We start from the raw sequence: 53,876 nt of genomic DNA on the forward strand, positions 1-53,876 counted from the left end.
CAGCCCCAGCCCCCGGCCCCGGAACCCGTCGCCCCGCCCCCCGCGCCGCCCGTCGAGCCCGCCCCGCCGCCGGTCGCCCCTCCGGCCCCGGCCCCGCCATCCACGCCGGCCCCGCCCGCACCGGCGCCGCCGTCGATGTCCGCGACGACCCCGCCCGACGGCGTCGAGCTCAGCCCGGGTACCGCGACCAACCTGCCGATCACCGTGCGCAACGACGGCGGCAGCGTGTCCGAGCCGGTGGCCGTCGCGCTGAAGCTGCCGCGCGGGGTGCGTGCGGTCGGCACCGGCGGTGGCGGCGCGCCGGCGGCTCGCGCGCAGGTCCCGGGCCCGGTTTCGGTGAACTGCCCCGGCGGCGAGGGCACGGTCACCTGCATGACCGGCGCCGGCCTGCAACCCGGCCAGAGCGCGACGCTGAACTTCCGCCTGCAGGCCGACGAAGACGCCGAAGGCGGCACGGTGACCGGGTCGGTCACGGCCGGCGTGCAGATCTCCGTCGACGTGAGCGTCAAGGTCACCGTGAAGGTCCCGCCGGACGCCGTGGTCCTGGAAGCCCAGGGCGACGGGCTCTCGGCGTTCCCCTGGAACCACCACCCGCTGGTCTACGTGCGGGTCCGCAACACCGGCGAGACGACCAAGCCCGTCACGGTCACCTTCGACGCCCCGCTCCAGCAGTGGTGGAGCCTGCGCGGCTTCCCCTGCACGACGACCGACGTCGCCGCGAGCTGCACGACGAAGAGCGCGGTGGCGCCGGGCCAGCACGTGAACCTGTGGGTGCGGCTGAAGGGCCGTCCCAACGACGGCCGGGTGACGATCAACGCCCAGCTCGGCCGGGCGACGGCGCCGCCGGTGACGGTGGACTTCGGCTGCTGGCGTCACTGGTGCGGCAAGGATCCGGTGCCCCCGACGACGCCGTCGATCCCGAAGCTGACCCCGTCGAAGCCGAAGCCGACGCCGAGCAAGCCGACGTCGAAACCACCGGTGACGACGACGGAGGAGCCGTCGAGCGAGCCGCCGGTGTCCTCGACCACGACGAGCGCACCGCCGCGGTCCGGCGGGAAGCCCGGGGCCAAGCCGCCGACCGTCACCCCCGAGAAACTTTTCGGCTGGCTGACCGGCTGACGAGCCCGCCCGATATCCGGACATTCACGACAGCTGAGCCGCCTGCACCACGGGTGAACGCCATGTTCTCCTAGACTGCGTGGTGTGACCGTTGTGGAAACCGTGCTCAAGCGCACGCCGGAGCCACTGCGTTCGGTGCTGATCAAGCACCGGGAGCTGCTGAAGTTCGCGATCGTGGGCGGCACGACGTTCCTGGTCGACAACGGCGTCTGGTACACGCTGAAGCTGACGGTGCTGGAGCCGAAACCGACGACGGCGAAGGCGATCGCGATCATCGTCGCGACCATCGTGTCCTACATCCTCAACCGCGAGTGGTCCTTCCGGACCCGCGGCGGACGCGAGCGGCACCACGAAGCCGCGCTGTTCTTCGTCATCAGCGGCATCGCGGTGGGCGTCAACCTGATCCCGCTGATCGTCTCGCGGTACGTGCTCGACCTCGAGGTCCCGCACGTGACCTTCCTGGTCCAGGAGATCGCGGACTTCGCGAGCGGCTCGATCATCGGCATGCTGCTGGCCATGTTCTTCCGGTTCTGGGGCTTCAAGAAGTGGGTGTTCCCGGACGAGCTGGGCGAGCGGCGGCGGGACACCGACCAGGTCAGCCGCCTGCCCTGAGAAACTACTTGTCTTCTGACATGTAGTTGTCTAGAGTCATCCTCGTCAGTGTTCCTGCGTAGAGGACGCCGTCCGGGTTCGGCCGGGCGAGCGGGACGATTCGAGGTGGTTTCCGAGCGCGAAGAGGTCGCATCCGTTCGCGGATGACGATGGAGCCTTTTCCCGACTCGACGTCGGCGCGTGTTTTCCGCGCGTCCGAAATCTCTCGTCCCTTCTGACGAAACAAGGGTTTTCTCTTGAGCACGATCGCGCCTCAGCGCGCCCTCAAACCTGCCCTCACGGGCCTGTTCCTGTCCGTTTTCCTCGCGATGCTCGACACCCAGGTCGTCGCCACCGCGCTGCCCCGGATCGCCGCCGAGTTCGGCGGGACCGGCGCCTACGCCTGGGTCACCACCGCCTACCTGCTCGCCGGCAGCGCCACCGCGCCGCTGTACGGCAAGCTCGGCGACGTCTTCGGCCGCAAACGTGTGCTCCTGGGCGCACTCGCCCTGTTCCTGCTCGGCTCGCTCGCCTGCGGCCTGGCGCCGTCGGCCGCGTTGCTGATCGCCGGGCGGGTGCTGCAGGGCGCCGGTTCCGGTGGCCTGTTCGTTTCCGTCGGCGCTTCGCTCGGCGAGATGTTCTCGCCACGCGAAGGCGCGAAGTACTTCGGCTGGTTCTCGATCTGTTTCGCCGTCGCTTCGCTCGCCGGACCGGTCGTCGGCGGCCTGCTCACCGGACTCGCCGGGTGGCGGTCGATCTTCCTGGTCAACCTGCCGCTCGGGCTCGCCGCCCTGGCCTGCCTCAAGACGCTCGACCTGTCGACACGACGCCGGGAGGCGCCGTTCGACTTCGCCGGCGTGCTCCTGCTCGGCACGGCGATCACCGGGTTCACCCTGCTCACGCCGTGGTCGGTCGCCCTCGGCGTGGCCGCGGCGGTGATCTTCGTGGTCGTCGAACGGCGGGCCGCGGCGCCCGTCCTGCCGCTGCGGCTGTTCCGCGACCGGACGTTCACCGTGTCCGTGCTGCTCAGCGTGCTCGCCGGGTTCGCCTTCCTCGGGTCGGTCAACTACATCGCGGTCCTGCTGCAGGCCGACGCCGGACCGGCGGAAGGCGGGCTGCGGCTGCTGCCGATGACGCTCGCCGTGTCCGCCGCCTCCGTCGTCGCGAGCAAGGTCATCGCCCGCACCGGCGCCTACCGGTGGGCGCCGCGGACGAGCATGGCGCTCGGCCTGCTGGCGGTGCTCGGCCTGCTCACCTTGGACGGCCTGCCGCAGGTTCTCGCCTGCCTGGTCGTCTTCGGCGTCGCGGCCGGGCTGAACCTGCAGGTGCTCGCGATGGCCACGCAGAACACCGCCCCCGCCGCGGACCGCGGTGCGGTCGCCGCCGGGGTCAACCTCGCCCGCGCGCTGGGGTCGGCCCTCGGCCCGGTCGCGCTCGGCTTCGCCTACCAAGCCGGCACCCACGGCGTGTTCCTCGCGCTGGTGCCGGTCCTCGCGCTCGCCCTCGTCACGGCGTTCGCGCTCCCCCACGTCCCGCTTTCCCGCTAGGAGAACCACGATGATCTTCGTCCTCGGTGCCACCGGCAAGGTCGGCCGCCACCTCGTCCCCGCCCTGCTCGACGCCGGCGCGCCCGTCCGCGCCCTGACCCGCGACCCGGCGAAGGCCCGGATCGACCCGCGCGCCGAAGTGGTCCGCGGTGACCTCGACACCTCCGACCTGCCGGCCCTACTGGCCGGCGCGGACCGCGTGTTCGTGCTGACCCAGGGGCACAACGCCGACCGGGAGGGGGCGGTCGCGCGGGCCGCCGCCGAGGTCGGCGTCACCCACCTCGTCAAGCTGTCCACCACGGGTGTCCACTTCGGGCAGAAGGACGCGATTTCCCGCGCTCACGCCGAAGCCGAGCAGGCGATCCGCGAAGCCGGACCGGCCTGGACGATCCTGCGGCCCGGGGCCTTCATGGACAACCGGTTCGCCTGGATCGGCTCGATCCGCGAGGAGAACGCCGTGTACGTGCCGGACACCGACCCGCCGTCCGCGCTGATCCACGTCCGCGACATCGCTGCAGTCGCAACGCTCGTGCTGACGACGTCCGGGCACGAAGGCGCGGCCTACGGGCTCACCGGCGGCGAAGCCCTCACCGCCGAGCAGCAGGTCGCCATCCTGGCCGAAGCCATCGGCCGTCCGCTGAAGTACGTCGAAGAGACCGAAAGCGCCGCGAAGGACCGCCTCATCCGGATGTACGGCTGGCCCGAGAAGGCCATCGACGGCCTCTTCGCGCTCAAGCGCGAGTCCGCCCCGCACGAACGCGTCGTCTTCGACACGGTCGAGCGCCTGCTCGGCCGGCCGCCGCTGACCTTCGCGACCTGGGCACGGGAGAACGCGTCCGCGTACCATCACCAGGAGTGACGAGGGCGAGGTGAGGCGGATGGGCGACCTGCGCGTCCTCGTCGTGGACGACCATCCCCTGTTCCGGATCGGCGTGGGCACGCTGCTCGCCGCCGAACCCGGGATCGAGGTCGTCGGCGAGGCCGCCGGCGGAGCCGACGCGGTCACCGCCGCCGCCGCTCTCCAGCCGGACGTCGTCGTGATGGACCTGCACCTGCCCGACCTGTCCGGGATCCAGGCGACCCGGCACATCGTGGCGGCGAACCCGGGCACCGGCGTGCTGATGCTGACGATGGCCGACGAAAGCGAGTCGGTCTTCGCGGCGATGCGCGCCGGTGCCCGCGGCTACCTGCTCAAGGACGCCGAGCCGGACGAGATCATCCGCGCCGTCCAGGCGGTCGCCCGGCGCGAGGCGATCTTCGGCCCGGACATCGCCAACCGCGTGCTCGCCTACTTCAGCCGGCCACCGGCCAGCGAGCCGGTGTTCCCCGAGCTGACGGGGCGCGAGCGCGAGGTGCTGGCGCTGATCGCGGCCGGGCATAGCAACAGCCTCATCGCGAGCACGCTGTGCCTGAGCCCGAAAACCGTGCGCAACCACATCTCGAACGTCTTCGCCAAGCTCCATGTCACCGACCGGGCCGAGGCGATCGTCCGGGCCAGGGACGCCGGCCTCGGCCGGTCCTGAAAGCGGGCAACTTCGGGACCCCGGTCCCATGCGCTCGGGACACGCGGGCGGGCAGGCTGGGCAGCCTGCACCGTTCGAGGGGAATGGGGAACGATGTCCGCACCCGACCGGACCCCGGTGGTGGTCCGCGCCACCGATCCGATCCTGCACGACGGCGTCTGCATGGCGCTGCGCTCGCGCGACGACGTCCGGGTGGTGGACGACGGCACGGCGCTGGTCGCCCTGCTGGTCGCCGACCGGCTCGACGAGACGATGACCCAGCAGCTGTCCGCGCTGCACCACCAGGGCTTCACCCGCATCGTGCTCATCGCGGGCGAAGTCGACGACAACGAGATCCTCAACGCGGTCGAGCACGGCGTCTGCGCGGTCGCCCGCCGCGCCGACGCGGGGCCCGACGTCCTCGTCCGCCTGGTCAAGGCCGCGGCGGCGGGGGAAGGCGCGTTGCCGCCCGACCTGCTCGGCCGGTTGCTGAACCGGGTTTCGCGTCTGCAACGCCAGGTGCTCCAGCCGCGCGGGCTGCGCCTGGGCGGTATGAGCGACCGGGAGACGGAGGTGCTCCGGCTCGTCGCGGCGGGGTATTCGACGCAGGAGATCGCCGACGAGCTGTGCTATTCGCAGCGCACGGTGAAGAGCATCCTCCACGACGTGACCAATCGGTTCCAGCTGCGGAACCGGTCGCACGCGGTCGCTTACGCGTTGCGGGAGGGGCTGATTTAACGCGGGACGCGTTCGGCGGGCCAGCGCACTTCGGGAACGTCGCTCGGCCGCGGCACCTTGAGGAACAGGCTGAACACGGCCGGACGGCGGTTCGACAGTTCGAGGCGGCCACCGTCGGCCTCGACCAGGGCCCGCGCCAGCGCCAGGCCGACGCCCGTCGAGCCGCCGCCGGAGAAGCCGCGCTCGAAGATGTGCGGGGCCAGCTCGTCCGGGACGCCGGGGCCGGTGTCGCTCACCTCGATCACCACCGTGCCCTCGGCGTCGCCGCGGCGGCCGATGAGCGTGACCGTGCCGGAGCCGTGGCGCAGGGCGTTGTCCAGCAGCACGCCGATGACCTCGCGGAGCCGGCCCGGCGTGGCCCGGGCCATCAGGCCGTCGGCCACGCGTGTGCGCAGGTTGCGGCCCTCCGAGCGGAGCAGCTCGCGCCACTCCTGCGCCATCTCCGGCAGCTGCGTCGGCAGGTCCACCGGTTCCGCGCCGACCTCGCGGGCCGCGCGGGCCGCCGCCAGCAGCTCGTCGAGCGCCTCGGCGAGCCGGTCGGCCTGCTCCTGGGCAGCCTTGGATTCGTCGGCCACCTCGTCGTCGGGGTGCACGGTGAGCGGTTCCAGCCGCAGCTGCAACGCCGTCAGCCGGCTGCGCAGCTGGTGCGAGACGTCCCCGACGAGCTGGCGTTCCCGCTGCACGAGCTGGGCCAGTGCGGTGCCGGACGCGTCCAGCGCTTCGGCGACCATGTCGAGCTCTCCCACGCCGTAGCGGCTCGGGTCGGGCCGGAAGTCGCCGCCGCCGAGCCGGGCCGCGCGCTCGGCCACGTGCCGCAGCGGCTTCGCGAGCCGCCGGGCCGTCGCGATCGCCACCACCGCGCCGGTGCCCACCGAAAGCAGCACCAGCAGCACGACGACCAGCGTCACCGTCGTCTGCCGCTCGTGCATCGGGCCGGCCGGGACGGCGATCTCGACCTTCCCTTCCCGGGCGAGGTCGGCCGTCTCGGTGACGGTGTCCGGGCCGGGACTGCTGCCGTAGCGCTTCTCGGTCTGGCCGCTGGCGCGGACGGTCAGCAGTCCGTTCGCCGGGACGGCCGCGCGCACCTGGTCGAGGTCGATCTCCTGGCCGTTGGCGATTTCGGTGTCGAGGATGGCCGCCGCCGCGCGGGCGTTCTCCGCGAGCGTCTCGCGGTAGCTCGACTCGATCTGCCAGCTCGCCACGATGCCCAGCGGGATGCCCAGCACCACCGCGCTGACGGCGACGGCCAGCAGGATTGCCAGCAGGATGCGGCGGCGCATGGGCTTATTCGGCGTTGAAGCGGAAGCCGACGCCGCGGACGGTCGCGATCCGCCGCTCGCCGTCGTGGGTCTTGCTGGTGCGGCCGGCGGCCTCGTCGGCGGCGATGGCGAGCTTCCGGCGCAGCCACGACATGTGCATGTCGAGCGTCTTGGACGTCTTCGACTCGAGGTCGTTCCAGACCTCGGCGAGGATCTCGTCGCGGCTGACGACCTGGCCGGCGCGGCTCATCAGCACGCGCAGCAGCTCGAACTCCTTGTTCGCCAGCTGGACCTCGTGGTTGTCCACGGTGACCAGCCGGGCGCCGAGGTCCATCCGCACCCCGCCGGCCTCCAGCACCTCGGGCACCCGGCGGCGCAGCAGCGCGCGGATCCGGGCGAGCAGTTCGGCGAGCCGGAACGGCTTGGCGACGTAGTCGTCGGCGCCCGCGTCCAGGCCGACGACGAAGTCGACCTCGTCGGTGCGGGCGGTGAGCATCAGGACCGGCAGTTCGGTGCCGGCCGCGCGCAGACGGCGGCAAACTTCGAGACCGTCCATCCCGGGCAGGCCGAGGTCCAGCACGAGCAGGTCGACGCGCTGGGCGGCGGTGGCGTCGAGCACCGCAGGGCCGTCGGTGACGACGTGGATCTCGTATCCCTCGCGTTCGAGGGCGCGGGAGAGCGGTTCGGCGATGGCCGGATCGTCTTCGGCAAGTAGGACCATGCTCACCTGGCCAACTCTACGGCTCGCGGGCGTGAAAACATCGTGACCGTGCCTGGCTACGAAGATGATCTGGCTCTCGCCGTCCGGCTGGCCGACGCCGCCGACGCGATCACGACGGCGCGGTTCCGCGCCCTGGACCTGGCGGTGGAGCGCAAGCCCGACCGCACCCCGGTGACCGACGCCGATACCGCGGTGGAGGACGCGATCCGGGCGCTGCTGGCTTCGGAACGTCCCGGTGACGCCGTGCTCGGCGAAGAACGCGGCGGCTCGGCCGCGACGGGCCGCGCGTGGGTGCTGGACCCGATCGACGGGACCAAGAACTTCCTCCGCGGAGTACCCGTTTGGGCGACCCTCATCGCGTTGGTTTCGGACGGCGACCCGGTCGTCGGCCTGATCAGCGCGCCCTTGCTGGGCCGCCGGTGGTGGGCGGCTGCGGGTGACGGCGCCTTTTCGTCGGACGCCGCCGGGACCCGGCAGCTGTCGGTTTCGAAGGTTTCGTCCCTTTCGGACGCTTATCTGTCCACAACGGACCTGAACTCGTGGGTCGAGTACCACTCGCGCTCGAAGTACCTGGACCTGGTGGACGCGTGCTGGGAGACCCGCGCGTTCGGCGACTTCTGGCACCACGTCCTGGTGGCCGAGGGCGCGATCGACGTGGCGGCGGAGTGCATCGTCAACCCGTGGGACGTGGCGGCCGCGCAGGTGATCGTCACCGAGGCGGGCGGCCGGTTCAGCGACCTGGACGGCGTCGGCCGCTACGACAACGGAAGCGCCCTGTCGACGAACGGCCGCCTCCACGAGGAGACCTTGGCCATCCTCAAGCGCTGATCCCCTCGTGAGTGAGAAACAGGGTTAGAACACTGTTTCTCACTCACGAGCCCGGGAGCAGGCCCACGGCGCCGCGGGCGACCTGGGCCCAGGCCAGCCGGCCGAACAGGTAGTGGCACGCGACCTGTTCACTGGTGAACCGGGCCCAGTCGTAGCGGTTGCCCTGCTCGCGCCAGAACACCTCCCACGCCTCGTCCTCGCCCTGCATCAGGCACCAGGCGTTGTCGACCTCGGCGCCGAGCGAGACGACCTCCGGCGGCACGCCCAGCACGCCGAGCCACCGCTGGATCGACTGGGTGTTCATCAGTCCTCTTCCCCCTTGGCCTCGGCGAGGTAGCCGAGGGTCACCAGTTCGTCGGCCGCCAGCAGCGCACGGTACCGGGTGCCGCCGCCGACCTGGCCGAACCAGTTCGCGGTCTCCGAGCGCCACATCGGCACCTTGCGCACCACGACGTACCGGCGGTACTCGGCGTCCAGGAACGCCGGCGGCAGCGAGCGTTCCGCGAACGGCGTGCCGTCCTCGTAGAGCACGCGCCCGTAGGCCGGGCCGAAGCGGTCGAGGACCGTGTTGGCCGGGACCATCACCGGCTCGGGCCAGTCCACGCTGCTCTCGGGGAACTGCTCGCCCGGCGGCCAGGCGTACTCGGGGCCGAGCTCGCTGTGCCCGACGACGAACCGGCGGATCCACACCGCCTGCGTCGCCCGCGCGTACGGCACGTACCCCTCTTTCAGGTGCCGCGGCACCGGCCGCGACGGCGCGGTCGGCGAGCGGCGGAAGCCCGCGGTGACGTTGGTGAGGGCCTGGTCGTCGAAGATCAGCCGGGCGTCCGGGTGGTCGTTCGGCGGGAAGCCGTCCGGGTCGTCGGGCAGTGGCAGCTGGCGCGCCGGCTTGTCCATCGCCACCGGGAGGTGCCCGATCGGGAACATGTGCACCAGGAACAGGGCGACGATGCTTTCCCGCTCCGTGCGCGGCGAGCCGAGCGGCGGGAGCGGCACGGGTGACCCCGGGTTCGGCGGCGGGCCCGCGACCGGCGGCGGCCCGGCCACCGGCGGCGGGGGCAGTGGCGGAACCGGCGTCGGCGGGGGCGGCGGGGCCGGGGGCAGCTGGAACGGCGGCAGCAGCGGCGACACCGCGTGCGGCCAGGCCGCGGGGTTGCCCGAGTGCGGGGTCGGCGCCTCGTCGAAGGCGCCCGCATCCGCCAGGCCGTACCCGGGCAGCTGCACCGGCCCGGTGTCGAGGTCGGCCTCGACCGGTTCGGAGCCCGCCTCGGAAGGCTCGGTCACACCCATCCTCCGGCTCGGTCGGTGCCCAGCGGGCACACGCTGTTCGACGCGGCCGCGGCGCTGCCGGTCCCCCTTGATACCGCACCCGATCCCCCGGGGCGCGACGAGGTCAACCCAATGCGGCGACCACGCGCGACGGGCTCGGGCGGCCGAGCTGTCCCGCCATCCACGTGCTGGCCGCCACCAGCGCGTCCAAGTCGACGCCGGTGGCCACCCCGAGGCCCTCCAGCATCCACACCAGGTCTTCGGTCGCCAGGTTCCCGGTCGCCGATTCGGCGTACGGGCAGCCGCCGAGCCCGCCCGCCGAAGAGTCCACAGTCGACACTCCACATCGGAGCGCCGCGAGGGTATTGGCGAGCGCCTGGCCGTAGGTGTCGTGGAAGTGCACGGCCAACGTACCGACGTCGCCGAACAGCCCGATGAGCGTTTCGACCTGCCCGGCCGTCGCGACGCCGATGGTGTCGCCCAGCGAAAGCTGCGAGCACCCCATGTCCAGCAGGCGGCGGCCGGCGTCGGCGACCTGCTTCGCGGGCACGACACCTTCCCACGGGTCGCCGAAGCACATGGAGAGGTACCCGCGCACGTCCAGGCCCGCTTCCCGGGCCCGCGTGACGACCGGCTCGAACATCGCGAACTGCTCGTCCAGCGACGAGTTGAGGTTCTTGCGCGCGAACGTCTCGGTCGCGCTGGCGAAGATCGCGATGTGCTCGACGCCGGCGTCGAGGGCCCGGTTCAGGCCCTTCTCGTTCGGGACCAGCACCGGGTACCGGACGCCGTCACGGCGGTCGAGCCGGGCCAGCAGCTGCTCGGCGTCGGCCAGCTGCGGCACCCACTTCGGGTGGACGAAGCTGGTCGCCTCCAGCGTGGTGAGCCCGGCGCCGGCGAGCCGGTCGAGGAACTCCAGCTTGACCTCGACCGGGACGATCGCCTTTTCGTTCTGCAGCCCGTCGCGCGGGCCGACCTCCCAGATCGTGACCCGCTCCGGCAGCTCACCCGTCGAGGGGACGCGCTCGGGCAGGCCCAGTTCGCGGGTGCCCATCAGCGGCGTCTCTCGCCGCGCGGCGGGCGCCCGCCGCCCTGGGGCGGCAGCGGCGTGGTCTGCTGGGTGCCCGGCCGGTAGTCGTCGTACGGGTTGTCGTTGACCTCGCGGTAGATGACCGTGTGCACCTTCTCGACGTGCGGGATGTCTTCGAAGCGCAGCGGCTCGTCCGACGCCGACTCGATGATCAGCGTGCCGCAGCCGAAGACCCGGTCGAGCAGGCCGTGCTCGAACTGGACGCTGTTGATCCGGCCCATCGGGATGTCGATGCCGGTGCGCCTGAGGACGCCCTCGCGGGCGATCAGCCGGTCGGTCGTCACGATGAAGTGGGTGGTCCGCCAGCGCACGAGCGGCGCCAGGAACAGCCACACGATCAGCACGAGCGCGACGACCCCGATGGCGATCAGCCCGACGGTGTTCCACGGCGAGCCGGCATCCTTCGCGAGGATCGCCAGCCAGATGCCGGCACCCAAGGTGACCAGGAACGCGAGCGTCGGGAAGATCAGCATCTTGAAGTGCGGGTGACTGTGCACCACGACGTGCTCTTGCTCGCTGAGCAAATCGTCCGGATAGGCCACGGCGGACGCTCCCAAGGTCGGTGCGGCGGTGTCGTCTCACCGTACCGGCGAGCGAGGAGGCAGTGGGCGCAACACCCGAAGAATCAGGCAGGACGGACGTGGACCACGTCACCCGCGAAGACGGTGTGGCGCTGGCCGCCCGCCACGTCGACCTGCAGCTGCCCGGCGGCGTCGATGTCGGCCGCGCGGCCGGTCAGGGACGTCCCGTCCGGCAGCTGCACCTCGACGTCCTGGCCGAGGGTCGCGCAGTGGGCGCGGTAGTCGCCGAGCAGCCCGGCTTCGGTGAGGTCGCCGCCGGCCAGCCGCCAGCGCCGTTCGAGGTCGGCGAACCCGGTGAGCAGCGCGACGGCGACGTCGGTGCGGTCGGTGTTCGTGGCGCCCTGCTCGGCCAGCGACGTCGCGGGCAGGCCGCCCGGGCCCGGCTGGACGTCGCCGAGGGGCAGCACGTTGAGGCCGATGCCGAGCACGATCGACGGCTCGTCTCCGGCGACGGCCTCGGCGAGGATGCCGGCGCACTTGGCGCCGTCGACGAGGACGTCGTTGGGCCACTTGAGCACGGCGTCCACCCCGACGGACGCAGCGGCGGCCCGGACGGCCAGCCCGGCGATGACGGACAGTGAGCCGAGCACCGCGAAGGGGACACCCGGCCGGAGCGCGACGCTCAGGTACAGCCCGGCGCCCTTCGGCGAGCTCCACGAACGCGCCCGCCTGCCGACTCCCGCGGTCTGCTCTTCGGCGAGCAGGACGGTCCGGTCCGCGGCGCCGTCTTCGAGGGCTTTCCGCAGGTCGGCGTTGGTGGAGCCGGTGCGCTCGACGACGTCGATCTTCGCGTACCGATCTTGCAGCGCCGCGGTCAGCCGGACGGCGTCGATCTCTCCATCCATGCCCCCGCCACCACCCTCAATCGAGTCGCTTCGCTCCACTGGCTCAATCATGTGCCCACAATATGGGAGTCCCCCTATCGTGCAAGCTACTCGCTCGTTCACTAAAGGGTGCGCTCTTCTAAATTGGAACCTGTGACGACGAAGCAGACCTCGTGGGCCCGCGGCGCTGCGCTGCGCGGCCTGGTGGCGCTGCCCCTCGTCGCCGGGCTCGTCACGGCGGGCTGGCTGCTGGCCGACCGCTCGCCGGAACCCGCGGCCGTCCCGGCTCCGCCGCCGGTGGTGCGTGACGCGGTGTCCGGCCCGTCGGTCCTCGAAGTCAGCGCACCGGTGAAAGCCCAGGAACCGGGCCAGGGCGCGTCCGGCCAGGGCGGCAAGAGCCCGTTGCAGCAGTGGGCCGACCAGCTGTCCGGCCCGCTCGACATCCCGGCGGAGGCGCTGATCGGCTACGCGAACGGCGAGCTGGCCCTGCGCGGCGAAGACCCGTCGTGCCACCTCTCGTGGGTCACTCTGGCGGGCGTCGGCTCGGCGGCGTCGAACCACGGCCGCAGCGGCGGCAACCTGCTGGGCCTCACGCCGGCACAGACGAAGAAGTACGGCTCCGACGCGCCGATCGCGGCCGGACGGGCGCTGTGTGCGGGCGGCACGGATCTCGGCGCGGGCCCCGGCTGGTGGAAGGCGATCGCGGCCTACCACCCCGGCGACGGGACCGAGCTGTTCCGCCAGCGCGTGCTCGGCATGGCGCAGCTCTACGCCACGCTGTCCCTCGACCCGGCGTCGGCGGACTCCCCGCGAGTCCGTGCGACCCGTTTCGCGCTGGGCCAGCTGGGCCTCCCGTACGTCTGGGGCGGCAACGGCCCCGACGCGGGTGCGGCGGGCTTCGACTGCTCCGGCCTGACGAAGGCGTCGTACGACAGCGCGGGCGTGGCCCTGCCGAGGACGGCGGACAGCCAGTTCCGCGCGCTTCCCCCGGTGCCGGCCACCCAGGAGCCCCGCCTCGGCGACCTCGTGTTCTACGGCAGCCCGGCGACGCGCATCCACCATGTCGGCCTGTACCTCGGCAACGGCCTGATGATCAACGCGCCGACCGAGGGCCAGGCCATCCAGATCCACACGTACCACTCGAAGGGCGACGACTACGCGGGCGCGGGCCGCCCGGCCTGACGCGGCACCTCGGCCACGTCACTCACTGCGGCACCACCAGCCCCGACTCGTAGGCGAACACCACCAGCTGCGCGCGATCCCGCGCCCGCAGCTTCATCATGGCCCGGTTGACGTGCGTCTTCGCGGTGAGCGGGCTGATCACCATCCGCCGGGCGATCTCCTCGTTCGACAGCCCCCGCGCCACCAGCGTGACGGCTTCGCGTTCCCGGTTCGTCAGTTCCGCCAGCCCGGCGCCGGGCACGAGCGGCTGGGTCACGTACCGGTCGATGAGCTTGCGGGTGATCGACGGCGCCAGCAGGGCGTCCCCGCGAGCCGCGACGCGCACCGCGTGCAGGAAGTCCTCCGGCTGGATGTCCTTGACCAGGAACCCGGCCGCGCCCGCGCGCAGCGCCTCGAAGACGTACTCGTCCAGGCCGTAGTTGGTCAGGATGACGACGTGCACCGCGGCCAGCGCCGGGTCCGCGGCGATGCGCCGGGTCGCCTCGATGCCGTCGACGCCGGGCATCTGGACGTCGACGAGCGCGATGTCCGGCAGGTGCTCCAGCGCGAGCCGCACCGCCTCGCCGCCGTCACCCGCTTCGGCGACCACCTCGATATCGGCCTCGACGTCGAGCAGCGCGCGGAACCCGCTGCGGATGAGCGGCTGGTCGTCGGCCAGCAGGACGCGGATCACGCCGGGTCCACCGGGAGTTCGGCCCGGACCCGGAACCCGCCTTCGCGGCGGGGCCCGGCTTCGAGCCGGCCGCCCAGCGCCGTGACGCGCTCGCGCATCCCGGTCAGGCCGACGCCCGGCGCACTGTCCACTGTGGCCTTTCCGTCGTCGTCGACGCGGATGACCAGTGCGCCGGGCCGGTGGTCGATCCGGACCGAGGCGGTGTCCGCGGCGGCGTGCCGGGCGATGTTGGTCAGCGACTCCTGGACGATCCGGTAGGCGGTCCGGCCGACCGCGTCCGGTACGGCGTCGCGCGGGCCCTCGACGGTCAGCTGCGCGTCGAGGCCGGCGACACGGGCTTGGCGCACGAGGTCGGGGACGTCGTCGAGCCCGCGTGGCGGGTCCTTGTCGTCGTCGCGCAGCGCCTCTAGGGTCGCGCGCAGTTCCCGGGTCGCCTCGCGACCGGCGTCGCGGATGGCCAGTAACGCGTCGGGCACGTCTTCGCCGCGCTTGCGGGCCAGGTGGACGGCGACTTCGGCCTGCACCTTGATGACGGAGATCTGGTGGGTGAGCGAGTCGTGCAGCTCCCGCGCGATGTGCAACCGCTCCTCGTCCGCGCGCCGCCGCGCGGTTTCCTCGCGCGTGCGCTCGGCTTCGTCGGCGCGGCGCTCGGCCTGCCGCAACGCCTCTCCCGCCGCCCCGGCCGCGATCAGCCACGCCAGCTGAAGGACGTCCCGCGACTGCGTGAACGCCGCGCCGGTGTCGTGGACGCCGGAAGCCAGCAGCGCCAGCGGAATCGCGGCCAGCATGAGCACCGAAGCGACCACCGCGGCCATCCGGTGTCCCGCCCGGACAGCGGCATACACGGCGAAGAGGTAAGCGACGACCGGCACTTCGAACCCGGCGACCTGGTACGCGAGCGCGCAGACGGCGGTCGCTGCCAGCACGGCGATCGGCGCCCGGCGGCGTGCGGCCAGCGCCAGCCCACCGGCGGCCAGCGCCGCATATCCCAGGACGTCGAGGTCCGCGGGCACGTGCGTCGCGGACCGCCCGGCGACCACCAGGGCCGCCGCGACCCCGACGGCGATCACCCCGTCCACGATCTGCGCCCGGCTCATCCCTGCACCCTAACCGGGGGCCCGCTCGGCGAAGTCCCGCGAGAAGAGCATTTCCCGGCTACTGCGCGCGCAGTAGCCGGGTGGTTCCTGCGGCGCCCGCGGCAGCGCGAAGTGTCTGCCCGCGGACAACGACGGGCTCCGGATCGGGCGGACATGCTTCCGGCGTCCCATCCGAACCGAAGGAGCACCTCATGAACGTCCTCGCCGCCACCAGTTCCTACGACCTGACGCCCGGACGGCTCTGGTCGCTGATCGCCGTCGTGTTCGGCGCGACCGGGGTGGTCGCGGGCGTACTGGCCCTGCGCCGCGGCCGGGGAGCCGGCGTGGCACTGGCCGGCGGGCTGGTCTGCGTCGTCATCGGGGGGTGGGTCGTGGCCGCCGCGAAGGGTGGGCCCGGCACCGGCTACGGAATCGTCGGCGGCTACCTGGACCTGGTGATCGGCGCGGTCGGGCTCGCCCTCGGCGGGCTGGCGGTGGCGCGCTCGCGCGGTTTTGTCGGTGGTCGCCGCTAGCGTCGGGGGCATGTTCGAAATCGACTTCGCCGAGTTCCCGTCCTCGTCCGCCGAGGCGTCCGGGCGGTTCTTCGAGCGCGCGTTCGGCTGGCCGGTGACACCGTACGGCCCGGACTACACCGACGTCCGGGCCGCGGGGCTCACCCTGGGCTTCCAGGCGGACCCGGGTGAACAACCCCGCGCGCCACTGGTGACGATCCGCACGGACGATCTGGCGGTGGCACGGCAAGCGGTGGAGGCTGCGGGCGGGGAGGTGACCAAGGAACCATTTGCTTTCCCCGGCGGGCGGCGCTTCCACTTCCGCGAGCCGGGCGGCAGCGAGCTGGCGGTGTGGTGCCCGGACGCCTAGCGCGACGTCCGGTTTCCGCCGGTGCCACCGCGGCCGGACGGCCATGATGATCATCATGAGCATCTCCGTCCTCGAAGGCATGTACGCCGCCGAAGCCGAGTACTTCGCCACCGGCGACTTCGCCCCACTGCAACAGTTCTTCGCCCCGGACTTCGTGCTGCACCAGGCCGAGGGCCTGCCGTACGGCGGGGTCTGGCGCGGCCACGACGGCCTGCAGCGGTTCTTCGCGGCGATGAGCCGCACGTGGGCTGCCTTCGACTTCGTGGACCAGACGTTCCTCGCCACGGCGTCCCCGCTCGTCGTGCTGACGAACGTGCACGCCCGCGCCCGCGCCACCGGCCGCGAGCTGGATTTCCCGATCCTCCAGACGATCACCGTGGCGGACGGGCGCATCACCGAGGTCCGGCCGTTCTACTGGGACAGCGCCGCCATCGCGGCCGCCTGCTCCACATAACCGGCGGCCCCGCCGCCGTAGAACGTCGAAGGGTCGGCCTCCGCGATCGGCAGGCCGAGCGCGAACCGCGTCACCAGGTCCGGATTCGCGATGAAGGGCCGCGAGTACGACACCGCGTCGGCGATACCGGCCTCGATCACCGCGTCGCCGGTCTCGCGGTCGAAGCCGTTGTTGACGATCAGGAGGCCGTCGAACAGTTTCCGATAACGAGCGAAGGCCGCGAAGTCCGGTCCGGCGTCGGGCCCGCGGAGGTGCAGGTAGTCGGCACCGAGCCCGGCGACCAGTTCGTCGTACTCGGCGCGGAGTGCTTCGTCCACAGTGAACAGTCCGCCGGTCCACCACGGCGAAAGCCGCACACCGACGCGACCGTGGGCGGCGGCGGCGTCGACGACCTCGGCGAACAGCCTGCGCCGGTTCGCCGGGGAGCCACCGTAGGCGTCGGTGCGGTGGTTGAGCCGCGGGTGCAGGAACTGCGCGAGCAGGTACACGCCGTTGGCCGCGATCTCGACGCCGTCGAACCCGGCCCGGCGCGCGTTCTCCGCCGCCGTGCCGTAATCGGCGATCGTGGCCCGGATCTCCGCCACGCTCAGTTCGCGCGGTGTGCCGGTGCGACACCGCCCGGACGCCGGGTACACCGGCTCGTCCGGGTTCACCGCCGACGGCCCGGCCGGGCGCCCGCCGAGGAAGTCCGGGTGCGAAACGGCTCCCGTGTGCCACAGCTGCACCACGATCCGGCCGCCGAGCGCGTGCACGACGTCCGTGACCCGCCGCCACCCATCGACCTGGGCTTCGGTGTACAGGCCGGGAACGTCCGAGAAGCCGACGGCCTCTTCGCTCACCCAGGTGCCTTCGGCCACGATGAGCCCGGCCCCGGCGCGCTGCGCGTAGTGGGCGGCCTGGAGGTCGCCGGGCACTCCGCCGGGCACGCGCGCCCGGGTCGTGGGCGCGACGACGACCCGGTTCGGCAGGTGCCATCCGTCCAGGTCGGCAGGGGTCAGCAAGCTCATCCGGTCACCTCCGGTCGCGGGGATACGTCGAGGAGGCGACGGTGGACGCGAGGGAAAGGTGACCGATGGACGACCTGGCGGCGGAGTTCGAGGCCGAGCGCGGCCGGCTGCGCGGGCTGGCCTACCGGATGCTCGGCTCGACGGCCGAAGCGGACGACGCCGTGCAGGAAGCGTGGTTGCGGCTGAACCGGGCGGACTCGGTCGACAACCTGGCGGCCTGGCTGACGACCGTCGTCTCCCGCGTCTGCCTCGACGTCCTGCGGTCGCGGAAAACCCGCCGCGAGGAGCCGTTCGAGGTGTGCCCGGAGCCGGTGGCCGACGCCGATCCGGCGGCCGAAGCCGCGCTCGCCGACTCGGTCGGCCGCGCGCTGCTCGTCGTGCTGAACGCGCTCGGGCCGGCCGAGCGGATCGCCTTCGTGCTGCACGACCTCTTCGCGGTGCCCTTCGACCGGATCGCCCCGGTGCTGGACCGCACGCCGGTGGCGGCGAAGAAGCTGGCGAGCCGCGCGCGGCAGCGGGTCCGGGGCACTTCCCCGCTGCCCCCGGCCGACCTGGCCCGGCACCGCCGGGTGGTCGACGCGTTCCTGGCCGCGGCCCGCGGCGGCGACCTGGCCGCGCTGCTCGACGTGCTGGCCCCGGACGTCGTCCGCCGCGCCGACGCCGCCGCGCTGCCGGCGGGCGCACCGCTCGAGGTACGCGGGGCCCGCGCGGTCGCCGAGGAGACCCGGGTGTTCGGGAAACGGGCCCGGTTCGCCGAAACGGCCCTGGTCGACGGCGCGGTCGGCGTCGTCGTGGCGCGCGGACGGCTGGAGCTGGCCCTGGCCGTGACTGTCGAGGGCGAGCGGGTGGCGGCGTATGAGGTGATCGCCGACCCCGCCCGCCTCGCCGCGCTGCACGTCACGCTCCTCAGCGCTTGATCCGGTAGGACAGGTGCGTCACGCCCGTGCCCTCGGTGACCTCGGGGTCGGTCAGCTTCGTGGTGGCGTCGAGGTGGTCGAAGAAGCGGACGCCGGAGCCGAGCAGCACGGGGACCAGGTCGACCTGGATGCCGTCGAGCAGGCCGAGGTTGAGGCACTGCTGGGCGATCGTCGTGCTGGCGACCGCGACGTTCTTGTCGCCGGCGGTCTTCTTGGCCTGCTCGACGGCGCTTTCGAGGCCGTCGGTGACGAAGGTGAACGGCGCGTCCGGGTGCGGCCAGTCCGCGGGCTCTTCGTGGGTGACGACGAAGACCGGGACACCCATCGGGTGCGCGCCGCCCCAGCCCTGGGTGAGGTTGAACAGGCGGCGGCCGGTGACCAGCGCGCCGACGTTCTCCATCGCCGCGCGCAGCATCTTCGCGCTGGCTTCGGAGGTCTTGAAGGTGGCCCAGTCGACGGCGGTGGGGACCTCGACGTCGCCGTTGCCGAACCACTCGAACAGGTGATCGATGCGGTCTTCTGGGTCGGCCACGAAGCCGTCGAGGGACATGGACATGTTGGCGATGACGTCGGCCATTTCGAACTCCTTTTTACTGGTCAGAGGCGGTTTGCCCTGCTGACGAGAAGTCTTCCGCGTCCGCCTGGCCGGAAGATCTGCCACCTGGCCGACATCCGTGGCCGGGTGGCCGATGCCTTGACAGGGGGTGGCCGCGGCGGCACCATGAACACGTGTTCATGAACACGTGTTCACAACGGAGGGGATGAGGATGACCGGGATCGTCAACACCGCGCAGGCCGAGGCGTGGAACGGGTACGAGGGGGAACACTGGGCGACCAACGCCGACCGCTACGACGCCGTGAACAGCGGCTTCAACGGCTATTTGCTCGACCAAGTGCGCGCGGAAGACCGAGTGCTCGACATCGGCTGCGGCAACGGCCAGCTGACGAGACTCGCCGCGGCGCGGGCCCGGTCGGCGATCGGCGTCGACCTGTCCGGGCCGATGCTCGCGACCGCGCGAGCGCGGGCGGCCGAGGTGCCGAACGTGTCGTTCGAGCAGGGTGACGTCCAGGTCCACCCGTTCACCGAAGGCGCGTTCGACTTGGCGGTCAGCAGGTTCGGGGTGATGTTCTTCGCCGACCCGGTGGCGGCGTTCGCCAACATCCGCCGCGCTCTGTCCCCCGGCGGCCGCCTCGCGTTCCTCTGCATGACGGCCCTGGCGGGCACCGACCTCGGCCGGGTCTTCGGCGCGATGGCGGCCTACCTGCCCCAGCCGACCGGGCCGGACGGCAGCGGGCCGACATCGTTCGCGGACCCGGACCACACCCGGGCGGTGCTGGCGCAGGCCGGCTTCGAAGACGTGGCATGCACCCCCGTCGAGGCCGACCAGATTTGGGGCCGCGACGTCCCCGACGCGGCGGGGTTCATCGCGGACTGGGGCCCGGTCCGCCACCACCTGGGTCAGGTGGACAGCACGAGGGCGGCGAAGGCGACCGAAGCGTTGAGGGTGGCGCTCGAGAAGTTCGCAGGCCCGGACGCGGTCCGCCTGCGCGGCACGGCGTGGCTGGTCACGGGAAGGAGGCCGTAGGCGGCGCCCGTACGATGGCAGGGATGTCACCGAGGAAAGCCGCCGCTCAGCAGGACGGGCAGTCACTGCACGACCTGCTGCTCGAGACCGCGCAGAAGATGATCGCCACGCACGGAACAACAGGCATGACCGTGCGCGAGATAGCGCGCATGGCGGGCGTCGCCGACGGCGTGCTCTACAACCACTTCTCCGACAAGGAGGAGCTGGTGGCCCGGGCCTTGCTGGAGCACGTGCGCATGACGGAGGCAGAGCTGGGCGAGCTGCCGGTGCCCGGCGAAGGCACCCTCACCGGAAACCTCCGCCGCCACCTGGAGTTCGGCTTGGCCCTGCACAAGGTGCTGGTGCCGGCCTTCAGCGGCCTGGTGGGCCAGCCCAGGGTGTTGGAGCGCTTCGCGGAAATCAGCGAGCGATCCGGCTACTGGCGCGACCGGCTGGTGGCCTACCTCGAAGAGGAAAGGGCACTGGGCCGCCTACGCCCAAAGTCCGAAGTAGACGCAACAGCAGCAATGCTGGTCGGCTACTGCCACGCCTCGGTGCTGACAACGGTCTTCCCCCACACGGCCCCCCTGGACCCACCCCCGGTGGACGCAGTGGTGAGCGCCGCCCTCCACGGAATCGCCCCAACGGAACCCGAACCACCGGGCCCAGACGCCGACAACTGACGCCCGGCCGGCCAGGCGGCCAAGCTCGCACGGTCTGGCCACGGCCACCCCCACACCAGCTCGGCAAAGACAGACCAGCAGCCTTGCCAGCAACACCAATCCACCAACAACCGCCTCGGCCACACCCCCCTGCCGACCCGATACGCAGCCGCATCAGCGGCCGGCAGGCCGTGTCAAGGCACGCTTTCCCGCCTTGACACGGCCTGCCGGCCGTTGAACAATCCGGCGTTCGGGCCGGCGGGAAGAACCCGGCAGAGCAGAATCCGGCAGGACACTCCCCCTAGATCATCCCGTTCCCACTAACCGTCACCTCCGGAACCTCCTGCACCACATCCCAGTGCTCAACAATCCGCCCTTCCCGCACCCGCATCACATCGGCAATCGCACTCCCCCGCGACCCAGGCATCAACCGAAGCAGGCTGTGCGTGAAGACAAGATCGCCTTCAGCGATCACCCGCCGCACATCCAGCCTGAGCTCCGGAAACCGCCCCACAAACCCGGCCAGGTACCGAGCCGACTCCTCCGCACCCGCCGGAGCGTGCGGGTTGTGCTGAACATACCCATCACCCACGAACTCAGCGAAGGCGTCCACCGGCCGCTTCTCGGCGAAGGCCACCCGAAGAAACCCCAGGACCACTTCCTTGTTCCGCTGCAACTCCGTCATCACCTATCCGTCCTTTGTGGAGTTATCGACACCAACTCCACCATGCGCGAAACAGAAAGGGAAAGACCTGTGGACTCTGCCGCGATACTCTCCCGGTATGGACGATGTCGAGGTCCGTGAGCTGCGGTACTTCCGCGCGGTCGCCGAAGAGCTGAACTTCTCCCGCGCCGCCGAGAGGCTCGGGATGGCGCAGCCACCGCTGTCCCGGGCGATCCGGCTACTGGAGCGGCGGCTCGGCGTGCAGCTCTTCGAACGCACCAGCCGGCACGTCTCGCTGACGCCGGCCGGAGCGGTCCTCTTCGCCGAGTCGGCGAAGGCGCTGGACGCCGTCACCGCGGCGGTCCGGCGCACGCGGCGGGCGGCGCAGCGGACGCCGGCGCTCGTCGTCACCGCGAAGCCGGGGGTCGCGACCGATCTGCTGCGGCGGATCGCCGATGTGCACCCGGATCCGGTCGACGTCCGGGTCAGCGGGTTCGGCGAGCAGACGGAGATGCTGCGCGACGGCCGGGCCGACGTGGCCGTACTCGGCTGCCAGGGCGGCACCCACCACGGCCTCGACGTCGAGGTGCTGTTCAGCGAGCCGCGGGTGGCCGCGCTGCCGTCGGACCACGAGCTCGCCGGACGAGCCGTGCTGACCTGCGCGGACTTTTCCGGGCGGCCGACGCCGTGCTGGCCGCTGTCCTCGGCCGCGGACCGGGCGTACTGGTCCGGGCAGGACGTGACCGGTGGGCCGGTGACACCGGGGCCGATCGTGCACGACAGCGCTCAGCTGCTGGAGACGGTCGCGCTCGGGCAGGCGGTCGCGCTGCTGCCCGCGTCGGTCGCCGAGCTGCGGTCGCGGGACGACGTCGTCTACCGGCCGGTCGTCGACGCGACCCCGTACTCGCTGGCGCTCGCCTGGCCCGCGGGGGCGCGGGATCCGCGGATCGCGCGGTTCGTGCGGACCGCCACCGAGGTCAGCGAAGCACTACCTCGGCCAGGAGCCGTCCCGGCGGGGTGACCGTGTGGATCACCGGTGGCACCCGGACGTCGTCGGCCTCGAAGGCGGCGCGCAGCTGCTCGACGTCGGCGCCGGCCATCAGCTCGGCGAGCTCGTCGGCGCGGGTGACGGTGGCCGGGGCGAGCGCGACGGAATCGTCGAGCGCACCCCAGATGTCCCACTGGAGCATCTCGTGCTTGTTGAGGGCAGCGAGGTCGAGCACGAGGTTGTGCCACGCGTACGGGAGCCCGCGCAGGAACGGCACATCCAGGTCCGGCGAAACGACCAGCCGGGCCGGGTCGAGCTCGCCCGCGCGGGCGGCGGTCCACGCGTCGGCGCCGGTCAGGAACCGGTCGCGGGGGACGTCGAGGAGGTCGAACTCCACGTCGTCCACCGGGTCGCGGAAGCCGGGTGACAGCTGGGGCTCGACCAGACGCCAGCCGTCGCCGTCGTGGATCTCGGCGACGACGTGGTCGAGGTACCAGCCGGGCACCAGGTAGCTCGCGAAGCCGACGCGGGCGCGGGCCGGAATGCCGTGGTGGCGGGCCATCGAGACGAACAGCAGCGTGAAGTCGCGGCAGCAGCCGACGATCCGGTGCAGCGGCGGCCGCGGCCCGCCGGGCGGTGCCGGGTCGAGCTCGCGCAGGCGCGCCCACATGTCCGCGGCGTACCGCAGGGTGATCTCGTCGTTGCGGGCGGCCGGGAACCCGTGTTCGGTGATGGCGCCCGCGCCCCAGTAGTGGAACACCAGCTGGGACGCCGCTTCACGCAGAACAGCGACATCGGCCGGGGTGGCGTCGAGCCAGTCCGCGTGCGGGCCGGGGTCGGTGAAGCGGCTGTGGCTGACGTAGAAGTCGTCCATAGCCGCCGACGCTAGCGAAATTTCAGGCGGATTGAACAGCCAGTTCGCCGCGGAACGTCGACCGGTACGCGCTCGGCGACACCCCGAGTGCCGCCTGGAAGTGCTGGCGCAGGGAGGCGGCCGTGCCGAAGCCGGCTTCCGTCGCGACGCGGTCGACCGGCAGGTCCGTCTCCTCGAGGAGCTGGCGGGCGCGCTCGACTCGTTGCTGCGTCAGCCACTGCAGGGCCGAGATGCCGACCTCCTCGCGGAAGCGGCGGGTGAACGTCCGCGTGCTCATCGCCTCGCGGGCGGCGAGTTCACGCAGGGTCAGTGGCCGGTGAAGGTTTTCCAGCGCCCACGCGCGCGCCGCCTTGGTCGATGACGTGCGGGGTTCCGGGACCGGCCGCCGGACGAACTGGGCCTGGCCCCCTTCGCGGTGCGGGGACACGACCGTGCCGCGGGCGACCTCGTTGGCCACCGCCGCGCCGTGGTCGCGGCGGATCATGTGCAGCACCAGGTCGATCCCCGCGGCGACACCGGCCGACGTCAGGACGTCGCCGTCGTCGGTGTAGAGGACGCAGGGGTCGACGTCGACCTCGGGGAAGCGGTCCTGCAGCTCCTCGGCCGAGCGCCAGTGGGTGGTGGCCGGGCGGCCGTCGAGCAGCCCAGCCGCGGCGAGCACGAACGCGCCGGTGCAGATGGAGGCGATGCGCGCGCCCGGCGGGATGCGGTCGAGCGCGGCTTTGAGCGGCGGGGTCAGCACCCGCGCCATCGGCTCGTACTCGGCCAGCGACGCCGGGACGATCACCGTGTCGGCCTCGGCGAGCACCTCGGGGCCGCGGTCGACCGGAATGGTGACGTCCGCGTCGGTGCGCACCGGGCCGGGCTCGAGCGTGCAGGTCACGACCTCGTAGAGCGGCTCACCGGCCGCCGAGCGGGCCTGGCCGAACAGCCGGTGGACGATGCCCAGCTCCATCACGAGCATGCCGTGGCGGACCAGGACGGCGACGTGGTGACGGTTCGGGTGCTGGAATGCGGCCATGGCTCGATTCTTGCACATGTTGGCCATCGGCCACTCGATCGCGCCACGCAGCCGCGTGATCATCGAGGGCATGAACGTGTTGTGGGTATTCGCGCATCCCGAGCCGCGCTCGCTGAGCGGGGCCCTCCGTGACGACGGGCTCCGGACGCTCCGCGAGCTCGGGCACCACGTCCGGCAGTCGGATCTGTACGCGATGAAGTGGAACCCGGTGGTCGACGCCGCGGACTTCGGCGCCGAAGCCGGGGACGAACGGCTGGTCGTCGGCGCGACGTCGGCCCGGGCGCACGCGCGCGGCGAGCTGAGCGCGGACATCGTGGCCGAGCAGGAAAAACTGACTTGGGCGGACGCGGTCGTCGTGCAGTTCCCGCTGTGGTGGTACGGCCTGCCGGCGATCCTCAAGGGCTGGTTCGACCGCGTTTTCGTGAAGGGCTTCGGCTACGGCATCAGGGCAGAGGACGGCCGGACCCTCCGCTACGGCGAGGGCCGGCTCGCGGGCAAGCGCGCGATGGTGGTGCTCACCGCGGGTGCCCGCGAGCCGGCCATGGGGCCGCGCGGGGTGAACGGCGCACTGGACGAGGTCCTGTTCCCGCTACACCACGGGACGCTCTTCTACGCCGGGATGTCGGTGCTCCCGCCGGTCGCGGTGTACGGCGCCGATCGCCTGCCGGACAACGAGTTCGCCGAGGCGCGGGACCGGCTGCGCGAACGCCTGCGGGCCATGGAAACCACCGACCCGATCCCCTTCCGCCCGCAGAACGGCGGCGACTACGACGAAGATCTGGTCCTGCGCCCCGACCGAGCGCCAGGGATCACCGGCCTCGGCGCGCACCTCACTCGGGCAGAGTGAGGCGCTGCCCCAGCCCACCGTCCACCGGGAGGTCGGCCCCCGTGGTGAACGTCGCCTCGAAGGCCAAGAACAGCACCGCCGCCGCGACTTCCTCCACCGTGGCGTGCCTCTTCAGCGGGGTGATCTCGTCGCCGATCTCCTTGAACTCCGCCAACACCTCGGCCGGCACGCCGGTGACGCCCATCGTCGGCGTGTCGGTGTAGCCCGGGCTGACCACGTTCACCCGGATCCCGCGCGGGGCCAGCTCGGCCGCGTACGTGCGGGCGAACGAGCGCACCGCCGCCTTCGCCGCCGAATACAAGCCCATCCCGGCGATCCCCGCCTCGGCCGCGACCGACGTCGTGAAGACGTACGAGCCGCCGGAGCGGACCAGTGGGGCCAACCGCCGGGCCGTGAAGTACGCGCCCTTGGTGTTGATGTCGAACGTCCGGTCGTACAACTCCGGCGTCGCGTCCTCGTACGGGGTCAGTGTCGAGAAACCGACGTTGATGAACACCAGGTCCAGCTCACCGAGCGTGTCGGCGGCCACCGCGCCCAGCTCGGCGACGTCGTCGAGGCGAGCCGCGTCCGAGGACAGCAGGTGCGCCTTGCCCGTCAGCGTCCCTTCCAGCGGCGTGACGTCCCGGCCGGTCAGCAGCACCTCCGCGCCGCCGTCGAGCAGGGCACGGACCACCGCCAGCCCCATTCCGTGCGTGCCGCCGGTGACGACGGCCTTCTTCCCAAGGTACTTCACCGGATCTCCTCGATGACACTGGCGATCGCGTGCGAGCCGTGGCCCGCCGCGACCGCGCGGTCGAACAATTCCTGCAGCGCGGCGGGCACCGCCGGGCTGATCCCCTGCGCGCGGCTCGTCTCCACCAGGAGGGCGAGCCCGGCCGCGTTGATGTCCAAAGCGGACACGTCGGTCTCGTAGTCTCCGCTCGCGACCTGCTCGCCGATGCCTGGCAGGAACCCGCCGACGGCCGACTGCCACGCCGACGCCATCGGCGCGAACTGCGCCGGTGTGACGCCCTCGGTCCCGACCAGCGCCAGCGCGTGCAGGTAGCCGGCCATGGTCGACCACATCATGCCGAGCAGCGCCAGGTCGTAGAGCGCCGCCAGCCCCGCGTCCTCGCCGAGGAACACCGGTGCCCCCAGTACTTCCAGCACGTCGCGCTGCGCCGCGAACACCGTCTCGGTGCCGCTGTAGAGAACCTGCGCCGCCGGTGTGCCGATGCCCTGCGGCACGGCCATGATCACGCCGTCCACGTAGTCGACGCCTTCGGACGCGGCCCACTTCGCGACGCCGCGTGCCTGCTCCGGCGTCCCGGACGTGAGGTTGACGAGCACTTTCGGCGCAGCGGCTTCGAGCACCGGCTGCTGAATGTCGTATGTGGACAGGCAGCTGAGGACGATGTCCACCGAACCCGCCTCCGCGGGCGTGGCCGCCAGCCGGGCGCCGCGGTCGAGCAGTGGTCCCACCTTCAGCGGCGACCGGTTCCACACCGAGACGTCGTGTCCCGCCCCCAGGAGCGCCTCGGCGAGGGCGGTACCCATCCGCCCCAGGCCGAGCACGCCCACCTGTTTCTTGCTTTCTCCCATGGCTTCCATGCTGCGGGCACGCTTTACACTGGACAAGTACCGACTAATAAGTCAGGTACCCACCAAAACGTAAGGATCCTGGATGCAGCCTCGAACGTACCGCTGCGGGTTGGACGCGGCCGTCGACGTCATCGGCGGCCGGTGGAAGGCGCTGATCCTGTGGGCGCTGCACGCCGAGCCGCTGCGGTTCGGCGAGCTGAAGCGGAAGATCGCGGGGATCAGCGAGAAGATGCTGATCCAGGCGCTGCGGGAGCTGGAGGCCGACGAGATCGTGCACCGCGAGGTGTTCCACGAGATCCCGCCGAAGGTCGAGTACTCGCTGACGGAGCTGGGTCAGCGGCTGAACACCGCATTGCTGCCGCTGGGCGACTGGGGCGAGGAGAACATGGCCGGCATCGCGAAGCGCCGCGGCGTCACGCCGGCGCCACCGCATACTGCTTCAGCGTGATCGCGTTGCCCGCCTTGAGCGGCAGCTCCTCGATCAGCTTGCGCCACGGCAGGTACGGCAGCAGCCGGTAGTTCAGGTTGCGGAACCGCAGCCATCCACGCGTCGGCGGGACGAACCACTTCCCGTTGCCCTCGGCGAGTTTCTGGCAGGCGTCGACGAACCCGCGCATCTCGCGGGAGTAGGCGTCGAACGCCGCCGTGTGGTCGCCGCCGGCGGCCGCGAGCTCGCCCGCGAGCACGTACGCGCCGACGATCGCCAGGCTCGTGCCCATCCCCGAAAGCGGCGCGGCGCAGTACCCGGCGTCGCCGACCAGCGCGACGCGCCCGCGTGCGTACGAGTCCAGCTTGATCTGGCTCGCCGAGTCGAAGTAGAAGTCCGGCGCTTCCCGCATGGCTTCGAGCAGCGTCGAAGTCTCCCAGCCGACGTCGCGGAAGGTCTCCTCGACGATCCGGCGCTGCTGCCCGACGTCGCGGTGGTCGTGGTCCAGCCGGTCCGAGCCGAACCAGAACAACGCCTTCGCCTCGGTGTTGTCCCGCGCGCTGTAGACGCCGACGGTCCGGTTCGGCTCGTTGTAGAACCGGCCGACGCGGTCGAGGCCGAGGTGGTTAGGCACGGTGAAGATCGACACGTAGTAGCCGAGGTCGTGGCGGAACCGGGATTCGTCGCCGAAGACCAGCGACCGCACGTTCGAGTGCAGCCCGTCGGCCCCGATGACGAGGTCGAACTCACGCGGCTCGCCGTGGGCGAAGGTGACCGTGACGCCGTCGTCGTGCTCGGCGATATCGGTGATCGAGTCGCCGAAGACGTACTCGACCCCGTCGCGAGTCTCCTCGTACAGGATGCGCGCGAGGTCGCCGCGCAGGATTTCCAGTTCGCCGCTCTGGTAGGTCGCGGGCGTGACCACCAGCGGCCGGTCCGCACTGTCCACATAGATCACATCGCCCATCCGGGTCGCCGCCGCTTCGATCGCGCCCAGCAGCCCCATGCGGGCCAGGACCGTCATCGACGCACCGCGGAAGTCGACCGCGTAGCCGCCGTCGCGCAGTTCGGGAGCGCGTTCGACGACCGTCGGCGTGAAGCCGTGACGGCGGAGCCAGAAGGCCAGGGCGGGGCCGGCGACGCTCGCACCGGAGATGAGGACTCGTCTGTTCTGCATGCCGAGCACCGTAATCCCGATTTGGGCGATCGCGCAAGGCGATTGCCTAATGCGTTCGTGCTAGGCTTTGAACATGGGCAATAAGGAGTCACTGCTGGCCGGCGCGAAGCGCTGTCTGTACGAGAAGGGCTACGCCCGCACGACGGTGCGAGACCTGGCCTCGGCGGCGAACGTGAGCATGGCGGCCATCGGCTACCACTTCGGCTCACGCGAGGCACTGCTCAACGCCGCGCTGATCGAGGCGAACGAGGAGTGGGGCGAAACGCTGGCGAAGACGCTGCAGGTGGAGACGCCGCCGGGCGCGGCACCGGCCGAGCGGTTCGAGCTGATCTGGCAGCGCGTGATCGCGTCGTTCGGCGAGCACCGCCGGATGTGGGCGGTGAGTTTCGAGGCCTGCTCGCAGCCGGACCTCGACGAGCACGTCCGCGCCCAGCTGGCGAACGCCATCGAGGAGGCCCGGCACGGCCTCGCCAACCTCTTCCAGGGCCTCGACGACGGAAGCGCCGAAGCCCGGGCCGTCGGCACGGTGCACCAGGCCCTGCTCTCGGGCGTGATGCTCCAGTGGCTGATCGACCCGGGCCACGCCCCCTCGGGCGCCGACCTGGTCCGCGGCCTGCGCCTGGCCGCGAAGGACGTCCTTCCCTAGGCGGTGACCAGCTGGGCGCCGGCGAAGAACGTCCGCGCGGCCACCGTCGCGTCTTCGTCCAGCAGCACGTCACCCGGGCGGCTGCCGTTGCCGAGCAGGACCCCGGCCCAGTTCATGCCCAGGTACTCCGCGCACAGTTCCAGCGTGCCGATCAGCGGCTGGGCCTCGCGCGGCGTCTCGCTCAGGACGCTCACGCCCCACAGGGTCTTGCCGCGCATCCGCGGCTTGAACTCCACCGGCAGCCGCATCCAGCCCGACCAGTAGTCGAGGTAGAGCTTCACGCTCGCCGCGACCGAGTACCAGTACACCGGCGACACGATGACGATGTCGGTCGCCGCGAAGGTCGCGTCCATCAGCAGCTGCTCGTTCTCGCCGGGCTCCGGGTGCGAACCGGCGCCGTGACGGCGATCCTCGAACGGCGGCAGCGGCACCTCGGGCAGCCGGATCCAGCGCTGCTCGACGTCCTTGGGCAGCTCCTTGGCCGCCAGGCGGGCCAGCATTTCGGTGTTGCCCCCGGCTCGCGCGGCACCCACCAGGAACAGGAAGCTGCGATCACTCATGTCTCGCCCTCCGACGTACTTGCATGTACATATAAATACTCTCCCTGGACTATCCTGGCGTCAAGAGGAGGCCGGAAATGACCGTCGACGAACAGGCCTGGGGTCGCGTTCTCGTGCTGCACGCCCGGGTCGAACAGGAACTGGCCAAGGCCCTGCAGCGCCGCCACGGGCTCGGGCTGTCCGAGTACCGGGCGCTCGGCAAGCTGGTCGCGGGCCCCCGCGGCGGCCTGCGGATGCAGGAACTCGCCGACGCGATCGGCCTCAACCAGAGCTCGGTCAGCCGGATGTGCGCCCGGCTCGAAGACGCCGGCCTGACCATCCGCGACCTGTGCGAAGACGACCGCCGCGGCGTCTACTCGGTGATCACCGACGCCGGCCGCAAGCGCTACGCCGAGACCGAGCCGACGTACAACGCGGTGCTGCGGACCGCGCTCGACAAGGCCGCGAGCGACCCGGAGCTGGCCGACGCCGTCTCCGCCGTCCGCGGCGCTTGACCCTTATATGCCTCGGTGGTTATATGCACGCATGCCCGCGAAACTGCAGACCGACGGCGAACGCCCGGTGCTCCGGCTGGAACGCCGCCTGAAGCACGCACCCGACAAGGTCTGGCACGCCATCACCGATCCGGCCGAGCTCGCGCAGTGGTTCCCCGCGAAGGTCGACGTCGAGCTGCGGGCCGGCGGCGCGATCCGGTTCACCTTCCCCGGCGAGGACAGCACGACGACCGGGCAGGTCGTCACGGTCGATCCGCCCCGCGAGTTCACCTTCGTCTGGAACGACGACACGCTGCGCTGGCTGATCTCCCCCGACGGCGACGGCAGCCTCCTGGAGTTCACCCACACCTTCGGCCGCGGAGACCCGGCCATCGCGAAGCTCGCCGGTGGCCGCACCGCCGCCGGCTGGGACGTCTGCCTCGACGCGCTCGCCGCGCGCCTGGCCGGGCAGGACTTCGAGCAGCCGCAGCAGTGGCACGAGCGGATGGTGTCCTATGTGGAGGAATTCGGTCTTGCCGACGGCGAAGTCCTCGACGACGGCACGATCCGCTTCCGCCGCGACCTCGGCTGGAAACCCCTCGACGAACTCCGGCCGCTGCTGCCGGACGAACCCGGCTGGCAGCTGGTCCACGACCCCCGCGAAGGCACCCGCGTCGAGTTCACCGAACCGGCGGGCGACGACGTCCCGGCGCAGCTGGCGCGGCGGCACGAACAACTCGACCGGCTGTTCGCCGCCACCCACGGCGTCACCCTGCCCGGCTGGCCGCCCGAGCGCGTCGAAGCCGTGAAGAAGCATTACGCGGAGCATCCGACCCAAGGTTGACGCGCGGGTGGAAGGTCCGCATTACGGTCGGTTCATGCGCATTCGCGTCGTCCTGGACGTCTTGGCGGCCCTCGTGCTGGCCTTCGCGGCCGGCGGCAACCTCGCCGCCGGCGCGTGGTCGCTGCCGCTCTGGCTGCCCACCTGGCTCGGCTGGACGATCCTCCTGCTGAGCGTCGTGCCGATCGTGCTCCGTCGCTGGTGGCCACGCCCCGCCTACATCGTGTCGCTGGTGATGACCGCGGCGGCGGTGCCGATCGGCGGGCCGGTGCTGGGGATCGCCGTCGTGGCGGCGGGCTGTGCGCTGTACACCTTCGTGGTGGCCCACGGCAGCCGGGCGAGCCGGGTCGGCTTCGCGGCCGGGCTGGTCGGCGTCGGCGTGGTCGGAATCGCGGTGCCGAACCCGAGCACGGCGACGACGGTGAACTTCGGCACGTCGGCCCTGATCGTCGGGTTCGCGCTCGGCGTCGCCGTCCACGGCCGCCGCGAGCACGCCGCGATCGAGCGGGAAACCCATGCGCAGCAAGCGGTTTCGGCGGAACGGCTGCGGATCGCCCGCGAGATGCACGACGTCGTCGCGCACAGCATGAGCCTGATCGCGGTGAAGGCGGCGGTCGGCAACCATGTCGCCCTCGAGCAGCCCGACCAGGCCCGCGACGCGCTGCGCGTCATCGAAGACACCAGCCGCGAGACCCTGGCCGAGCTGCGGCGCATGCTCGGCGTGCTGCGCGATGGCACCGGCGTCCCGGCGCTGGCCCCCGCACCGTCGCTCGCCGACCTGCGGGCGCTCGCCGAACGCGCGCAGCAGGCGGGCGCCTTGGCGGTCGAGCTGGTCATCGACGGCCTCGCCGAACTACCGAGCGGCGTCGGCCAGTCGGTGTACCGGATCGTGCAGGAGGCACTGACCAATGTGGTCAAGCACGCGGGCGCGGCGACGTGCTGGATCCGCGTCACCGGCGGCGAGGGCGACGTGACCATCGAGGTGCTCGACGACGGCCGTGGCGGCGCCGCGACGCCGGGCCACGGCTTGATCGGGATGCGCGAACGGGTCGCGGTCTACGACGGCGAGTTCTCCGCGGCTCCGGCCGAAACCGGCTTCCGCGTCTTCGCGCGGCTCCCCTACGGGGAAACGGTGGTGGCCCGGTGACCCGCGTCCTGATCGCCGACGACCAGGCGCTGCTGCGCGGCAGTTTCCGCGTCCTGGTGGACAGCGCACCGGGCCTCGAGGTGGTCGGCGAGGCATCCGACGGCGCCGAGGCGGTGGCCCTGACCCGCGTCGAGCGGCCGGACGTCGTGCTGATGGACGTCCGCATGCCGGAGATGGACGGCATCGAAGCCACCCGCCGCATCTGCGCGGAGACCGACGTCCGCGTCCTGATGCTGACGACGTTCGACCTCGACGAGTACGTGTATTCGGCGTTGCGCGCGGGAGCGAGCGGCTTTCTCCTGAAGGACACCCGTCCGGCCGACCTCTTGGCGGCCATCGAGGTGGTGGCCTCCGGCGACGCCCTCCTGGCCCCGTCGGTGACCCGGCGGCTGGTGGCGGAGTTCGCCCGCCTGCCCTCGGGCCCGGTGACCCGCCTGGACGGGGTGACGGCCCGTGAGCAGGAGGTGTTGACGTTGATCGCGCGGGGCCTGTCGAACGACGAGATCGCGGCCCGCCTCCACCTGGGCATCGCCACGGTGAAGACCCACATCGGACGACTGCTGCACAAGCTCGCGGCCCGAGACCGAGCCCAGCTGGTGATCGCGGCGTACGAGTCGGGACTGGTCCGCCCTACACCGCCCGCGTGAACGGGGCGAACCGCATCGAGGCGTCCCCGGGCAGCGAGCGGCCCCCCAGAACGAGCCGGGGCGCCAGGGCCCCCGGGGCCAGGCCGCGCTCCCGGACCCACTCGGTCAGCGCGGGGAACCGGAAGTCCGGGTCCACCCGCACCTCGCCGGATACCGTCCGCGCCACCCCGCGGATCAGCGCCTTCGCCCGCTCCTCCGACTCCGCCACCACCGGCCCGATCACCGTCACGTGCCCGATGTCGGTCCCGAACGCGAACCCGCCATCGACCACGAACGGCGTCCCCAACCGCTCCAGAAACACGCCTCGATCAGCACCGTGAGCCGCGAGATCCAGCGCGAACACCTCCGACAACGCCCCGGGGACCGCCCCCACCCCGCCGTCGTCGGCGAATCGCCCCACGTGACCCTGGCACCCGCCGTCGACCACGAACCCCATCGACTCGTACAACGGCCGGCCGAGCTTCGACGCGTGCAGCCACACCACCCGGTCACCGGCGGCCGCGACCGCGTGCGCCGTGATCGCCCGGCCCAGCCCCCGCCGCCCGTACCGCGGCGCGACCAGCACCATCGAGATCGACGCCACCGCACCGAACGGCACGAGGACGCAGGTCGCGGCCAGGCCGTCGCCGTCCGGGGCGTCGATCCCGAACACCGTCCCGACCTCGTGGAGCAGCGCCCACTTCGGTGGTTCGCGCGGCCACGACCGGGACTCGGCCAGGTCGGAGCAGGCGGCCAGGTCGGCGGCGGTCAGGTTCCGGATCTCCACGGACGTTGCCTACGCCACACGCCAAGTGACCCACAAGTAGTTAAGCTCCCGTGGCATGAGCAGTGCGACGGAGCCGCTCGGGACGCCGCCCGAGGATGAACCGGACATCCACACCACGGCCGGCAAGCTGGCCGACCTGTACCGCCGGTACGACGAGGCGGTGCACGCGGGCTCGGCCCGCGCGGTGGAGAAGCAGCACGCCAAGGGCAAGAAAACCGCGCGGGAACGCATCGAGCTGCTGCTCGACGAGAACTCGTTCGTCGAGCTCGACGAGCTGGCCCGGCACCGCTCGACCAACTTCGGGCAGGAGAAGAACCGCCCGTACGGCGACGGCGTCGTCACCGGCTACGGCACCGTCGACGGCCGCCCGGTGTGCGTGTTCAGCCAGGACGTGACGGTCTTCGGCGGCAGCCTCGGCGAGGTCTACGGCGAGAAGATCGTCAAGGTGATGGACCTCGCCATCAAGACCGGCCGCCCGATCATCGGCATCAACGAGGGCGGCGGCGCGCGCATCCAGGAAGGCGTCGTCTCGCTCGGCCTCTACGGCGAGATCTTCAACCGGAACGTCAAGGCGTCCGGCGTCATCCCGCAGATCTCGCTGATCATGGGCGCCAACGCGGGCGGGCACGTCTACTCACCCGCGCTGACCGACTTCATCGTGATGGTCGACGAGACCTCGCAGATGTTCATCACCGGCCCGGACGTCGTGAAGACGGTCACCGGCGAGGACGTCACCTTTGAGGAGCTCGGCGGCGGCCGCACCCACAACACGAAGTCCGGTGTCGCGCACTACCTGGGTTCCGACGACGAGGACGCCATCGCCTACGTCAAGGAACTGCTCTCCTACCTGCCGCAGAACAACCTGTCCGACGCGCCGGTGTTCGACCCGCCGGCCGACCGGCCCGGCTTCTTCGACGACGTCACCGACGCCGACCGCGAGCTCGACACGATCATCCCGGACTCGCCGAACACCCCGTACGACATGCACGAGGTGATCACCCGCGTCCTCGACGACGGCGACTTCCTCGAGGTCCACGAGCTGTTCGCGCCGAACATCATCGTCGGCTTCGGCCGCGTCGACGGCCACAGCGTCGGCGTGGTGGCCAACCAGCCGACGCAGTTCGCCGGCTGCCTCGACATCGACGCGTCCGAGAAGGCCGCGCGGTTCGTGCGCACCTGCGACGCGTTCAACATCCCGGTGCTCACCTTCGTCGACGTCCCGGGCTTCCTCCCGGGCACCGACCAGGAGTGGAACGGCATCATCCGCCGCGGCGCGAAGCTGATCTACGCCTACGCGGAGGCGACGGTCCCCCTGGTCACGATCATCACGCGCAAGGCGTTCGGCGGCGCGTACGACGTCATGGGCTCGAAGCACCTCGGCGCCGACATCAACCTGGCCTGGCCGACCGCGCAGGTCGCGGTGATGGGTGCCCAGGGCGCGGCGAACATCGTCCACCGCAAGACCCTGGCCAACGCGGCCAACGAGGGTCGCGATGTCGACCAGCTGCGCGCCGAGCTGATCCAGGAGTACGAGGACACGCTCCTGAACCCGTACGCGGCGGCCGAGCGCGGGTACGTCGACTCGGTGATCGTGCCGGCGCACACCCGCGGGCACGTCGCGCGGGCGCTGTCGCTGCTGCGGAACAAGCGGGAGTCGCTGCCGCCCAAGAAGCACGGGAACATCCCGCTGTGAGCGAGGAGAGCCGTCCCCTGCTGAGGGTGGTCCGCGGAAACCCGAGCGACGCCGAACTGGCGGCGCTGACGGCGGTCGTCGCCGCGGCGTTGGTCACGAAGGCGCCGGAGAAGCCTAAGCCGCGTACGTCGTGGTGGGGTGACCGCGCTGCTTCGCTGCGTCGGCCGCTTCACCCCGGCGAAGGCGCTTGGCGCGCTTCGGGTTTGCCTCAGGCCTGAAGGGCGTCGAGAAACACCGTCGGGGCTTCGTTGTCCCGCACGATCGTGCCCAGCAGCGCCGCTAGCCGGTCGCGCTCCGGCGTGCTCAGGCTCGCGGCGAGCTCGTCGACTCGGCGGCACGTTGCCGCGTAGAAGTCCTCCGCGAGTTCGCTGCCTTCGCCGGTCAGCAACACCTGGACGGCCCGGCGGTCGTCCGGGTCGGGCTCGCGGCGGACGAGCCCGCGCCGGACCGCGCGGTCGACCAGGCCGGTGAGGCTGGACTTTTCGAGGCCGAGCGTCGCGCCCAGGTCGCCCATGCCGTACGGACGGCCCATCAGCACGCACAGCAGCTGGCCCTGCTGCACGGTGAGCCCGTACTCGCGGGCGGACTCGGCGTAGACGGCGTTCACCAGGAACGACGCCCGCACGAGTCCCGCCACCACACCGAGGTCCGCCCCGCTCTTCCCCATCCGATCAGCCTACGGCTTCCCGCACCGCGGGCACGATTTCCTCCGCCAAGCGCGCGGTGGCGACGGCGTCGGGCGTGCTGCCGCCGGGCCCGAAGAGCACGAACCCGGCGGCGGCGTGCTCCAGCACGGCGCCGGTGAGTTCCTCGATCCACTGGTCCGGCGAGCCACCGATCCAGCGGCCGTCGTCGGTGCGGGTCCTGGCCAGCGGCTCCGCCGTGATGCGGCCCGGGAAGTTGTAGACGGTGGCGACCTCGGCGGGATCGCGCCCGGCGTCCACGGCGGCCTTGTCGATCAGCGGCCGGGACGTCCGGTACCGCTCGCTGAGCCAGTCGGCGGCGTGCCCGGGCATCCACCCGTCGGCCACCCGCCCGGTGACGGACAGGGACTTCGGCCCGACGGACCCGGTCCACACCGGCGGCATCGCCACCGCGGCGGGTGCCAGGTCGGTGACCTGGTAGAACTCGCCGTCGAAGGTGACCGGATCGCCGCCCCCGCCGAGCATCTTCACGAGCTGGATGCCTTCCTCGAAGGCCCGGACGGCCTGCCCCGGCGTCAGCTTGGTGAAGCCGAGCCGCGCGATGTCGTCCCACAGCCCGCCGACGCCCATGCCGAGCACGATCCGGCCACCGGTCAGCGCGGACAGGCTCGTGACCGTGCGGGCCAGCATCGACGCCGGACGCGTCGGCAGGTTGGTGACGCTCACCAGGCCCGAGATGCGTTCGGTCTTGCCGAGCAGGACACCGAGTTCGGCGTACGCGTCGAGCCGGTCGGCGTGGTAGGGGTGATCGGACACGGTGATCAGGTCGAGCCCGCCGCGGTCGGCGCGGACGGCCAGTTCCAGGGTGTCCGGGACGGCGGTGACGGCCGTGGACACGCCGATGCCGAAGTACGTCATGATTCCTCCCAGTTAGTTCGTATTACGAACATAGCACAAGTAGTTCTTGATGCGAACTAGTTGTAGTGGGAGGCCGAAGCGGCGCCCGGAAAACCGGTCGCACCCCCGGTGATCGCTTGCTACCTTGGGTTCCGCCCGGTGCGACGGGGAAGGTTACTTCGGTATCACTTGGTTCGAATCCAGGAACCGGTCACCACGGTGGCCGGTCAACGCACCTTCTCCACCCGAGACCTCGGGCACCCAACTTCATCCGCACTCCCGGTGCGTCACCGATCTCGGGAGCCACGGCCACACCGGTGCCCGGTGCGCAGGCGAGGGTTACTTCCACTCCTAATGGGCAGGTCGGGGGTTCGAATCCCTCCCGGACCACACCTGCGGTCCGGTAGCTCAGTGGCCTAGAGCAGCTGTGTACCTTCACCGACTTCGATCTCGGGCATCGCTGTGGCCGTGGCTCCCTCCAAAAAACAGGGGGAGAAATGAGCAAGTTCAACACCGCACGAGCGCCCGCCGCGACCTCTCCGGTCCGCGGCGAGGCCACGTCGTCCACCGTCACCCACGAGGGCGGCGCCGGCTACGCGCGCGACACCAAGTCCGAGCTCTTCCTGCTCGCGGTCGCCAACATGGTTGGCGAGCACGCGTTCTACGAGTCCGCGGACACGCGCGACACGCGCTACGCCGAGCTGGTCCGTCAGTCCACACTGGACGATCCGCAGTGGACGGCCCGCTTCCTGCGCTGGCTGCGCTCCGGGGCGAACCTGCGCACGGCGTCGCTCGTCGGCGCGGCCGAGTTCGCCAAGGCGCGCCGGGACGCCGGCCTCGACGGCCTGAGCCGTCAGGTCGTCGCCGACGTGCTGCAGCGGGCCGACGAGCCCGGTGAGCTGCTCGCGTACTGGACTTCCGTGCACGGCCGCGCCGTGCCGAAGCCGGTCAAGCGCGGGATCGCCGACGCCGCGGTGAAGCTCTACGACGAGCGGTCGTACGCCAAGTGGGACTCCGCCGCGCGGGCGTTCCGGTTCGCCGACGTCCTCGAGCTGACCCACCCGGCGAAGCGCGACGACGCCCAGGGCGACCTGTTCCGGCACATCCTCGACGAGCGGCACGACCGCGGCAACGCCGTCCCGGGGTCCCTGGCGACCCTGCGCTGGCGCGCCGAGCTGCTGAGCTGGGACGTGGGCCGCCGGCGCGAGCTGTTCGACCGCCCCGGAGCGGCGGGCGTCCTGCGCGTGGGGGGCATGACGTGGGAGTCCGTCGCCGGGTGGCTGCAGGGTCCGCTGGACGCGCGCGTCTGGGAGGCGCTGATCCCGTCGATGGGCTACATGGCTCTCTTGCGGAACCTTCGCAACTTCGACGAGGCCGGCGTCTCGGACGAGGTCGCCCAGCGGGTGGCCGAGCGGCTCGCCGACCCGGTGCAGGTCGCGAAGTCGCGCCAGCTGCCGATGCGGTTCCTCGCGGCCTACCGCGCGGCGCCGTCGCTGCGGTGGGCGTGGGCGCTCGAGCGGGCGATCGCGCACGCGCTGGCCAACGTGCCCGTGCTGGCCGGCCGGACGCTCGTCCTCGTCGACACGTCGGCGTCGATGAACGACCGGTTCAGCAAGGACGGCAGCCTGATGCGCTGGGACGCGGCCGCGGTGTTCGGACTGGCGCTCGGCCGGCGCTGCGCGAAGGCCGACGTCGTGTCGTTCTCGGACGGCTACTGGGACCACCGGCAGGGCACCAAGGTGTTCAAGCTGCGCCGGGGCGGGTCGCTGCTGAGCGACGTCGAGCGCTGGAAGTCGGGCGGGTTCTTCATCGGCGGCGGCACCGACACGGCGGGCGCGGTGAAGAAGCACTTCGCGAACCACGATCGCGTCGTCATCCTCACCGACGAGCAGGCCGCGTACGGCGACGTCGGGCAGGCGCTGCCCGCGCACGTGCCGCTGTACACCTGGAACCTCGCGGGCTACCGGGCCGGCCACGCGCCGTCCGGCAGCGGGCATCGGCACACCTTCGGCGGCCTGACCGACCAGGGTTTCCGGATGATCCCGCTGCTCGAGCGGGGCGAGAAGGCCGACTGGCCGTTCTGACAGACGCCGTGCAGGCCCCCATGACGAGAGCATGGGGGCCTGCACGCTGTGTACGGACCGTCACAGGAATGGCCATGGACCACACGTTGGCCCACGCCGTATAGTCCACGTGGAATAAACGACGTGGAGGGATCTGATCATGGCTTCGCCCAAGCTGACCCCGCTCGGCATCGCCGTGCTGGAGCTGCTCCACGAGAAGCCCATGCACCCCTACGAGATGGCCACGCTCATGCGCGAGCGGTACGTCGACACCCGGGTCAACGTGAAGGCGGGCTCGCTCTACCACACCGTGGAACGCCTGCTCCGCAGCGGTTTCATCGAGGTCGTCGACACCCAGCGCGACGGCAGGCGGCCCGAACGGACCGTCTACGGCATGACGCAGACCGGGCTGGACGAGTTCAACCAGCGCGGCCGCGAACTCCTGGGGGACGTCGCCACGGAGTTCCCCGCCTACCTGACCGGGCTCGCCGTGATCGACGAACTGGGGCGCGAGGCGTCCGTGAAGGAGCTCGAAACCCGGCTCATGCGGCTGCGTGCCGCGGTGGCCTCCGACCGAGCCGTGTTGCAGCGCCTCGCCGAAAACAAGGTGCCGGAGATCTACTGGCTCGACTGGCGCTACCAGTGCGACCACCGGCAGTTCGAACTCGAGTGGACCGAACGCCTCGCCGAGGACCTGCGCACCGGGCGGATCCCGTTCCAGGAACACCAACCACCCAAGCTCACGCTCATCACCGAGGAAGACGACGATGAACGCAAGACAAGCTAACCCGTGGGCCGCGCTGGGCGCGCTGTGCCTCGGCTTCTTCATGATCCTGCTCGACACGACGATCGTGTCGATCGCGATCCCGACCATGCTGCGCGAACTGGGTGCCGGGCTGAACTCGATCGTCTGGGTGATCAGCGTCTACCTGCTCACCTACGCCGTGCCGATGCTGTTCACCAGCCGGCTCGGTGACCGGTTCGGCCCGAAGCGCGTGTTCCTCGCCGGGCTCATCGTGTTCACCGGCGCGTCGCTGTGGTGCGGCCTGTCCGGCAACGCCGAAATGCTCATCGCCGCGCGGGCCGTGCAGGGGCTCGGCGCCGCGCTGATGACGCCGCAGACGCTGGCGTTCATCACGCACCTGTTCCCGCCGGCCAAGCGCGGCCCGGCGATGGGCATGTGGGGTGGCGTCGCCGGGCTGGCGACGATCGCCGGCCCGCTGCTCGGCGGCGTGCTGGTCGACCACCTCGGCTGGGAGTGGATCTTCTTCGTCAACGTGCCGATCGGCATCATCGCCATCGTGCTGACGCTGCTGCTGGTGCCGGACTGGCAGCCGAAGCACTCCCACTCGTTCGACCTGCTGGGGATCGTGCTCTCGAGCGCGGCGCTGCTGTGCATCGTGTTCGGTGTCCAGAACGGCCAGCAGTACGACTGGGGCACGGTCTTCGGCGGCATCACGGTGTTCGAGATCATCGGCGCCGGCGTGGTGCTGATGATCGCGTTCCTGGTGTGGCAGCGCTTCAACAAGCGGGAGCCGCTGCTGCCGCTGCAGGTGTTCTCGAACCGGAACTTCTCGGCCGGGACGCTCACCGCGGCCACCGTCGGCTTCGCGATGACCGGCATGTTCCTGCCGCTGGTGATCTACATCCAGTCGGTGCTCGGGCTCAGCCCGACCATGGGCGGCCTGCTCACCGCGCCGATGTCGCTGCTGTCCGGGATCATCGCGCCGTTCGTCGGGCGCGCGTCGGACAAGGTGAACGGCAAGTACCTGGTGATGTTCGGCCTGGCGGCGCTCGCGGCCGGGCTCGGGATCATCGCGCTGCAGGCGACGCCGGACAGCAACGCGTGGTCGTTCGTCCCGGCGCTGCTGGTGTGCGGGCTCGGCATCGGCTGCATCTTCTCGCCGATGAGCAACCTGACCATGGGCTCGGTCGAGCCGCGGCTGGCCGGGACCGCGTCCGGCATCTTCAACACCGCGCGCCAGGTCGGCGGCGTGCTCGGCAGCGCGGCGATCGGCGTGCTGCTGCAGGCGCGGATCAGCGCGTCCATCGCGGACGAGGCGACGAAGGCGGCCGCGCAGCTGCCGGAGCAGTACCGGGCGCCGTTCGCCGAGGGGATCGCGCACGCGGCGGCGAGCACCGGGGAGTTCGGCTCGGCCGGCGGCCCGGCGCCGATGCCGGGACTGCCCGCGGAGATCGCCGCGCAGGCGGGGAAGCTGGCCACCACCGCGGTCCACAGTGGACTGACCGACGCGGCCCGCGTGACGATGCTGCTGCCGATGGGCGTGCTCCTGCTCGGCGTGGTTTCCGCAGCGGTGATGCAGCGGGTCAAGCCGCGCTGGGAAGCCCCGGTGCCCGAAGCGGCCGCGGCGTAGCACCGCGCAGGCCCCCGTTCCGGTGTCGGGTACCGGATCGGGGGCCTGCACGGACCGCGGGAGCGGTGGTCTAGTGGCGGCGGCCGTAGGACAGGCCGTACCCGTACGGGAACAGGCCCTGCTTGCCGTCACCGGCGTTGATCGGCTGCTGGGAAGCGCTCTTCGGCCAGGTGAAGCTCAGCTTCCCGGTCGGGTTGTAGTCGCCGTAGAGGACGTCCGCGACCCCCGCGCCCTCCGAGCCGGGCAGCCACGCGGCGACCAGGCCCCGGATCGAGGGCAGCTGCGCGGAGATGTCCAGCGGCCGTCCGGAAACCGTCACCACGACCAGCGGGACGCCCGAGGCCTTCAGCTTGCCGATGAGGGCGACGTCTTCGGCGTCGAGGACGACTCCGCCCGGCCGGTCTCCCTGCCCTTCGGCGTACGGCGTTTCGCCCACCACGGCGACGGCGACCTTGTAGCTCGAGTTGATTCCGCCACCCGCACGGTCATAGGTCACCACCGTGCCTTTCCCGGCACCCGCTTTGATGCCGTCGAGGATCGTCGTGCCCGGGATGACCCGCTCGCCGCTCTGGCCCTGCCAGGTCAGCGTCCAGCCACCCGCCTGGTTGCCCATGTCGTTGGCGTTCTTGCCGGCCACGAAGATCCTGTTGTCCGCCTTGGCCAGCGGCAGCACGCCGTCGTTCTTCAGCAGCACCTGCGACTCGCGCGCCGCCTGCCGCGCCAGCGCGTGGTGCGCCGCGCTGCCGAAGTCCTGCTGCAGCGAGCGGTCGGTGTACGGGTGCTCGAACAGGCCGAGTTCGAACTTCTTCGTGAGGATCCGCCGGTTGGCGTCGTCGATGCGCGACATCGGGACGTGTCCGTTGAGGACTTCGGCCTTCAGCGTGCTGACGAACTTCGCGTAGTCGTTGGGGACCATGACCATGTCGATGCCGGCGTTGACGGCCTGCTTGACCTCGGCCGCGGTGAAGCCCGGCTGCCCGTCGATCTGGTCGATGCCGTTCCAGTCGGACACCACGAAGCCGGAGAAGTGCAGCTCGCCCTTGAGCAGGTCGGTGATGAGGAACTTGTTGCCGTGGTCCTTGACGCCGTTCCAGCTGTTGAAGCTGATCATCACCGAGCCGACGCCGTGGGCGATCGCGGCCTGGAACGGCGGCAGGTGGATCTTCCGCAGCTCGTCGAGGCTGATCTGGGTGTTGCCCTGGTCGACGCCGCCGGTGGTGCCGCCGTCGCCGATGAAGTGCTTGGCCGTGGCCAGGACCGACGCCGGGGCGGCGAGCGAACTGCCCTGCAGGCCTTCGATCACCACGGAGTTCGCCACGGGGTTGGCGGGAACCTCGCCGAAGGACTCGTACGTGCGGCCCCAGCGGTCATCGCGGGCCACGCACAGGCACGGCGCGAAGGCCCACTTGACGCCGGTGGCGGCGGTCTCCCGGGCGGTGACGGCGCCGATCTGCCGGACCAGCGCCGGGTCGTTCGCGGCGCCCAGGCCGATGTTGTGCGGGAAGATCGTGGCGCCGTAGGCGTTGTTGTGGCCGTGCACGCTGTCGGAGCCGTAGATGATGGGGATGCCGAGGCCGGTCGACGTCGCGGCCCGCTGGTAGGCGTCGATCATGTCCGCCCACGCTTGCGGGGTGTTCGGGGTGGGGGTCGAACCGCCGCCGGAGAGGATGGACCCGAGCCGGGCGGCGGCGGCCTGGGCGGGCGTCGCGGAGCCCCGCTCACCCTGCGTCATCTGCCCGACCTTGTCGTCGAGCGTCATCCGCGCCATCAGGTCGGTGACGCGGTCGGACACGGAAGCGCGCGCGTTCTGGTACAGCGGCGTCGCGGTGGCGGACGCCATCGGGACGAAGGCGGTGCCGGCGAGCAGCAGGCCCGCCAGGACAGTGGTTCGAGTGGCGCGCAGTGATCTCGTGGTGCGGAGGAGCGGCATGTGTTCTCTCCGTGACAGTCCGTCGATCCATAAGTTGCGAGCCAAAACAAATTAGCTCTCCTGCAGAGTGACGCCGGTCACAATTCGGTCACGACCGGCTGGTCAAGTAAGTTTCAGTCGTGCAGTTCGTCCTCGCCTCCCAGTCCCCCGCCCGCCTCGCCCTCCTGCGTGCCGCGGGCCTCGACCCCGCCGTGTTCGTCTCCGGCGTCGACGAGGACGCGGTCGCCGCGTCGCTCACCGATCCGTCGCCGTCCGAGCTGGTCATGGCCCTCGCCGCGGCCAAGGCCGAGGCGGTCATCGACCAGGTCGCCGCCGCGCACCCGGACGCCGTCGTCGTCGCCTGCGATTCGATGCTTTCGATCCACGGGCAGATGGTCGGGAAGCCCGGTTCGCCGGACGTCGCGCGGCAGCGCTGGGCCGCGATGGCGGGGACATCCGGTGAACTCCTCACCGGGCACGCCGTCGTCCGGCTCGACGGCGGGACGCGCGCGAAGGAGACCGCCGGCTGGGAATCGACCACCGTACGGTTCGGCACGCCGAGCGAGCACGAAATCGACGCCTACGTCGCCAGCGGCGAGCCGCTCAACGTCGCCGGCGGCTTCACGATCGACGGCCGGGGCGGCTGGTTCGTCGAAGGGCTCGACGGCGGCCACACGAGCGTCATCGGGATCAGCCTGCCGCTGACGCGCCGGCTGCTGGCCGAGGTCGGCGTGGGTGTCGTGGATCTCTGGCAGCCTCCCGCATCCTGAGAAAGGCACCACACCATCGGGTGATCCGGAAGAGTGCTCCCTTGCCTGACGTTGTCTTTACCCGGCAAGACCAGAAACTTTCGAGCACCGGAGTCGCCCCGTGTCTTTCGTACGGACATACACCAAGCCGCGGGTGTTCGCGGCCGCGGTTCTCGGCTCGCTCGTCGTCGGCGCCCTGCTGGGTGTCGTCGCGCGGCAGACCGAGGCCGGCTGGCTGACCGATCTCCTGGACCAGATCGGCACCATCTTCACCACGCTGCTGCAGATCGCGGTGATCCCGCTGGTCTTCACGGCGATCGTGGTCGGCATCAACAGCCTCCGGAAGCTCGGCGGCGGCCGCACCGCCGCGCGCCTCGGCGGCAAAACGGTGCTGTGGTTCGCGATCACGTCGTTCATCGCCTCGCTGATCGGCATCGCGGTCGGCCGGATCTTCAACCCGGGCTCCGGCGGGCTCGGCGGCGTCGAAGCGACCGCCAAGAACGCCGACAAGGCAGCGAAGAGCGTCGACCATTGGGGTTCGTGGGACGCCTTCGTCAACGGGCTGCTGCCGGAGAACTTCGTGAAAGCGTTCTCCGACGGCGAGACGCTGCAGGTGCTGTTCCTCGCGCTGGTCATCGGCGCGGCGGCCTACAGCCTCGGTGAGAAGGCCAAGCCGTTCGTGGACTTCACGACCAGCGTGTTCGAAATCATCCAGCGCTACCTCGGCTGGATCGTCCGGCTGGCCCCGATCGGCATCATCGGCCTGATCGGCGCGGCGGTGTCGAACTACGGCGACGCGCTGTTCCGGCCGCTGTTCTCCACCACGCTCGCGGTGTACGTCGGCTGCCTGCTCGTGCTGTTCGTCGTCTACCCGATCCTGCTGCAGTTCGTGGCGAAGGTCAGCCCGCTGAAGTTCTTCGCGAAGGCCGGCACGGCGATCCAGTTCGCGTTCGCCTCGCAGTCCTCGGCCGCGACGCTGCCACTGACCCGCCAGTCGGCCGTCAACCTCGGCGTCCAGCCGGCGTACGCGGCCTTCGCGACCCCGCTCGGCAGCGCGACCAAGATGGACGGCTGCGCGGCGGTGTTCCCGGCCATCGCGGCCATTTTCGTGGCGAACCTGGCCGGGGTGTCGCTGAACTTCTGGCAATACGTGGGCATCGTGGTGGTGGCCGTGGTCGGCGCACTGGCGACCGCCGGGACCACGGGCTGGCTGACGGCGTTCACGCTGACGACGTCGTTCATCGGCTTGGACGCCAAGCAGGTGGCGCTGGGCCTGGCCCTGATCTACTCGGTCAACCCGATCATGGACATGATGCGGACGGCCACGAACGTGGCGGGCCAGATCGTGGTGCCGACGATCGTGGCGCGCAGCGAAGGCCTCCTCGACGACGAGGTCCTCAACGCCCCCACCGACCGCCCCGAGCACAGCGACGACGGCACCTCGGCCCGGCACGCCGAACCCGCCCCCGCCTGATCCGCGTACGTCCGTGAAGGCCGCCTCGAACTCGAGGCGGCCTTCATGCCGTTCAGGAGGGGCAGGCGCGGAGGTCGGCGCGGGTGAGGCGGATGTCCGGCCAGCCGCGCAGGTCCGACGGCGACGTCACCCGCCGCGTGCAGCCCACCGACCGGCCGGCCAGGTCGTACACCTCGCCGAGCACCGGGGCCGCCACGCACTTCGGGGTGCCGGAAGCGGCGTCCGGGCAGTCGTGGCGGACCACGATCACGTCGGGGACCGCGTCGGCCGTGACGTCGTAGAGCGACAGCGTCCCGGCGTCCGCGTAGAACGGCTTGCCCGGGTCGCGCCACACGCTCCCGCTGCCGACGAGCAGCTCGCCGTACGCGGTCGTGCTGTCCTCGCCGACGTCGCCGCGGACCAGGCAGGCCGGGGACGGGCCGTCGATGCAGCGCAGCGAGTCCTGGTCCAGCCGCACGCCCAGCTGGGCGATCGACAGCTCGAACACCGTGCCCGGCTCCGGTCCGACGCGCAGGCGTGCCGAACCGCCTGCCGAGTCGGTCAGCAGGACCACCGGGGTGCCCCCGACGGTCACGGCCGCGAGCTGGCGGCACGGGCCGCCGCCGCAGGTCACCGCGGGTGGCACCGGGGTGGCGGCGGGTTCGGCGAGTCCGGGAGCGGCCTCGGGGCGCGGCCGCAGCAGGAACACCGCGCCGATCGCGCCCACGGTGATCACCGCGGCCAGCACCGCGGTGAGCAGCGCCGACCGAGGCGTCCGCGCTGCCGTAGTCCGCATGAGCAGAGCGTAAGCCGCTTCGCGACCGCGTGTCGGCAGCGCCCCGGCACGATGTGGCGGGTTCAACCCCACGGGGTCACGAGTAGCGGAGGGTGTCCGTCTATGTTGTCCCGGTGACGAACCCGAACCTGCCGCCCGCCCTGTACCTCCCGACCGGCCCGGTCGACCCCGAGGCCGAAGGCGCGTCGATCGAGCTGCGCCGCACGCCGGACGGCCGCACCGCGCTGGTCGCCTTCACCGCGCTGGACCGGCTGATCGACTGCTGCGGCGAGCACCAGCCGTGGGCGCTGGTGAACACCGAGCACCTGCCGAAGGTGCACTCCGCGAACCCGTACGACGTGATCGTGCTCGATTCGCCGCTGCCCGAGGAGCTGCGCCACCACGTCTGAGCGTGGTTCACCTCTCACTCAAGAGACTCGCGACGTCATATCCGTAGACTTCCCTGATGCCGCGTGGGCGGTCAGCAATGCAGCTGTCGGACGCAGGAGGTGCGGGGTGGCCGAGCAGGTCGGCGAAACCACGGGTGGTCCGGTGACCAAGATCCTGGTCGCCAACCGTGGCGAAATCGCGGTACGCGTCATCAGAGCCGCCAAGGACGCTGGCCTGGCCAGTGTCGCGGTGTACGCGGACCCGGACCGCGACGCGCCACACGTCCGGCTGGCCGACGAAGCCTTCGCCCTCGGCGGCACGACGGCCGCCGAGAGCTACCTGAACTTCGACAAGCTGCTGGACGCGGCCAAGCGGTCGGGCGCCGACTCGGTGCACCCCGGCTACGGCTTCCTCTCCGAGAACGCCGACTTCGCCCAGGCCGTCCTCGACGCCGGGCTCACCTGGATCGGGCCGAGCCCGCAGGCCATCCGCGACCTCGGCGACAAGGTCACCGCCCGCCACATCGCCATGCGCGCGGGCGCGCCGCTGGTGCCGGGCACGAAGGAGCCGGCCAAGGACGCCGCCGAAATCGTCGCGTTCGCCGACGAGCACGGCCTGCCCGTGGCCATCAAGGCCGCGTTCGGCGGCGGCGGCCGCGGCCTGAAGGTTGCGCGCACCCGCGAAGAGATCCCCGAGCTGTTCGAATCGGCCACGCGCGAAGCGGTCGCGGCGTTCGGCCGCGGCGAGTGCTTCGTCGAGCGCTACCTCGACAAGCCGCGGCACGTCGAGGCGCAGGTACTGGCGGACATGCACGGCAACGCGATCGTCGTCGGCACGCGCGACTGCTCGCTGCAGCGACGCCACCAGAAGCTCGTCGAAGAGGCGCCGGCGCCGTTCCTGAGCGACGAGCAGCGCAAGCGCATCCACGAGTCCGCGAAGGCGATCTGCAAGGAAGCCGGGTACTACGGCGCCGGCACCGTCGAGTACCTCGTGGCCACCGACGGCACGATCTCCTTCCTCGAGGTCAACACCCGGCTGCAGGTCGAGCACCCGGTGTCGGAGGAGACGACCGGGCTCGACCTCGTCCGCGAAATGTTCCGCATCGCGCGCGGCGAGAAGCTGCGGATCACCGAGGACCCCGAGCCGCGCGGCCACTCGATCGAGTTCCGCATCAACGGCGAGGACGCCGGCCGCGGTTTCCTGCCCGCGCCGGGCACGGTGACGAAGTTCGTCGCGCCGAGCGGTCCGGGCGTGCGCGTCGACTCCGGCGTCGAGTCCGGCAGCGTCATCGGCGGGCAGTTCGACTCGATGCTGGCCAAGCTGATCGTCACCGGGTCGGACCGGAACAACGCGCTGGAGCGCAGCCGCCGCGCGCTCGACGAGATGGTCGTCGAGGGCATGGCGACGGTGCTGCCGTTCGACCGCGTGATCGTCAACGACCCCGCGTTCATCGGCGACGAGAACGGCTTCAGCGTGCACACGCGCTGGATCGAGACGGAGTTCGACAACCGGATCGAGCCGTTCGTGGCGCCGGACGTCGAGACCCCCGAAGAGGAACCGCGGCAGAACGTCGTCGTCGAGGTCGGCGGGCGGCGCCTCGAGGTCTCGCTGCCGGGCGGGTTCGCGCTCGAAGGCGGCGGCGGGGGCGGCGGCACCGCCGTCAAGGCCAAGCCGCGCAAGCGGGCCGGCGGCACCAAGGCCGCGGTCAGCGGCGACGCCGTCACGGCGCCGATGCAGGGCACGATCGTCAAGGTGGCCGTCGAAGAGGGCCAGACGGTCGAAGCCGGTGAGCTGATCGTCGTCCTCGAGGCGATGAAGATGGAAAACCCGGTCACCGCGCACAAAGCGGGCACCGTCACCGGCCTTGCGGTCGAGGTCGGCGCCGCCGTGACGCAGGGCACACAGCTGCTGGAGATCAAGTAGCACGGTTCGTCACCGATGTCGTGGTGGGCCGCCCCCGAGGCGGCCTACCATCGACTACGTGACCGAAGTCCCGTCTCCGCAGCTGCGGATCAGCGACCAGAACCGTGAGTCCGCGCTGTCCGCCCTCGGCGAGCACATGAGCGCGGGGCGGATCGACATCGACGAGTACGGCGAGCGCTCGGCCCGGATCACCGCGGCCAAGACGCGCGGCGAGCTCGGCGAGATCTTCGCGGACCTCCCCGCCCCGCACCCGCGGTACGAGGACGTCCCGCAGGCCGTCGCGGCGCCCCCCGAGCCGGCGGCCGCGCCCGCGCCGCGGCAGCCCGACAACTGGTCGCCGCCGCAGCGGTTCCTCGCCGCGATCGTGCCGCTGGCCTTCATCGCCGCGATCGCGCTGATCGCCACCGGCACGCTGGCCTGGCCGATCATCTTCGTCCCGATCGGGCTGACGGTGTTCGGCAAGTCGATGTGGGGTCACGACTGGAACCACGACGTGGAGCATCGCCGTCGCCACGAGCGGCACCTGCGTGACCGCGAGCGCCGCCGCGAGCTGCGTGACTCCTACCGGCGCGAGCTGGGCCGCTGATCCCGCCGTGGGCGACATGCGGTTGAGCGACGCCGAACGCCAGGACGCCCTGGACGTCCTCGAAGAGCACGTCCGCACCGGACGGCTCGACATCGACGAGTACGGAGCCCGGTCCGCGAAGGTCACCGCGGCCAAGCGGGTCAGCGAGCTCATCCCGCTGTTCGACGACCTGCCGTCGCCCCGCCCGAGCGCGTTGCTGAATGGGGTTTCGGCGCCCGGCGTCCCGGTGGCGTCCTCGGAGGACAACGCGCTGGTGCGGTTCCTGACCGCGGGCGCGGTGCCGATCGCGATCGTGCTCGCGCTCGCGGTGCTGATCCTCTCCCGGGGCAGGCTGCTGATCATTTCGGTCGCGTTGCCGCTGGTCGTCGCGATGATCGCCGGGGCCCGCCGCCGCCGTTCGTGATTGCTCCCGTTTCCGGGCAGGATGGGCGCGCGATCGGGGGTGCTCGCCGTCGCGGCTTCGGCGGCGGGACCGGCGCAGGCCGCGGCTGGGCGACCGAGCCGGCAGCCGACGGTGCTGCAGGTGCCGGCCGGAGCCAACTCGTTCCTTCCGTGGCAAGCCGGTGGCGTGGCGGGGAACGAGCCCCGACGGCGAGCTGAAGCAGCCGGGCACCTACACCGGCTACCAGCCCAGCCACGTCAGCGACGACGGAGTGCTCGTGGGGTCGGCGTCGAACGGCCCGCTCGACGAGGGCGGAGTGCCGGTGATCTGGCGTTTCACCCGGTGAGCCCGCCGTGATCGCCAGGCCGGGAGCGGCGTGCTGCCGGCCTGGCTAGGCTGGGCGGAGTGGAACCGGTGGAGATCAACGCGGGCACCTACTACCTGCGCCAGCTGCGCGCCGATCGCCACATCGACGACCGCCCGTTGTTGATGGAGGCGTTCGCCGACCCGACGCACCGCAAGTACGTCCTGAACTACCGGCTGCGCACGCTCGACGAGGCCACGGAGTACGTGGCGCTGCGGGCGGCCCAGTGGGCCGGCGACGAGCGCTGCTCCTGGGCGATCGCCGAGCCGACCTCGGGCAGGCTGCTGGGCGAGGTGGGGTTGCGCGAGCTGAACCTGGACGCGTCGTACGCGGAGGCGACGATCTGGGTCCACCCGGCGGAGCGCGGCAAGGGCATCGCGACGACGGCGTTGAACGCCGCCCTGCGGTTCGGCTTCGGCGGCTTGGGTCTGACCGAGGTCAGTTACCGGTACGAGGAGAGCAACGCGGCCTCGGCGATCGTGGCGGAGCGCTGCGGATTCACGCTGGTCGGCCCGGAAGCGGAGCGGGCGCCGACGGGCGAGCGCCTGATCCGCTGGCACCGGACGTCCTGACGTCCCTCAGCTCACCGGCTCCACGATCCCCGCGCGGGCTTCCGGAGCCGCCGACCGCAACGCGTCCGCCGCCTCGTCGCTCGGCTGGGACTGGGACTTGCGTTCCGCGTCCACCCTCGCGCGGTAGACCTCGATCTCGTGCTTCACCGTTTCGGGCGACCAGCCCAGGACTTCGCCCACCAACGTGGCCACCTGCTCAGCGCAGTCCACCCCTCGGTGCGCGTACTCGATCGAGATGCGCGTCCGGCGGGCGAGGACGTCCTCCAGGTGCAATGCCCCTTCGTGCGAAGCCGCGTACACCACTTCCACGCCCAGGTAGTCCGGCGCGTGTTCGATCGGCTTCAGCAGCTCCGGGCGGCCCTCCGCCGAAGCCAGGACCTCGTGGACCAATGAGCCGTAGCGGTCCAGGAGGTGCCTCACCCGATACGGGTGCAGCCCGTGCTCGGCCGCGAGGTGGTCGGCCTGGTTGACCAGCGCGTGGTAGCCGTCCGCGCCCAGCAGCGGGACCTTGTCCGTGATCGACGGCTGGGAACGGCCCGGCAGGTCCACCGCCGCCGCGTCGACCGCGTCCGCCGCCATCACCCGGTAGGTCGTGTACTTGCCGCCCGCGATCGCCACCAGGCCCGGGGCCACCCGCGCCACCGCGTGCTCGCGCGACAGCTTCGACGTCTCTTCGCTCTCCCCCGCCAGCAGCGGGCGAAGGCCGGCGTACACGCCTTCGATGTCGTCGTGCGTCAGCGGGGTCGCGAGGACCGTGTTGACGTGCTCGAGGATGTAGTCGATGTCGTGCTTCGTCGCCGCCGGGTGCGCCAGGTCGAGCTCCCAGTCCGTGTCCGTCGTGCCGACGATCCAGTGGTTGCCCCACGGGATCACGAACAGCACGGACTTCTCGGTACGCAGGATCATCCCCGACTCCGAGACGATCCGGTCGCGCGGGACGACGATGTGCACGCCCTTGCTCGCCCTGACCCGGAACCGGCCGCGGCCGCCCGACAGGCGCTGGAGCTCGTCGGTCCAGACGCCGGTGCAGTTGATCACCGCGGCGGCCGCGATCTCCGTCTCGCGGCCGTCCTCGACGTCGCGCACGCGCACGCCGGACACCCGATCGGCTTCGCGCAGGAAGCCGACGACCTGGGTCGAGGTCCGCACGACCGCGCCGTAGTGCGCCGCCGTCCTGGCCACCGTCATCGTGTGGCGGGCGTCGTCGGACTGCGCGTCGTAGTAGCGGATCCCGCCGATCAGCGCCGAGCGCTTGAGCGCGGGCACCATGCGCAGCGCGCCGGCGCGGGTCAGGTGCTTCTGGCCCGGGACGCTGCGGGCGCCGCCCATCGTGTCGTACATCAGCAGGCCGGCCGCGGTGTACGGCCGCTCCCACACGCGGTGCGTCAGCGGGTAGAGGAAGCTGACCGGCTTCACCAGGTGGGGCGCGATCGTGGTCAGCATCAGCTCGCGCTCGCGCAGCGCCTCCCGGACCAGGCCGAATTCCAGCTGTTCCAGGTACCGCAGGCCGCCGTGGAAGAGCTTGCTCGACCGGCTCGACGTCCCGGACGCGAGGTCACGCGCCTCGACGAGCGCGACCCGCAGGCCGCGCGTCGCGGCGTCCAGCGCGGTGCCCGCCCCGACCACGCCGCCGCCGATGACGACGAGGTCGAACGTCTCTTCGCCGAGCCGCTGCCACGTCTCTTCCCGCTTGACCGGGCCCAGTCGAGCCGGGTTCGTCTCCGCTGCGTGCTGCGCCACGTGACATTCCTCCTCGTGCCGGCGAGGCCTCCAGCATCGCACGACCCGGTGATCATCCGCCCGTCCACGGATGACACTTGTGGCGTAACCCTCCGCGATCTTGACCGGGATCTTGAAAGAATTCGGCTCTCCGGTGCTTGGAAGTAGCTTCTACGCCCCGGTAACGTCGCGCGAACGTGGGTCGGCAACGGTGCCGTGGCACGCCGTGATCGACCCTGCGCAGAGTGTCCAGTGTGGAGGTGCAGCGGTGAGTGCTGGAGCAATAATCGTCTGGGAAATATTGGGAACGGCCGCGCTGATCCTGCTCGGCAACGGTGTGGTCGCGAACCACGTGCTCCGCAAGAACAACGGGTACAACGGCGGATTCCTCTTCATCACCTTCGGCTGGGCCTTCGCCGTGTTCACCGGCGCCAGCATCGCCGCGCCCAGCGGCGCCCACCTCAACCCGGCGGTGACGCTCGGCCTGGCGATCTCGGGCAAGGTGCCCTGGGTCGACGTCCCCTTCTACTTCATCGGCGAAATGGTCGGCGCGATCATCGGCGCCGTGCTCTGCTGGGCCGCCTACAAGCTGCAGTTCGACGACCACCCCGAGCCCGAGAACACGCTCGGCATCTTCTCCACCGCGCCGCAGATCCCCAACACCGCCTGGAACCTCGTCACCGAGATCATCGGCACCTTCGTCCTGGTCGCCTGGATCCTGCTCAGCCCGGTCGCCACGGCCATGTCGCCGGACGGCGTGCCGACCTTCGGCAACTCCGCACTGGGCTACGCGGGCGTCTCGTTCGTGGTGCTCGTGATCGGTACCTCCCTCGGCGGGCCGACGGGGTACGCCATCAACCCGGCCCGCGACCTCGGCCCGCGGATCGCGTACGCGTTCCTGCTGCCGATCAAGAACAAGGCCAACGCCAACTGGGGCTACTCGTGGATCCCCGTCGTCGGCCCGCTCGTCGGCGGCGCCCTGGCCGCCCTGCTGTACCTCGCCGTCCACAACCTCACCTGATCGCCCGATCGACGGAAATCCGGGAGCACACATGACTTCGTACGTAGCCGCGATCGACCAGGGCACCACGTCCACCCGGTGCATGATCTTCAACCACGAGGGCCGTGTCGTCTCGGTCGACCAGCGCGAGCACGAGCAGATCTTCCCCCGCGCGGGCTGGGTCGAGCACAACGCGGAAGAGATCTGGGAGAACACGCGCCGGGTCGCCGCGGGCGCACTGGCCAAGGCCGACCTGACCGCGAAGGACATCGCCGCCGTCGGCATCACCAACCAGCGCGAGACCGCCCTCGTCTGGGACAAGACCACCGGCAAGCCGGTGTACAACGCGATCGTCTGGCAGGACACCCGCACCGACCGGATCGTCACCGAACTCGGCAACCTCGGCGGCGGCCAGGAGCGCTACCGCGACAAGGTCGGCCTCCCGCTCGCGACCTACTTCTCCGGGCCCAAGGTCAAGTGGATCCTGGACAACGTCGAGGGCGCGCGCGCCAAGGCCGAGGCCGGTGACCTGCTGTTCGGCAACATGGACACCTGGGTGCTGTGGAACATGACCGGCGGGGCCGACGGCGGCGTGCACGTCACCGACCCGACCAACGCCTCCCGCACCATGCTGATGGACCTCGACACCCTGCAGTGGGACGCCGAGATCGCCGGCGAGATGGGCATCCCCCTTTCGATGCTGCCGGAGATCCGCTCCTCGTCCGAGGAGTACGGCAAGGTCCGCGAAAAGGGCGCGCTGGCCGGCGTCCCGATCGCGGGCATCCTGGGCGACCAGCAGGCCGCGACGTTCGGCCAGGCCTGCCTCTCGCCCGGCGAGGCCAAGAACACCTACGGCACCGGCAACTTCATGCTGCTCAACACCGGCACCGAGAAGGTGATGTCGCAGAACGGGCTGCTCACCACGGTCTGCTACAAGATCGGCTCGAACGACACGGTCTACGCGCTGGAAGGCTCCATCGCCGTCACCGGTTCGCTGGTGCAGTGGCTGCGCGACAACCTCGGCATGATCACGACCGCGGCCGAGATCGAGGAGCACGCGCGCAGCGTCGAGGACAACGGCGGCGCGTACTTCGTCCCGGCGTTCTCGGGTCTGTTCGCTCCTTACTGGCGCTCCGACGCCCGCGGCGCGATCGTCGGGCTCACCCGGTTCGTCAACAAGGGCCACCTCGCCCGCGCGGTGCTGGAAGCGACCGCCTTCCAGTCGCGCGAGGTCAT

The 53,876-nt window shown here is 71.2% G+C and carries 60 protein-coding genes and 1 pseudogene (1 of these 61 running past the window's edge); 37 read left to right on the forward strand and 24 right to left on the reverse strand.

The features are described from left to right. The 6 genes and pseudogenes from IE317_RS19310 to IE317_RS19335 form a co-directional block, all read left to right on the forward strand. Window positions 1-1,119: pseudogene (locus IE317_RS19310) on the forward strand (sigma-70 family RNA polymerase sigma factor); the annotation flags it as partial. 84 nt (window positions 1,120-1,203) lie between these two features. After that, window positions 1,204-1,731 (forward strand): GtrA family protein, encoded by a 528-nt coding sequence (locus tag IE317_RS19315; RefSeq protein WP_191312006.1) that lies wholly within the window; start codon window positions 1,204-1,206, stop codon window positions 1,729-1,731. Window positions 1,732-1,967: 236 nt separating this feature from the next. Beyond that, complete coding sequence (locus IE317_RS19320) at window positions 1,968-3,257, forward strand: MFS transporter (RefSeq protein ID WP_191312008.1); 1,290 nt, start codon at window positions 1,968-1,970, stop codon at window positions 3,255-3,257. 10 nt (window positions 3,258-3,267) lie between these two features. Then, window positions 3,268-4,116 carry an NAD(P)H-binding protein gene (locus tag IE317_RS19325; protein ID WP_191312010.1) on the forward strand — a complete coding sequence of 283 codons (849 nt, stop codon included), beginning with the start codon at window positions 3,268-3,270 and terminating at the stop codon, window positions 4,114-4,116. A gap of 19 nt (window positions 4,117-4,135) precedes the next feature. Continuing rightward, window positions 4,136-4,780, forward strand: coding sequence for a response regulator (locus tag IE317_RS19330; RefSeq protein ID WP_191312012.1), 645 nt, complete (start codon window positions 4,136-4,138; stop codon window positions 4,778-4,780). A 93-nt stretch (window positions 4,781-4,873) separates the two neighbouring features. Further along, the gene (locus IE317_RS19335; RefSeq protein WP_191312014.1) at window positions 4,874-5,497 is read left to right on the forward strand and encodes a helix-turn-helix transcriptional regulator; all 624 of its coding nucleotides are present in this window, start codon (window positions 4,874-4,876) and stop codon (window positions 5,495-5,497) included. Here the strand turns inward: IE317_RS19335 and IE317_RS19340 are convergent. Together IE317_RS19340 and IE317_RS19345 are read right to left on the reverse strand one after the other, a co-directional pair. Further along, window positions 5,494-6,777, reverse strand: coding sequence for an ATP-binding protein (locus IE317_RS19340; RefSeq protein WP_191312016.1), 1,284 nt, complete (start codon window positions 6,775-6,777; stop codon window positions 5,494-5,496). The two genes, IE317_RS19335 and IE317_RS19340, sit on opposite strands and share 4 nt — an antisense overlap. A 4-nt stretch (window positions 6,778-6,781) precedes the next feature. Next, window positions 6,782-7,477 carry a response regulator transcription factor gene (locus tag IE317_RS19345; protein WP_191312277.1) on the reverse strand — a complete coding sequence of 232 codons (696 nt, stop codon included), beginning with the start codon at window positions 7,475-7,477 and terminating at the stop codon, window positions 6,782-6,784. 42 nt (window positions 7,478-7,519) lie between these two features. Between IE317_RS19345 and hisN the strand changes: the two genes are divergently transcribed. After that, window positions 7,520-8,305, forward strand: a complete 786-nt coding sequence (hisN, locus tag IE317_RS19350) for a histidinol-phosphatase (RefSeq protein WP_191312018.1) — start codon at window positions 7,520-7,522, stop codon at window positions 8,303-8,305. 43 nt (window positions 8,306-8,348) lie between these two features. On the opposite strand, the gene IE317_RS19355 is transcribed toward hisN, so the two are convergent. The 5 genes from IE317_RS19355 to IE317_RS19375 form a co-directional block, all read right to left on the reverse strand. Continuing rightward, window positions 8,349-8,609, reverse strand: coding sequence for a hypothetical protein (locus IE317_RS19355; RefSeq protein ID WP_003105220.1), 261 nt, complete (start codon window positions 8,607-8,609; stop codon window positions 8,349-8,351). Continuing rightward, window positions 8,609-9,589: a TNT domain-containing protein gene (locus tag IE317_RS19360; RefSeq protein WP_191312020.1), complete on the reverse strand. Its 981-nt coding sequence runs from the start codon at window positions 9,587-9,589 to the stop codon at window positions 8,609-8,611. The genes IE317_RS19355 and IE317_RS19360 overlap by 1 nt, the downstream gene beginning before the upstream one ends. Before the next feature lie 109 nt (window positions 9,590-9,698). Next, window positions 9,699-10,628, reverse strand: a complete 930-nt coding sequence (locus IE317_RS19365) for a hydroxymethylglutaryl-CoA lyase (protein WP_191312022.1) — start codon at window positions 10,626-10,628, stop codon at window positions 9,699-9,701. Beyond that, entirely contained in the window at window positions 10,628-11,206 is a 579-nt protein-coding gene (locus IE317_RS19370) for a PH domain-containing protein (RefSeq protein ID WP_191312024.1), read from the reverse strand. The genes IE317_RS19365 and IE317_RS19370 overlap by 1 nt, the downstream gene beginning before the upstream one ends. 83 nt (window positions 11,207-11,289) lie before the next feature. Then, complete coding sequence (locus IE317_RS19375) at window positions 11,290-12,090, reverse strand: biotin--[acetyl-CoA-carboxylase] ligase (RefSeq protein ID WP_191312026.1); 801 nt, start codon at window positions 12,088-12,090, stop codon at window positions 11,290-11,292. Window positions 12,091-12,222: 132 nt separating this feature from the next. On the opposite strand from IE317_RS19375, the gene IE317_RS19380 reads away from it, so the two are divergent. Beyond that, a complete protein-coding gene (locus tag IE317_RS19380) occupies window positions 12,223-13,251 on the forward strand; it encodes a C40 family peptidase (protein WP_191312028.1) in 1,029 nt (342 codons plus the stop codon). Window positions 13,252-13,273: 22 nt separating this feature from the next. Here the strand turns inward: IE317_RS19380 and IE317_RS19385 are convergent, their stop codons facing one another. Continuing rightward, entirely contained in the window at window positions 13,274-13,924 is a 651-nt protein-coding gene (locus IE317_RS19385; RefSeq protein ID WP_191312030.1) for a response regulator, read from the reverse strand. Beyond that, window positions 13,921-15,021: a sensor histidine kinase gene (locus tag IE317_RS19390; protein WP_191312031.1), complete on the reverse strand. Its 1,101-nt coding sequence runs from the start codon at window positions 15,019-15,021 to the stop codon at window positions 13,921-13,923. Before IE317_RS19390 ends, IE317_RS19385 begins: the two co-directional genes overlap by 4 nt. A gap of 191 nt (window positions 15,022-15,212) precedes the next feature. Between IE317_RS19390 and IE317_RS19395 the strand changes: the two genes are divergently transcribed. From IE317_RS19395 to IE317_RS19405, 3 genes are read left to right on the forward strand one after another with little or no spacing between them, the layout of a single operon-like run. Beyond that, window positions 15,213-15,533 carry a DUF6223 family protein gene (locus IE317_RS19395; RefSeq protein WP_191312033.1) on the forward strand — a complete coding sequence of 107 codons (321 nt, stop codon included), beginning with the start codon at window positions 15,213-15,215 and terminating at the stop codon, window positions 15,531-15,533. A 10-nt stretch (window positions 15,534-15,543) separates the two neighbouring features. Further along, window positions 15,544-15,882, forward strand: coding sequence for a VOC family protein (locus IE317_RS19400; RefSeq protein ID WP_191312034.1), 339 nt, complete (start codon window positions 15,544-15,546; stop codon window positions 15,880-15,882). A gap of 55 nt (window positions 15,883-15,937) precedes the next feature. After that, window positions 15,938-16,336: a nuclear transport factor 2 family protein gene (locus tag IE317_RS19405; protein WP_229902795.1), complete on the forward strand. Its 399-nt coding sequence runs from the start codon at window positions 15,938-15,940 to the stop codon at window positions 16,334-16,336. Here the strand turns inward: IE317_RS19405 and IE317_RS19410 are convergent. Continuing rightward, on the reverse strand, window positions 16,294-17,343 hold the full coding sequence (locus IE317_RS19410) for an alkene reductase (RefSeq protein ID WP_191312036.1): 1,050 nt from the start codon (window positions 17,341-17,343) through the stop codon (window positions 16,294-16,296). The genes IE317_RS19405 and IE317_RS19410 overlap by 43 nt on opposite strands. A gap of 65 nt (window positions 17,344-17,408) precedes the next feature. Here IE317_RS19410 and IE317_RS19415 point away from each other — a divergent pair, with 65 nt between their 5' ends. Further along, a complete protein-coding gene (locus IE317_RS19415; RefSeq protein WP_191312038.1) occupies window positions 17,409-18,260 on the forward strand; it encodes a sigma-70 family RNA polymerase sigma factor in 852 nt (283 codons plus the stop codon). Here the strand turns inward: IE317_RS19415 and IE317_RS19420 are convergent. Continuing rightward, complete coding sequence (locus tag IE317_RS19420) at window positions 18,250-18,837, reverse strand: dihydrofolate reductase family protein (RefSeq protein ID WP_191312039.1); 588 nt, start codon at window positions 18,835-18,837, stop codon at window positions 18,250-18,252. The two genes, IE317_RS19415 and IE317_RS19420, sit on opposite strands and share 11 nt — an antisense overlap. A 190-nt stretch (window positions 18,838-19,027) precedes the next feature. On the opposite strand from IE317_RS19420, the gene IE317_RS19425 reads away from it, so the two are divergent. Together IE317_RS19425 and IE317_RS19430 are read left to right on the forward strand one after the other, a co-directional pair. Next, on the forward strand, window positions 19,028-19,846 hold the full coding sequence (locus IE317_RS19425) for a class I SAM-dependent methyltransferase (RefSeq protein ID WP_191312041.1): 819 nt from the start codon (window positions 19,028-19,030) through the stop codon (window positions 19,844-19,846). A 14-nt stretch (window positions 19,847-19,860) separates the two neighbouring features. Further along, window positions 19,861-20,508, forward strand: coding sequence for a TetR/AcrR family transcriptional regulator (locus IE317_RS19430; protein ID WP_191312043.1), 648 nt, complete (start codon window positions 19,861-19,863; stop codon window positions 20,506-20,508). Between the two features lie 280 nt (window positions 20,509-20,788). Here IE317_RS19430 and IE317_RS19435 read toward each other — a convergent pair whose 3' ends face one another. Next, complete coding sequence (locus IE317_RS19435) at window positions 20,789-21,172, reverse strand: nuclear transport factor 2 family protein (protein WP_191312044.1); 384 nt, start codon at window positions 21,170-21,172, stop codon at window positions 20,789-20,791. A 97-nt stretch (window positions 21,173-21,269) separates the two neighbouring features. Between IE317_RS19435 and IE317_RS19440 the strand changes: the two genes are divergently transcribed. Beyond that, complete coding sequence (locus IE317_RS19440) at window positions 21,270-22,172, forward strand: LysR family transcriptional regulator (RefSeq protein ID WP_191312046.1); 903 nt, start codon at window positions 21,270-21,272, stop codon at window positions 22,170-22,172. Here IE317_RS19440 and IE317_RS19445 read toward each other — a convergent pair. Then, a complete protein-coding gene (locus IE317_RS19445; RefSeq protein ID WP_191312048.1) occupies window positions 22,129-23,013 on the reverse strand; it encodes a transglutaminase-like domain-containing protein in 885 nt (294 codons plus the stop codon). The genes IE317_RS19440 and IE317_RS19445 overlap by 44 nt on opposite strands. A 22-nt stretch (window positions 23,014-23,035) precedes the next feature. Next, window positions 23,036-24,034 carry a GlxA family transcriptional regulator gene (locus IE317_RS19450; protein ID WP_229902797.1) on the reverse strand — a complete coding sequence of 333 codons (999 nt, stop codon included), beginning with the start codon at window positions 24,032-24,034 and terminating at the stop codon, window positions 23,036-23,038. Window positions 24,035-24,104: 70 nt separating this feature from the next. Between IE317_RS19450 and IE317_RS19455 the strand changes: the two genes are divergently transcribed. Continuing rightward, on the forward strand, window positions 24,105-24,881 hold the full coding sequence (locus IE317_RS19455; RefSeq protein ID WP_191312050.1) for an NAD(P)H-dependent oxidoreductase: 777 nt from the start codon (window positions 24,105-24,107) through the stop codon (window positions 24,879-24,881). On the opposite strand, the gene IE317_RS19460 is transcribed toward IE317_RS19455, so the two are convergent. Both IE317_RS19460 and IE317_RS19465 read right to left on the reverse strand, forming a co-directional pair. Then, on the reverse strand, window positions 24,865-25,614 hold the full coding sequence (locus IE317_RS19460; protein ID WP_191312052.1) for an SDR family oxidoreductase: 750 nt from the start codon (window positions 25,612-25,614) through the stop codon (window positions 24,865-24,867). The two genes, IE317_RS19455 and IE317_RS19460, sit on opposite strands and share 17 nt — an antisense overlap. After that, a complete protein-coding gene (locus tag IE317_RS19465) occupies window positions 25,611-26,462 on the reverse strand; it encodes an NAD(P)-dependent oxidoreductase (RefSeq protein ID WP_229902798.1) in 852 nt (283 codons plus the stop codon). The genes IE317_RS19460 and IE317_RS19465 overlap by 4 nt, the downstream gene beginning before the upstream one ends. Before the next feature lie 82 nt (window positions 26,463-26,544). Here IE317_RS19465 and IE317_RS19470 point away from each other — a divergent pair, with 82 nt between their 5' ends. Continuing rightward, window positions 26,545-26,910 (forward strand): winged helix-turn-helix transcriptional regulator, encoded by a 366-nt coding sequence (locus IE317_RS19470; RefSeq protein ID WP_191312054.1) that lies wholly within the window; start codon window positions 26,545-26,547, stop codon window positions 26,908-26,910. Here the strand turns inward: IE317_RS19470 and IE317_RS19475 are convergent. Continuing rightward, window positions 26,876-28,066, reverse strand: a complete 1,191-nt coding sequence (locus IE317_RS19475; protein ID WP_191312056.1) for an FAD-dependent monooxygenase — start codon at window positions 28,064-28,066, stop codon at window positions 26,876-26,878. The genes IE317_RS19470 and IE317_RS19475 overlap by 35 nt on opposite strands. A 73-nt stretch (window positions 28,067-28,139) precedes the next feature. Here IE317_RS19475 and IE317_RS19480 point away from each other — a divergent pair, with 73 nt between their 5' ends. After that, a complete protein-coding gene (locus IE317_RS19480; protein WP_191312058.1) occupies window positions 28,140-28,712 on the forward strand; it encodes a TetR/AcrR family transcriptional regulator in 573 nt (190 codons plus the stop codon). Here the strand turns inward: IE317_RS19480 and IE317_RS19485 are convergent. Then, the gene (locus IE317_RS19485) at window positions 28,709-29,272 is read right to left on the reverse strand and encodes a flavodoxin family protein (protein WP_191312059.1); all 564 of its coding nucleotides are present in this window, start codon (window positions 29,270-29,272) and stop codon (window positions 28,709-28,711) included. The two genes, IE317_RS19480 and IE317_RS19485, sit on opposite strands and share 4 nt — an antisense overlap. A 77-nt stretch (window positions 29,273-29,349) precedes the next feature. On the opposite strand from IE317_RS19485, the gene IE317_RS19490 reads away from it, so the two are divergent. The 4 genes from IE317_RS19490 to IE317_RS19505 are packed head-to-tail and all read left to right on the forward strand — an operon-like array spanning window position 29,350 to window position 32,380. Beyond that, entirely contained in the window at window positions 29,350-29,766 is a 417-nt protein-coding gene (locus IE317_RS19490; protein WP_191312061.1) for a MarR family winged helix-turn-helix transcriptional regulator, read from the forward strand. 31 nt (window positions 29,767-29,797) lie between these two features. Then, window positions 29,798-30,589, forward strand: coding sequence for an SRPBCC family protein (locus IE317_RS19495; protein ID WP_191312063.1), 792 nt, complete (start codon window positions 29,798-29,800; stop codon window positions 30,587-30,589). 34 nt (window positions 30,590-30,623) lie between these two features. Then, window positions 30,624-31,733, forward strand: a complete 1,110-nt coding sequence (locus IE317_RS19500; protein WP_191312065.1) for a sensor histidine kinase — start codon at window positions 30,624-30,626, stop codon at window positions 31,731-31,733. Then, window positions 31,730-32,380 (forward strand): response regulator, encoded by a 651-nt coding sequence (locus tag IE317_RS19505; protein ID WP_191312066.1) that lies wholly within the window; start codon window positions 31,730-31,732, stop codon window positions 32,378-32,380. The genes IE317_RS19500 and IE317_RS19505 overlap by 4 nt, the downstream gene beginning before the upstream one ends. On the opposite strand, the gene IE317_RS19510 is transcribed toward IE317_RS19505, so the two are convergent. Then, window positions 32,364-33,146: a GNAT family N-acetyltransferase gene (locus tag IE317_RS19510; RefSeq protein ID WP_191312068.1), complete on the reverse strand. Its 783-nt coding sequence runs from the start codon at window positions 33,144-33,146 to the stop codon at window positions 32,364-32,366. The two genes, IE317_RS19505 and IE317_RS19510, sit on opposite strands and share 17 nt — an antisense overlap. A gap of 55 nt (window positions 33,147-33,201) precedes the next feature. Here IE317_RS19510 and IE317_RS19515 point away from each other — a divergent pair, with 55 nt between their 5' ends. Beyond that, window positions 33,202-34,839, forward strand: coding sequence for an acyl-CoA carboxylase subunit beta (locus tag IE317_RS19515; protein ID WP_191312070.1), 1,638 nt, complete (start codon window positions 33,202-33,204; stop codon window positions 34,837-34,839). After that, complete coding sequence (locus IE317_RS19520) at window positions 34,836-35,057, forward strand: acyl-CoA carboxylase subunit epsilon (RefSeq protein WP_191312072.1); 222 nt, start codon at window positions 34,836-34,838, stop codon at window positions 35,055-35,057. Before IE317_RS19515 ends, IE317_RS19520 begins: the two co-directional genes overlap by 4 nt. Here IE317_RS19520 and IE317_RS19525 read toward each other — a convergent pair. Both IE317_RS19525 and IE317_RS19530 read right to left on the reverse strand, forming a co-directional pair. Further along, window positions 35,048-35,506 (reverse strand): MarR family winged helix-turn-helix transcriptional regulator, encoded by a 459-nt coding sequence (locus tag IE317_RS19525; protein WP_191312074.1) that lies wholly within the window; start codon window positions 35,504-35,506, stop codon window positions 35,048-35,050. The genes IE317_RS19520 and IE317_RS19525 overlap by 10 nt on opposite strands. Before the next feature lie 4 nt (window positions 35,507-35,510). Next, on the reverse strand, window positions 35,511-36,401 hold the full coding sequence (locus IE317_RS19530) for an LLM class flavin-dependent oxidoreductase (protein ID WP_191312076.1): 891 nt from the start codon (window positions 36,399-36,401) through the stop codon (window positions 35,511-35,513). 476 nt (window positions 36,402-36,877) lie between these two features. Here IE317_RS19530 and IE317_RS19535 point away from each other — a divergent pair, with 476 nt between their 5' ends. The 3 genes from IE317_RS19535 to IE317_RS19545 all read left to right on the forward strand — a co-directional run bounded on the left by IE317_RS19535 (window position 36,878) and on the right by IE317_RS19545 (window position 40,818). Further along, a complete protein-coding gene (locus tag IE317_RS19535; RefSeq protein WP_191312077.1) occupies window positions 36,878-38,464 on the forward strand; it encodes a TROVE domain-containing protein in 1,587 nt (528 codons plus the stop codon). Window positions 38,465-38,603: 139 nt separating this feature from the next. Next, window positions 38,604-39,230: a PadR family transcriptional regulator gene (locus IE317_RS19540; protein WP_191312079.1), complete on the forward strand. Its 627-nt coding sequence runs from the start codon at window positions 38,604-38,606 to the stop codon at window positions 39,228-39,230. Beyond that, window positions 39,211-40,818: a DHA2 family efflux MFS transporter permease subunit gene (locus IE317_RS19545; RefSeq protein ID WP_191312081.1), complete on the forward strand. Its 1,608-nt coding sequence runs from the start codon at window positions 39,211-39,213 to the stop codon at window positions 40,816-40,818. The genes IE317_RS19540 and IE317_RS19545 overlap by 20 nt, the downstream gene beginning before the upstream one ends. A 70-nt stretch (window positions 40,819-40,888) precedes the next feature. On the opposite strand, the gene IE317_RS19550 is transcribed toward IE317_RS19545, so the two are convergent. Beyond that, window positions 40,889-42,748, reverse strand: a complete 1,860-nt coding sequence (locus tag IE317_RS19550; RefSeq protein WP_191312082.1) for a glycoside hydrolase family 3 protein — start codon at window positions 42,746-42,748, stop codon at window positions 40,889-40,891. 119 nt (window positions 42,749-42,867) lie between these two features. Here IE317_RS19550 and IE317_RS19555 point away from each other — a divergent pair, with 119 nt between their 5' ends. Together IE317_RS19555 and IE317_RS19560 are read left to right on the forward strand one after the other, a co-directional pair. Further along, the gene (locus IE317_RS19555) at window positions 42,868-43,497 is read left to right on the forward strand and encodes a Maf family protein (RefSeq protein WP_191312084.1); all 630 of its coding nucleotides are present in this window, start codon (window positions 42,868-42,870) and stop codon (window positions 43,495-43,497) included. 100 nt (window positions 43,498-43,597) lie between these two features. Further along, complete coding sequence (locus tag IE317_RS19560; RefSeq protein WP_191312086.1) at window positions 43,598-44,950, forward strand: dicarboxylate/amino acid:cation symporter; 1,353 nt, start codon at window positions 43,598-43,600, stop codon at window positions 44,948-44,950. Window positions 44,951-45,002: 52 nt separating this feature from the next. Here IE317_RS19560 and IE317_RS19565 read toward each other — a convergent pair whose 3' ends face one another. Beyond that, on the reverse strand, window positions 45,003-45,725 hold the full coding sequence (locus tag IE317_RS19565; RefSeq protein ID WP_191312088.1) for a hypothetical protein: 723 nt from the start codon (window positions 45,723-45,725) through the stop codon (window positions 45,003-45,005). A gap of 113 nt (window positions 45,726-45,838) precedes the next feature. On the opposite strand from IE317_RS19565, the gene IE317_RS19570 reads away from it, so the two are divergent. The 6 genes from IE317_RS19570 (at window position 45,839) to IE317_RS19595 (ending at window position 49,921) form a co-directional block, all read left to right on the forward strand. After that, complete coding sequence (locus tag IE317_RS19570; protein WP_191312090.1) at window positions 45,839-46,114, forward strand: SAV_915 family protein; 276 nt, start codon at window positions 45,839-45,841, stop codon at window positions 46,112-46,114. 106 nt (window positions 46,115-46,220) lie between these two features. Further along, entirely contained in the window at window positions 46,221-48,017 is a 1,797-nt protein-coding gene (locus IE317_RS19575; RefSeq protein WP_191312092.1) for an acetyl/propionyl/methylcrotonyl-CoA carboxylase subunit alpha, read from the forward strand. 58 nt (window positions 48,018-48,075) lie between these two features. Next, a complete protein-coding gene (locus IE317_RS19580; protein WP_191312093.1) occupies window positions 48,076-48,603 on the forward strand; it encodes a DUF1707 SHOCT-like domain-containing protein in 528 nt (175 codons plus the stop codon). Window positions 48,604-48,610: 7 nt separating this feature from the next. Continuing rightward, window positions 48,611-49,006: a DUF1707 SHOCT-like domain-containing protein gene (locus tag IE317_RS19585; RefSeq protein ID WP_191312095.1), complete on the forward strand. Its 396-nt coding sequence runs from the start codon at window positions 48,611-48,613 to the stop codon at window positions 49,004-49,006. Window positions 49,007-49,166: 160 nt separating this feature from the next. Continuing rightward, window positions 49,167-49,331, forward strand: a complete 165-nt coding sequence (locus IE317_RS19590) for a hypothetical protein (RefSeq protein ID WP_191312096.1) — start codon at window positions 49,167-49,169, stop codon at window positions 49,329-49,331. Between the two features lie 59 nt (window positions 49,332-49,390). Then, window positions 49,391-49,921 carry a GNAT family N-acetyltransferase gene (locus tag IE317_RS19595; protein ID WP_086849764.1) on the forward strand — a complete coding sequence of 177 codons (531 nt, stop codon included), beginning with the start codon at window positions 49,391-49,393 and terminating at the stop codon, window positions 49,919-49,921. 6 nt (window positions 49,922-49,927) lie between these two features. Here the strand turns inward: IE317_RS19595 and IE317_RS19600 are convergent, their stop codons facing one another. Next, window positions 49,928-51,661, reverse strand: coding sequence for a glycerol-3-phosphate dehydrogenase/oxidase (locus IE317_RS19600; RefSeq protein ID WP_191312098.1), 1,734 nt, complete (start codon window positions 51,659-51,661; stop codon window positions 49,928-49,930). Window positions 51,662-51,908: 247 nt separating this feature from the next. Here IE317_RS19600 and IE317_RS19605 point away from each other — a divergent pair, with 247 nt between their 5' ends. Both IE317_RS19605 and glpK read left to right on the forward strand, forming a co-directional pair. Next, window positions 51,909-52,661: an MIP/aquaporin family protein gene (locus tag IE317_RS19605; protein WP_191312100.1), complete on the forward strand. Its 753-nt coding sequence runs from the start codon at window positions 51,909-51,911 to the stop codon at window positions 52,659-52,661. 31 nt (window positions 52,662-52,692) lie between these two features. Next, on the forward strand, window positions 52,693-53,876 hold the 5' portion of the coding sequence (gene glpK, locus IE317_RS19610) for a glycerol kinase GlpK (RefSeq protein ID WP_191312102.1). 340 nt of this gene lie beyond the right edge of the window; 1,184 of the gene's 1,524 nt are visible here — the first part of the coding sequence; its start codon is at window positions 52,693-52,695; its stop codon lies off the right edge, out of view.

The organism is Amycolatopsis bullii (assembly GCF_014654205.1).
GTDB lineage: Bacteria > Actinomycetota > Actinomycetes > Mycobacteriales > Pseudonocardiaceae > Amycolatopsis > Amycolatopsis plumensis.

Excerpts from the sequence above, each read along its gene's own strand:
- IE317_RS19390 (WP_191312031.1), bottom strand. The coding sequence starts at position 15,021 with ATGAGCCGGGCGCAGATCGTGGACGGGGTGATCGCCGTCGGGGTCGCG.
- IE317_RS19495 (WP_191312063.1), top strand. The coding sequence starts at position 29,798 with ATGCCCGCGAAACTGCAGACCGACGGCGAACGCCCGGTGCTCCGGCTG.
- IE317_RS19405 (WP_229902795.1), top strand. The coding sequence starts at position 15,938 with ATGAGCATCTCCGTCCTCGAAGGCATGTACGCCGCCGAAGCCGAGTAC.
- IE317_RS19515 (WP_191312070.1), top strand. The coding sequence starts at position 33,202 with ATGAGCAGTGCGACGGAGCCGCTCGGGACGCCGCCCGAGGATGAACCG.
- IE317_RS19545 (WP_191312081.1), top strand. The coding sequence starts at position 39,211 with ATGAACGCAAGACAAGCTAACCCGTGGGCCGCGCTGGGCGCGCTGTGC.
- IE317_RS19535 (WP_191312077.1), top strand. The coding sequence starts at position 36,878 with ATGAGCAAGTTCAACACCGCACGAGCGCCCGCCGCGACCTCTCCGGTC.
- IE317_RS19530 (WP_191312076.1), bottom strand. The coding sequence starts at position 36,401 with ATGACGTACTTCGGCATCGGCGTGTCCACGGCCGTCACCGCCGTCCCG.
- IE317_RS19330 (WP_191312012.1), top strand. The coding sequence starts at position 4,136 with ATGGGCGACCTGCGCGTCCTCGTCGTGGACGACCATCCCCTGTTCCGG.
- IE317_RS19500 (WP_191312065.1), top strand. The coding sequence starts at position 30,624 with ATGCGCATTCGCGTCGTCCTGGACGTCTTGGCGGCCCTCGTGCTGGCC.
- IE317_RS19485 (WP_191312059.1), bottom strand. The coding sequence starts at position 29,272 with ATGAGTGATCGCAGCTTCCTGTTCCTGGTGGGTGCCGCGCGAGCCGGG.
- IE317_RS19425 (WP_191312041.1), top strand. The coding sequence starts at position 19,028 with ATGACCGGGATCGTCAACACCGCGCAGGCCGAGGCGTGGAACGGGTAC.
- IE317_RS19475 (WP_191312056.1), bottom strand. The coding sequence starts at position 28,066 with ATGCAGAACAGACGAGTCCTCATCTCCGGTGCGAGCGTCGCCGGCCCC.
- IE317_RS19400 (WP_191312034.1), top strand. The coding sequence starts at position 15,544 with ATGTTCGAAATCGACTTCGCCGAGTTCCCGTCCTCGTCCGCCGAGGCG.
- IE317_RS19375 (WP_191312026.1), bottom strand. The coding sequence starts at position 12,090 with ATGGATGGAGAGATCGACGCCGTCCGGCTGACCGCGGCGCTGCAAGAT.
- IE317_RS19565 (WP_191312088.1), bottom strand. The coding sequence starts at position 45,725 with ATGCGGACTACGGCAGCGCGGACGCCTCGGTCGGCGCTGCTCACCGCG.
- IE317_RS19450 (WP_229902797.1), bottom strand. The coding sequence starts at position 24,034 with ATGGCCGCATTCCAGCACCCGAACCGTCACCACGTCGCCGTCCTGGTC.
- IE317_RS19440 (WP_191312046.1), top strand. The coding sequence starts at position 21,270 with ATGGACGATGTCGAGGTCCGTGAGCTGCGGTACTTCCGCGCGGTCGCC.
- IE317_RS19435 (WP_191312044.1), bottom strand. The coding sequence starts at position 21,172 with ATGACGGAGTTGCAGCGGAACAAGGAAGTGGTCCTGGGGTTTCTTCGG.
- IE317_RS19445 (WP_191312048.1), bottom strand. The coding sequence starts at position 23,013 with ATGGACGACTTCTACGTCAGCCACAGCCGCTTCACCGACCCCGGCCCG.
- IE317_RS19325 (WP_191312010.1), top strand. The coding sequence starts at position 3,268 with ATGATCTTCGTCCTCGGTGCCACCGGCAAGGTCGGCCGCCACCTCGTC.
- IE317_RS19540 (WP_191312079.1), top strand. The coding sequence starts at position 38,604 with ATGGCTTCGCCCAAGCTGACCCCGCTCGGCATCGCCGTGCTGGAGCTG.
- IE317_RS19415 (WP_191312038.1), top strand. The coding sequence starts at position 17,409 with ATGGACGACCTGGCGGCGGAGTTCGAGGCCGAGCGCGGCCGGCTGCGC.
- IE317_RS19345 (WP_191312277.1), bottom strand. The coding sequence starts at position 7,477 with ATGGTCCTACTTGCCGAAGACGATCCGGCCATCGCCGAACCGCTCTCC.
- IE317_RS19430 (WP_191312043.1), top strand. The coding sequence starts at position 19,861 with ATGGCAGGGATGTCACCGAGGAAAGCCGCCGCTCAGCAGGACGGGCAG.
- IE317_RS19410 (WP_191312036.1), bottom strand. The coding sequence starts at position 17,343 with ATGAGCTTGCTGACCCCTGCCGACCTGGACGGATGGCACCTGCCGAAC.
- IE317_RS19455 (WP_191312050.1), top strand. The coding sequence starts at position 24,105 with ATGAACGTGTTGTGGGTATTCGCGCATCCCGAGCCGCGCTCGCTGAGC.
- IE317_RS19490 (WP_191312061.1), top strand. The coding sequence starts at position 29,350 with ATGACCGTCGACGAACAGGCCTGGGGTCGCGTTCTCGTGCTGCACGCC.
- IE317_RS19365 (WP_191312022.1), bottom strand. The coding sequence starts at position 10,628 with ATGGGCACCCGCGAACTGGGCCTGCCCGAGCGCGTCCCCTCGACGGGT.
- IE317_RS19525 (WP_191312074.1), bottom strand. The coding sequence starts at position 35,506 with ATGGGGAAGAGCGGGGCGGACCTCGGTGTGGTGGCGGGACTCGTGCGG.
- IE317_RS19335 (WP_191312014.1), top strand. The coding sequence starts at position 4,874 with ATGTCCGCACCCGACCGGACCCCGGTGGTGGTCCGCGCCACCGATCCG.
- IE317_RS19340 (WP_191312016.1), bottom strand. The coding sequence starts at position 6,777 with ATGCGCCGCCGCATCCTGCTGGCAATCCTGCTGGCCGTCGCCGTCAGC.
- IE317_RS19480 (WP_191312058.1), top strand. The coding sequence starts at position 28,140 with ATGGGCAATAAGGAGTCACTGCTGGCCGGCGCGAAGCGCTGTCTGTAC.
- IE317_RS19420 (WP_191312039.1), bottom strand. The coding sequence starts at position 18,837 with ATGGCCGACGTCATCGCCAACATGTCCATGTCCCTCGACGGCTTCGTG.
- IE317_RS19550 (WP_191312082.1), bottom strand. The coding sequence starts at position 42,748 with ATGCCGCTCCTCCGCACCACGAGATCACTGCGCGCCACTCGAACCACT.
- IE317_RS19355 (WP_003105220.1), bottom strand. The coding sequence starts at position 8,609 with ATGAACACCCAGTCGATCCAGCGGTGGCTCGGCGTGCTGGGCGTGCCG.
- IE317_RS19395 (WP_191312033.1), top strand. The coding sequence starts at position 15,213 with ATGAACGTCCTCGCCGCCACCAGTTCCTACGACCTGACGCCCGGACGG.
- IE317_RS19465 (WP_229902798.1), bottom strand. The coding sequence starts at position 26,462 with ATGGGAGAAAGCAAGAAACAGGTGGGCGTGCTCGGCCTGGGGCGGATG.
- IE317_RS19470 (WP_191312054.1), top strand. The coding sequence starts at position 26,545 with ATGCAGCCTCGAACGTACCGCTGCGGGTTGGACGCGGCCGTCGACGTC.